The sequence below is a fragment of the Luteimonas galliterrae genome (genome assembly GCF_023374055.1).
Taxonomy (GTDB): domain Bacteria; phylum Pseudomonadota; class Gammaproteobacteria; order Xanthomonadales; family Xanthomonadaceae; genus Luteimonas_C; species Luteimonas_C galliterrae.
Genome location: NZ_JAMBEP010000001.1, coordinates 1648345 through 1706015, shown reverse-complemented (window position 1 = coordinate 1706015; position 57671 = coordinate 1648345). Strand labels below are relative to the sequence as shown.

The following is a 57671-nucleotide window of genomic DNA, read 5'->3' as shown; positions in this document are numbered from 1 at the left end:
GGCGTTGTGCATGATCTGGCCGATCACCGGAATCTTGAGGATCAATTTATCCACAAAATGCTGGAATCGCGGCGAGCGCTTGAACATGAAGATGACGCCGAGGATGCTGCCGACCAGAAAGATAAGGACCAGCCACCACCAAGAGACCAAGAATCGCGACGCGTTGACGATGATTTGCGTAAACGCGGGCAATTCCGCGCCGAAGTTCTTGAATACGGCTTCGAACTGCGGAACCACGAAGATCAAAAGGATCGCGCTGACGATTATCGCTACCGCGATCACCATTGTGGGATAGAACAACGCCTTCTTGATCTTCCCCTTGAGGGTTTCCGTGTTTTCCTTGTAGGTGGCGATGGTGTCCAGCACCGTTTCGAGCACGCCCGCGCTTTCGCCTGCACGGACCAAGTTACGGAACAGTTCGTCGAACTGCACCGGGTACTTGCTCATTGCTTCGTAGATCGTGGAGCCGCCTGCGATATCCGCGCGCAATCCATCGACCATGGCCTGCATTTTCGGATTCTTCTGGCCGCCGGCGATGATTTCGAGCGCCTGCACGATGGGCACGCCGGATTTCATCATGGTCGCCAACTGGCGGGCGAAAATCGCGATCTCTTTCGCCGAAATCTTGCGTCCCGCGCTGCCGAAGAGTGGCTTGGGCTTCGGTTTGACTATCCTGGGCGTGATGCCTTGCCGGCGTAGCTCCGCGCGAAGCAGGTTGGCGTTCTTGGCCTGCTGTTCACCCTTCATCGTGGTGCCGCGCTTATCGACGCCCTGCCACACGAATGTTTGGAGCGCATCCAACGTACGGGTGCGCGTCTGCGGCTTGGCTGCGGTCTTTTTGATGGCGCTCTTGCTGACGGCCATAGCGGTTAATCCTTGGTCACGCGGTTGATTTCGGCAAGGCTGGTAAGCCCGTTCTTAACTTTGAGCAGGGCCGACCTGCGCAGGTCCCGGATACCGGCCCTCTGCGCCACTTCGGCGATCGCCATGGCATTTCCCCCTTCCAGCACGATCCCCTGGATCTCTTCCGACATCGGCATCACCTGGTAGATGCCCATCCGCCCTTTATAACCCTCGGTGCACTCGCTGCAACCGACGGCTTCGTAAATTGTGATGCCTTCGTGGACTTCGTCCGGGGTGAAGCCCTCGGCCAGCAGGGCATGGTCCGGGAGGTGGACCTGGCGTTTGCAGTCGTGGAGGCGCCGGGCCAGGCGCTGGGCGATAACCAGGCTGACCGAACTGGTGATGTTGTACGGCGCGACGCCCATGTTCATCAGGCGGGCGATAGTCTGCGGAGCATCGTTGGTGTGGAGGGTGGACAGCACCATGTGGCCGGTCTGGGCCGCCTTGATGGCGATCTCGGCCGTTTCCAGATCGCGGATTTCGCCGACCATGATCACGTCCGGATCCTGGCGCAGGAAGCTGCGCAGTGCAGCGGCAAACGTCATGCCGCGCTTCACATTCATCTGCACCTGGTTGATGCCGGGCACGCGGATTTCGACGGGGTCTTCGACCGTGGAGATGTTGCGCATCTCGTCGTTGAGGATATTCAACGCCGTATAGAGCGAGACCGTCTTGCCCGAACCCGTCGGGCCTGTCACCAGCACCATGCCGTAAGGCTTCTGCACCGCATCGAGGAAGAGCTTCTTCTGGTCCTCTTCGTAGCCCAGCTTCTCGATGCCGAGCTTGGCGGCCGAACTATCGAGTACGCGCAGCACGACTTTTTCGCCGAACAGGGTCGGCAACGTGCTGGTGCGGAAATCGATCTGCTTCGTCTTGGAAAGGTTGAGCTTGATGCGGCCGTCCTGGGGCACGCGCTTTTCCGCGATATCAAGCTGCGCCATCACCTTCAGGCGCGCGGCCACGCGGGCATTGAGCTTGACCGGCAGCTTCGCCACGGTCTTGAGGATGCCGTCGATGCGTTGGCGCACCCGGTATTCGGTCTCGTAAGGCTCGAAATGTATGTCCGACGCGCCGCGTTTGATGGCGTCCACCAATACCTTGTTGATGAACTTCACTACCGGCGTGTCGTCTCCACCAGCATCGACGCCGCTGTCGCCTACCGCAGCGAGGTCGTCGTCGCTGCCGCCGACATCCAGCGTTTCCAGGCCGTCGGTGTCGCTGGTCATATCGGCCAGCGTGTCGTTCATGTCCAGCCACTGTTCAAGCGTGCGGCGGATCGTGTCCGCGTCGACCAGGATCGGTTCGACGGTGAGGTTGGAGTTGAATTTGATCTCGTCGAGCGCGCGGCTATTGGTGGGATCGGCCGTGCCGACGAACAGCCGATTGCCGCGCTTGAACAAGGGCAGCACGTGGTGCTTGGTGATCAAGTCTTCCTTGACCAGTTTCAATGCGTTCTGGCTCGCATCCATGACCGACGGGTCGAACAGAGGCATGCCGAACTCGATCGAGTTGGCGGCGGCCATCTGCGGCGCCGTGACGAGTTTGTTCTCGGTCAGGTAGGCCGCGATCTGCTTCCTTTCGCGGGTTGCGGCATCCAACGCCGACCGCGCCTCCGCTTCCCCTAGGGCGCCGTCCATGACCAGGCGCCGAGCGATGCCGGTAATGCCCAGAAGATTGGCAGTGGAGACTGCGTTCATTGTGTTCCGGCCCTCCCCAGGCCGGCATGCAGACTTTACTGTAAAAAGGCGATGCCTACACAGTATTCAGTCGCAAGTCTAGGGCCAGGCTCCTTGCTTAGGGCTGCTGGGCAAGCCGCAAGCTGACCAGGCAAAAAAAGACCCCGGCAATGCCGGGGTCCTTTGCGCTGCGAACTTAACTGAATCAGCGGCAGTTAGCCGGCAGGAACTTGTCGTCGATGTCCGGAGACGAGCAAACCCAGGTCAACTGACCAGTGCCGGCAGCCACTTCGGCCGGGGCAAGGGTGACGGAGCCTGCCGCGTTAGGAACGGTCGAGGTTACCGTGACAACGCCGGTAGCGTCCGTGATGACAATGTCCGAAACGTAGTCGGTATCGCCCGGGAAGGTGTATCCGGAATTGGCAGCGGTCACATTGGCCAGGCCGCCCAGCGAAGAAGCGGTTTCGGCCACAGCGAGCTTGGCAGGCGCGGCCATCACGATGGCTTCGCTGACCTTGGCGCGAGTGGTGTAGTCCTGGTAAGCCGGCAGAGCGATGGCGGCCAGGATGGCGATGATCGCGATGACGATCATCAGTTCGATCAAGGTAAAGCCCTGTTGGTTCTTCATCTGTGTGTATCCCCTAGGAGTGATGAAAACTTCACGTGCCGCGTAGGGCCGACTGTGCCGGACCGGTCCGTTGGGCAGCCGTGCGACGCCGCACGTGCACTGGATAATACGCAGAAGGCGTGCCAAATGGCGTACCTGCGTGGTGCATGTCGGGAAGTGTGACTGCGGCCACGAGCGGAATGTTGGCCCGGTAACGAAGGCGTTGGGCAGAAACTGACGCGTAACGTCACTTTGTGTTGCGACCCCTGCGGCTTTGTCAGATTTGGCCTTTTTCACGGAGGTAAATGCGCGGCGCAGGCGCATGCGTTCGACATCGCTGATCGCACTCTTTGCAGGCGCAGCAATCAAAGAAACAGAATATAAAAATGCAGGCGTTCTCCATCGATGCCCGCGCGAAGAAACTCGTCGCGATGCTAGTCGATGCCGAGTTTCTTCAACTTGTACCGCAACGCCCGGAACGTGATGCCCAGCGCCGCCGCGGTCTTGGTCTTGTTGTAGCGATGGTCCTGCAGCGCCTTCTCGATCGCGGCGCGTTCCATCTGTTCGATGTACATCGGCAATGCGCTGCCGGCGGTGTCGCCGGGATCCATCCTGCGGGGATCGAAGCGCGGGTCGGATAGCGAGGGGGTTTCGGGCGTCGCCGCCGTTGCGGGCATGGCCGGCGAAGGCGGCGTTGCGGCGATTTCGCCGCGAGCGGGCAAGCGCAGGTCGTCGGCTTCGATGGTGTCGCCGTCGGCCATCGCCATCGCGCGTTCCAGGATGTTTTCCAGTTCGCGCACGTTGCCCGGGAAGGGATAGCCGGCCAGCGCATCCACTGCCGCGCGGCTGAGCGATGGCGCGGTGCGGCCGTGCGGAATCGCCAGCCGCTGCAGGATCGATTCGGCCAGGCCGGGCAGATCGTCGCGGCGCTCGCGCAGCGGCGGCACCTTCAGCTCGATCACGTTGATGCGGTAGTAGAGGTCGTGGCGGAAGCGGCCTTCGTCGACCAGCTTTTCCAGGTTCTTGTGCGTGGCCGACAGGATGCGCACGTCCACCGGCACTTCGCCCGCGGCACCGACCGGGCGCACCGACTTCTCCTGGATCGCGCGCAGCAGCTTGACCTGCATCGACAGCGGCAGCTCGGCCACTTCGTCCAGGAACAGCGTGCCGCCTTCGGCCGCCTGGAACAGGCCCGGCTTGTCGGCATGGGCGCCGGTGAAGCTGCCTTTGCGGTGGCCGAAGAACTCGCTTTCCATCAATTCGGTCGGGATCGCGCCGCAGTTCACTGGCACGAACGGCGCGGCTGCGCGCGCGCTCTGCTCGTGGATGCTGCGCGCGGTGAGTTCCTTGCCCACGCCCGATTCGCCGACGATGTAGACCGGCGCTTGGCTGCGCGAGACCTTGGCGATGGTCTGGCGCAGGTTGATCATGGCCGGCGAATCGCCCTGCAGGCGCGGGCCGGCGGAGGTGGCGATCTGCTGGCGATGCGTGCCCAGCATCAGCGCGTGCCGCACCAAATCGCGCAGCACGGTCAGGTCCACCGGCTTGGCGACGAAATCGAAGGCGCCGGCCTTGAGCGCTTCCACCGCGGCTTCGACATTGCCGAAGGCGGTGATCATCGCCACGGGCGTATTGGGATGGCGGCTGGAGATTTCCTGCACCAGCTCGATGCCCGAGCCGTCGGGCAGGCGCATGTCGGTGAGGCAGAGCGCGTATTTTTCGCGCGACAGCATTTCGCGCGCGCTGGCCACGGTCGCAGCGGTATCCACGCGCAGGCCCATGCGGCCCAGCGTCAATACCAGCAACTCGCGGATGTCGCGCTCGTCGTCGATTACCAAAGCGCTGCGCGGCTCGGTCATTCCACCCCTCCCACCAGCGACTACCTTACTCTGGGCGCGGCCCTCGACTCAATCCGTCACGGCCAAGGCCCGGGTGTGGGCAGGCATAATTGCCGCAGCGAGGCGCTTTTCAGAGGGTTTTGCGAGGCCCGGTACTCCGAGCGTAGGTCGGGGCAACGCCCCCGACGCACGACGCCACCGAAACGCCGCATGTAGGCGCGTGGCCCGACCTACGGAAAACCCCTACGCCGGGACCCGTGGTCCGACGATGGCCGCGGGCGTCGCACGCCTCGATGCTCCCCCCGGTATGCCTCGTTATCGCCGTTATTTTGCGCCCGGACAAACGGTATTCCTCACCCTTGTCTGCCATGAGCGGCAGCCGCTGTTGCGCAGCGAGGCGGCCAAGCGTCTGATTCTGGATGCGTTGCGCGATCAACGGCTGCGGCACCCGTTCAAGCATCACGCGCACGTACTGCTGGACGATCATCTGCACTTGTTACTGAGCCCGGCCGAACAGGTGACCGTGCCGCGCTTAGTCGGCGGTTTCAAGCTGGCCGTCCTGGCGCGCTGGCCGGGTGCTTGCCGGCTCTGGCAGCGCCGGTACTATGACCACATCATCCGCGATGCGGACGATTTCGCGCGTCACTTGGATTACATCCATTTCAATCCTGTCAAGCATGGATTGGTGGCGCATGCCGGCGCATGGCAATGGTCGAGTCTCGCGGCCTGGCGGGCGCGTGGAGCCTATGGAAGCGATTGGTAGGTCGGGGCAACGCCCCCGACGCACGACGCCACGGAAATGCCGCGCGCGTCGGGCACGTGGGCCCGACCTACGAGGCGGGTGCGTAGGTCGGGGCAACGCCCCCGACGCACGACGCCACGGAAATGTCGCGCAGTCGGGCACGTGGGCCCGACCTACGAGGTTTTTTCGGGCAGCAGCGTATGCGGCCCGGGCAGGGTGATGCGGAAGCAGCTGCCGCCCGGCGTGCGGATGTAATCCAGGCCGCCTTCGTTGGCCTTGGCCAGATCGCGGGCGATGTACAGCCCCAGGCCGGTGCCGTGCTCGGAGGTGGTGTAGAACGGCCTGAACAGGCGTTCGGCCGTGCCGTCGGGGATGCCGGGACCGCGGTCGAGCACATCGATGCCGGGGGCGCCTTCGTCCTCATGCACGCGCAACGTGATTCGCGCCGGTTGCCCGGGCAGCCGGCCGTAAGTGCGTGCATTGCTGACCAGCACGGTCAGGATCTGCTGCAGGTGGCGCGGGTCGACCAGGGCCATCAGGCTGGGCGAGGCGTGGCTGATCTGCAGTGTGTCCTCGTCCAGCGGGTGGGCCGAGGCATAGTCGTCGATGAAGCGCCGCACCAGGCCGACCAGTTCGATGTGTTCGGGATTGGCGCGTTCGCGCCGGGCCAGGCCCAGCACGCTTTCGACGATGCCGTTCATGCGCACGCACTGCTGGCGCACGATCTGCAGCATGCGCCGGTCGGCCAGCGAGATGTCGGTGGATTCTTCCAGCAATTGCGCCGCGTAGCTGATCGCGGCCAGCGGGTTGCGGATCTCGTGCGCCAGGCTCGCGGAAAAGCGGCCGAGCGCGGCCAGCGTGATCGATTCGGCGCGGCGCGACAGCAGCGACGTGTCGTCCAGGAACACCAGCGATTGCTCGCTGTTGGCCAGCAGTCGCGCGAAACGCGGCAATACTTCTTCCTGGTCGCTGCCCAGCCGCAGCGGGGTGTTGTCGGCAGTGCCGTCGTCGCGCCATTGCTGCAGGCGCCGGGCCAGCTCCGGCGCGGTCACGCCCAGCACGCGACGGCCGTCGCCGGCGTCGCCCAGCAACGACTGCGCGGCTTCGTTGGCCAGGCGGATGTGGCCGTCGGCATCCACCAGCAGTACGCCGGTGCGCATGCGGCGGATGATCAGTTCGTTGACTTCGGCCAGGTTGGCGGCTTCGGCGCCGCGCCGGCTGGCCAGCGCCTCGCTGGCCTGCATGCGGATGCCGAGCTGATTGGTGAGCGTGGCCAGCGCCAGGTAGCTGGTGCCGAACATCAGCATCTCGGCCAGCGGCCGGTCGCTGCCGGTCTCGATCAGGCTCCACAACTGTTCGCCCAGGATCGCGGCGAAGGCCAGCACCGCGCAGCCCAGGCCCAGCCGCAGCGGCAGGAACAGCGCAGCCGCGCCTACGTTGAACAGCAGCATCAGCGCGATGCCAGAGGCCACCTGCGGCGCGCCGTGGGTGGCCAGCGCCGCGACCACGATGTCGATCAGGACGCCGACGAAGACGGGCGCGCGCAGCGAGGCGCTGTCGCGGCCCCAGATCATCAGCAGCGCGGCCGCGGCCAGATAAGCCATCGCGGTCGCCGCGACCAGGGTGGGGGAGCGGACCGGGCCGATCAGCACCACCGTGGGGCCGAAAGCCAGCAGCGCCAGCAGGCTGGCTTCCAGCACCCGGTACAGGCCGAAGAAATAGAGCTCGCGCCGCAGGCCGCCGTCTGCATCGATGGGCGCGGTTCGGCGGCGAAGCATCAGCAAGGCCGGGGTCCTTGGGTGGCGATGGGCGAGTATAGGGGCGCGGTAGGTCGGGGCAACGCCCCCGACGCGACGCCACGAAAATTCCGAGCGTCGGGCGCGTAGGCCCGACCTACGATAGCTGGCGCGAAAAGCCGGCCCCTCTCCCTGGCCCTTCGGGCCTGTCCCTCCCCCGCAAAGGGGAGGGAAGAGCGGTGCTCGCAACGTTGCGTCCCGTGCCTTCTTTGCCTCGCAGCCGCACGCTGGGCGACAATAAGGGTCCCGCGCCGCCCGCCGCCGGCCCTGTCCGGCGAAATACCGCGCGCGGTCTGTCTTTCTGCATGGACCCCACATGAACTTCCACGAATACCAGGCGAAGCAGTTGTTTGCCGATTACGGCATTGCGGTACCGGCCGGGCGCGTCGCGCGCACGCCGGAAGAGGCGGTCGATGCCGCCAAGGCCATCGGCGGCGACTTCTGGGTCGTCAAGGCGCAGATCCATGCCGGCGGCCGCGGCAAGGCCGGCGGCGTCAAGCTGGCCAAGACCTTCGACGAGGTCCGCGAATACGCCAAGGGCATGCTCGGCACCAAGATGGCGACCTACCAGTCCGCCGGCGTCGCGTTGCCGGTCGACAGCGTGCTGGTCACCCAGGCCACCGACATCGCCAAGGAGTTGTACCTGTCGGTGCTGGTCGATCGCGGCAGCCAGTCGGTCACCTTCATCGCTTCCAGCGACGGCGGCGTGGAAATCGAGAAGACCGCCGAAGAGAATCCGGACGCCATCCAGACGCTCAACGTGAATTTCGTGCAGGGTTTGCAGCCGTACCAGACCCGCGACCTGGGCTTCGCGCTGGGCTTGAACGCCAAGCAGGTCGGCCAGCTCACCAAGATCATGCTGGGCCTGTACAAGCTGTTCAACGAGAAGGATCTGGCGCTGGTGGAACTCAATCCGCTGGCCATCCTCACCAACGGCGACCTGGCCGTGCTCGACGGCAAGGTCAATTCCGACGACAACGCCAGCTTCCGCCATCCGGAACTGGTCGCGATGCGCGACATCCGCCAGGAAGACGAAACCGAAGTCCGCGCCAGCCAGTACGACCTGAACTACGTGACCATGGACGGCAACATCGGCTGCATGGTCAACGGCGCCGGCCTGGCGATGGCGACGATGGACGTGATCAAGCTCAACGGCGGCGAGCCGGCGAACTTCCTCGACGTCGGCGGCGGCGCCACCAAGGAGCGCGTGACCGAAGCGTTCAAGCTGATCCTGTCGTCGAAAGACGTGAAGGCGATCTTCGTCAACATCTTCGGCGGCATCGTCCGCTGCGACATGATCGCCGAAGGCATCATCGCCGCGGTCAAGGAAGTGGACGTGAAGGTGCCGGTGATCGTGCGCCTGGAAGGCACCAACGTCGAAGAAGGCAAGGCGCTGTTGAAGGGCAGCGGCTTGGCGATCACGCCGGCGGACGATATCAACGACGGCGCGAAGAAAGCGGTCGAGGCCGCCAAGAAAGCGGCGTGACTTTCTCTCTCTCCCCTTTGCGGGAGAGAGACAGCTTCGCGCAGCGAAGCAGAGAGAGGGGCCGGCTTTTGATGGATGTCGCTAAAAGCCGAACCCTCTCCCTGCGCGCTACGCGCGCTTTCCCTCTCCCGTAAAAGGGAGAGGGCGACAAACCCAAGGATTCGAAACTCATGAGCGTATTGGTCAACAAGAACACGAAAGTCATCGTCCAGGGCTTCACCGGCACCCAGGGCACCTTCCACGCCGAGCAAATGCTCGACTACGGCACCAAGGTCGTCGGCGGCGTCACGCCGGGCAAAGGCGGTACCGAGCATCTCGGCCTGCCGGTCTTCAACACCGTCGCCGAAGCGGTCAGCGAGACCGGCGCCGACGCGTCGGTGATCTACGTGCCGCCGCCGTTCGCGGCCGATGCGATCCTGGAAGCGGCCGACGCCGGCATCAAGGTCATCGTCTGCATCACCGAAGGCATCCCGGTACTGGACATGCTGCGCGTCAAGAACACGTTGAAGGGCTATAGCGACGTGGTGCTGATCGGTCCGAATTGCCCGGGCGTCATCACCCCCGGCGAGTGCAAGATCGGCATCATGCCGGGCCACATCCACATGCCCGGCAAGGTCGGCATCGTCTCGCGTTCCGGCACGCTGACTTACGAAGCCGTGAAGCAGACCACCGACGCGGGCCTGGGCCAGTCGACTTGCATCGGCATCGGCGGCGATCCGATCAACGGCACCAACTTCATCGACGCGCTGCGGCTGTTCCAGGACGATCCGCAGACCGAAGGCATCATCATGGTCGGCGAGATCGGCGGTTCGGCCGAAGAAGAAGCGGCCGAATTCATCGCCGAACACGTCACCAAGCCGGTGGTGGGCTTCATCGCCGGCGCCTCGGCGCCCAAGGGCAAACGCATGGGCCACGCCGGCGCGATCGCTTCGGGCGGCAAAGGCACGGCCGAGGGCAAGTTCGCTGCGCTGGAGAAGGCGGGCGTGACTACGGTGAAGTCGCCGGGCGATTTGGGTGCGGCGATCGCGAAGCGCCTGAAGGGCTGAGTTCTTCGGCGCTGGTTCGAAAAAGCCGCCTTCGGGCGGCTTTTTTTCGTCAGCAATGAGGGGTTTGACGCGATCGGTCATCGCGCGCGCCCTCTCCCAACCCTCTCCCGCAGGCGGGAGAGGGCTAAAGCCGACGCGATCTGAAGCCCTCTCCCGCTTGCGGGAGAGGGTTGGGTGAGGGCGCGCGGCATTTTCCGATAGCAGCGAGCGCACGCTCTTGCGATGTTGATTTCTTTCAGTCCGGACTCAAAGCATGCGCGGTGCTCAAAAAACCACACTTGCCCGGCAGTTGCGCCAAGATATGACCGACGCCGAGCGCGCTCTGTGGCGCGTCCTACGCGACCGCAAAGCGACGGCAGGCCACAAGTTCAGGCGCCAGCATCCCATCGGGCCTTACGTGGCGGACTTCGCTTGCCTGGAAAAGCGGCTGATCGTCGAAGCGGACGGCGGTCAGCACCAGCAATCTCGCCATGATGCCGGTCGCGATACCTTCCTTCGCCGTGAAGGCTTCCGAATACTCCGCTTCTGGGATAATGACATCCTGCAAAACCTGGAAGGCGTCTGCGACATGATCCTCCGGCAACTATCGGAATCCACGCGATGATCCTGCGCATCGCCCTGGCTCAATTCGACTTTCCCGTTGGCGCGGTCGCGAAGAATGCAGAACGCATCGCCGCTATGATCGCCGAAGCGCGCGACGCGCACGGCGCCGATGTGGTGTTGTTTCCCGAACTGGCGCTCAGCGGCTACCCGCCCGAAGACCTGCTGCTGCGGCCCTCGTTCCTGGCCGATTGCCAGGCGGCTATCGAGACGATCGCTGCGCAGGCGACCGGCATCGTCGCCGTCGTTGGCTGGCCGCAGGCAGCCGGCGCGGTGGTCTATAACGCGGCCAGCGTGCTGCGCGACGGCGCCGTCGCGGCGACTTACCGCAAGCGCGAATTGCCCAACTACGCGGTATTCGACGAGCGGCGCTATTTCGATGTCGACCCGGATCGCGAGACTTGCACGTTCGAAGTGAACGGCGTCCCGCTCGGCCTGATCATCTGCGAAGACCTGTGGTTCCCCGAGCCGCTGGCGCAGACCGTGCAGGCCGGCGCGCAGCTGGTGCTGGTGCCCAACGCTTCCCCGTTCGAGCGCGACAAGCATGCCCAGCGCGACGCGCTGTTGGCGCAACGCGTGTCCGAAACGGGCGCCGCGCTGGCCTATATCAACGTCGTCGGCGGCCAGGATGCGCTGGTGTTCGACGGCGCTTCGGTATTGGCCGACGGCGACGGCTTCATCCATCCTGCCGCGCGCGCCTTCGAAGAGCATTGGTTGCTGGCCGATTACGACCCGGCGTCGCGCAAATTCGCGCCGGTGGCGTGGCCGTACGAGAACGACGAAGGGCGCGACGCGCTGGCCTGGCGCGCGGTGGTGCGCGGCACCCGCGACTACTGCCGCAAGAACGGCTTCGACAAGGTCTGGCTGGGCCTGTCCGGCGGCATCGATTCGGCGCTGGTGCTGGCGATTGCGGTCGACGCGCTGGGCGCCGGCAACGTCAATGCGGTGCGGATGCCTTCGCGCTACACGGCGGGCCTGAGCAACGACCTGGCCGCCGAGCAATGCGCTGCGCTGGGCGTGCGGCTGCTGGAATTGCCGATCGAAAAGCCGTTCCAGGGCTATCTCGACGCGCTGGCCGAGACCTTCGCCGGCAAGCCCGTCGATACTACCGAGGAGAACCTTCAGTCGCGCACCCGCGGCGCGCTGCTGATGGCCTTGAGCAACAAATTCGGCGGCCTGTTGCTGACCACCGGCAACAAGAGCGAGTACGCGGTCGGCTACGCGACGATCTACGGCGACATGTGCGGCGGTTATGCGCCGATCAAGGACCTGTACAAGACCGAGGTGTTCGCGCTCGCGCGCTGGCGCAATACCGTGGCCGGCGCGCCGGTGATCCCCGAAGCGGTGATCGCGCGGTCGCCGTCGGCCGAACTGCGCGAGAACCAGAAGGATCAGGATTCGCTGCCGCCTTACGATGTGCTCGACGCCATCCTGCTGCGCCATGTGGACCAGGAGCAGTCGCGAGACGAGATCGTCGCGGCGGGCTTCGACGCGGCCACGGTGGACAAGGTATTGCGTTTGGTGCGGATCAGCGAATGGAAGCGCCACCAGGCCGCGCCCGGGCCCAAGGTGTCGCGGCGCGCCTTCGGCCGCGAAAGGCGCTATCCGATCACCAACGGATATTCCGGCTGACGCTCTCGCTGTTGCCCCCTTTGAAAAAGGGGGCGGATCGCCCGAAGGGCGATGGGGGATTTGCTTTTGATTTTGCTGCTTGAAGCAACAGCGAAGCAAATCCCCCTCGATCCCCCTTTTTCAAAGGGGGAAGGACAGCAAGGTCAGTTCGCTGGCTGCGACACGCTGCGGCGTTCGCGCGCGAACGGGTTCAGGCGGTTGAAGATCGACGGATCCTTGGGCCAGCCGCCGGACAGCCAAGGGTGGTCGGGATCGTTCTGCTGCAGCACGCGCTTGGCGTCGTCGGCCAGGGTCTGGTTGCCCAGGCGGGTATAGGCCTCGGCCATGATCGCGACGGCGTCGTTCTGGTATTCGCTCTGCGGATAGGTTTCCAGCAGGTATTTGCTGCGGTCGGCGGCCGCCACCCAGGCGCCGCGGCGCAGGTAGTACAGGCCGGTATTGATCTCGTAGCGCGCGAACTGGTTGCGCAGGAACACCATGCGCTGGCGCGCATCGGCGGCGTAGCGGCTGTTCGGGTAGCGCTCGGCGACGATGCTGAAATCGTTGTAGGCCTGCATCGGCGCGGTCAGGTCGCGGTTGCTGGTGTCCAGCGAGAACACCTGCTGCAGGAACACGGTATTGCGCGCCGAGTTGGACAGGCCGCGCAGGTAGTACATATAGACCGTGTTGCGGTGGGTGGGGTAGGTGCGGATGAAGCGGTCGATGGTGGAGATCGAATCGTCGTGCTTGCCGGCCTTGAACTGCGCGTAGGCCAGTTCGACCTGCGCCTGCTCGGCGTAGGGACCGTACGGGTATTGCGCGATCAGGCGCTGGAAGGTCTCCGAAGCGGTGCCGTAGTTCTCTTCCATCACCGACTTATGGCCCCGGTCGTACAACTGTTCGGCCGGCACGCCTTCGTTCTTGTCCCCCTTCTTGAACATCTTGCCGATCCGCGCGCAGCCCGTTCCGGCGGCGATGGCGACGATGAGCACGAGCAACAGCAGGCGCGGCAGGGCAAGGCGTGAGGTCATGGGCGACAGTTAGGGCGCTTGGGGCACGAACCGCGGATAATAACAGCCCGTGCCGGCCGCCGTGCCCGCCGCCTGAACCGAAGCCTTCCGCATGCCTGCCGCCGATGCCGTCCCCAGTCAAGAAGCGATCTCGCCCCGCACCGCGCGCGTGCCCGAGGCCGCCGCCGGCCGCCGTTTCGATGCGGTGCTGGCCGAGCTCTTCCCCGAATTCTCGCGCTCTCGGCTGGCGGAGTGGATCAAGTCCGGCGATGCCCTGCTCGACGGCCGCACCCAGAAGCCGCGCGACCCGGTGCGCGGCGGCGAAACCGTCAGCCTGGCCGTGGTGCTCGACGCGCAGACCGACGCCGCGCCCGAAGACATCCCGCTGCAGGTGCTGTACGAAGACGCCGACGTGATCGTGATCGACAAGCCGGCCGGCCTGGTGGTGCACCCCGGCGCCGGCAATCCGACCGGCACCCTGGTCAACGCCCTGCTGCACCGAGACCCCGGCCTGGCCGCGCTGCCGCGCGCCGGCATCGTGCACCGGCTCGACAAGGACACTTCGGGCGCGATGGTGGTGGCGCGATCGCTGCCCGCGCACGCCGCCCTGGTCGCGCAGCTGTCGGCGCGCGACGTGCACCGGCAATACCTGGCCATCGTGGTCGGCGCGCTGGTGTCCGGCGGCACCGCCAACTTGCCGATCGACCGCCATCCGCGCGACCGGCTGAAGATGGGCGTGCGCGACGACGGCCGCGAAGCCGTCACCCACTACCGCCTGCGCGAACGCTTCCGTGCCCATACCGCGCTCGAATGCCGCCTGGAAACCGGGCGCACCCACCAGATCCGCGTACACATGGCGCACCTGAAGCATCCGATCGTCGGCGATCCGCTGTACGGCGGTCCATTGAAGCTGCCCAAGGGCGCGACGCCGGAACTGATCGACGCCTTGCGCGGCTTCAAGCGCCAGGCGCTGCACGCCGAGACGCTGGAATTCGCGCATCCTGTCAGCGGCCAGCCGGTGCGCGCCACCGCGCCGGTGCCGCAGGACATGCGCGATCTGTTGCGCGCGCTGCAGGACGACGCCAAGCAGGCGCAGGCGAAGAAATGAACGCCGCGCTGCCCGCCGACTGGCCGGCGCCGCCGGGCGTGGTCGCCTTCACCACGCTGCGCCATGGCGCGGGCGTGTCGCAGGCGCCGTTCGACGCGTTCAATCTGGGCGCGCGCTGCGGCGACGATGCCGGTGCGGTCGCGACGAATCGCGACCGCCTGATCGCCGAATTTTCGCTGCCGTCCGCGCCGCATTGGTTGGCCCAAGTGCACGGCACCCGCGCCGTCCGTTTCGCCGGGCGGAAGGACGACATGCAAGAACCCGAAGCCGATGCCGCCGTGACTTCCGCGCCGGCGACCGTGCTCGCCATCCTCACCGCCGATTGCCTGCCGGTGGTGTTCGCCGCCGCCGACGGCAGCGAGATCGCCGCTGCGCATGCCGGTTGGCGCGGATTGGCTGCCGGGGTGCTCGAAAATACGGTCGCCGCGTTGCAGGCGCCGGCGGACGGCATCGTCGCGTGGCTCGGTCCGGCCGCCGGTCCCGGAGCCTATGAAATCGGCGAGGAAGTCTTCGGCGCTTTCGTCTCCCGCGACCCGCAGGCGCGATCGGCCTTCGCCGCCACGCGCCCGGGCCATTGGCGCGTGGACCTGTATGCGCTGGCCCGGCAGCGTCTGCAGGCCGTCGGCGTGCGGCGCATCCATGGCGGCGGCCTGTGTACGATCTCCGACCCGCAACGCTTCTTTTCGCACCGCCGCGACCGGCGCACCGGCCGCATGGCGACGCTGGTGTACAGGAAACCATGAGCTCGACACTCTTCCAGAAACTGCTCGGAGCGCCGTTCTTCCGTCTGCCGACCGCGGTGCGCATGCTGCATTCGATTCGCGGACACGGTAAATACGCCGGGCGCGCCACCATCACGCGCGGCCGTAATCCGATCGCCCGGCTTTGCGCGACCATCGCCGGGCTCCCGCGTACCGCCGTCGACGTGCCGACGACGGTCGAATTCCACACCGACGCATCCGGCGAAATCTGGCAGCGCGATTTCGGCGGCTTCCGGATGCGTTCGCGATTGCGCGATTGCGGCGGGCAGTTGGGCGAACGCATGGGGCCGATGCAGTTCCGCTTCGCCTTGAACGTGCACGACGGCGCGATCTGGTGGCAGACCGTGGGCGTGCGCCTGTTCGGCCTGGTTCCGCTGCCCGCGTCGTGGTTCGCCGATGTGCGCTGCCGCGAGCGCGAGCACGAAGGCCGCTACGAATTCCTGGTGGAAGCGTCGATGCCGCTGATCGGCAGCCTGATCCGTTACGAAGGCTGGCTGGAGCCCGCCTGATCTCCGCTCTTGTAGGAGCGGCTTCAGCCGCGAGCTCTTTCCATCAGGTCGCGCGAACTGGCGGCAAAGAGCTCGCGGCTGAAGCCGCTCCCACAAAAAGGCGGTTTCCATCACCGCCTTCGCAAATCGGTTTCGATGGCGTAACCATCCAGCGCCTGCAGGAATTCGTCCAGGCCGAACATGTCCAGGCACGGTTTGGCGCCGCTGCCCGGCAATTCGCCGCGCGCCAGCTTGCGCGCCAATAGGATCGCGGCCGTGCAGGGCACCTGCGGGCCGTCGCCGTCGCGTGCGAGCAATGTCCAGCGCAAACGCAACGGCGTGCCGTCGAAGTCCACGCCACTCAGGCCGACATGCATCGCGCCGACATCGGAACCGTTCTCGATCCAGCGTTCGCTGATCGCCAGCAATCGCTCGGCCCATCCCTGCATGCCGGACACCAGCCGGGCACGCACCAGCCAGCTTCCCAGCCACAAGCCGAAATGCATCCTGCGCAGATCCAGGCCGGCGCGGAAGTCGCAGGTTTTCAGCGACGGATAGCGGCGCGGCAGCACCTCCAGATCGGGCACTTCGCAACGCGCCAACCAGCGCGCCCCCAATCCCGGGTAGACGACGCGCCGCAGCGATTGCCAGCCGTGCACGTCGCGCCATTCCCCCTTCACTAGCGCGGCATACGGTTGGCCGACATAACTCAGAATCGCGCGCGTCGTCGCCAAGCCGCGCGGCGTGCGGTTGCCCGGGCTGATGCCGGTCTGGACCGCATCGAGCCGCGAAAAGCGTTCGCGCAGGGATTCGACGACGGCCGCCGTCAGCCCCGGCACGCTGCTCGCGCCGCCGATCGCCCAGCGTTGCGTCGCGCGCGCCTTGGCGTCGAGCGCGTCGATGCCGGCGACGAAACCGCGGCCATCGGCGAGATCGACGTAATGCGAGCCGCAAGCCAACGCAGCTTCGGCGACCCGGTAGTCGCGTTCCTGGAACGGCCCGGCGGTATGGATCACCAATGCCGGCGCGAGCGCCCGCAGTTCCTGTTCGAAGGCGTCGCTCTCCACGTCCAGCCGCGCGGCGCGCATACGTTCGCGGCCGAGCGCGGTCTCGACGATGAAACGCTCCGCGCGCGCGGCATCGCGGCCGGCGACGATGATGTCCATGCCGGCGTCGGCCGCCAGGCTGCGGGCGATGCGGCCGCCGAAATGGCCGTAGCCGCCGAGTACGAGGATGCGCATGGCGCGATGTTAAACGCGCCGTCGCCTCAAGCGCGCGTGGCGGCGAGCGCGGACAGGAAATCCTTGCGCCAGGCGTGGATGTCGTAGCGGCCGACGCGTTCCATCATCTTGCGCCAGCGTTTCCTGCGTTCGGCCAGCGGCATCTCCAGCCCGGTCGCGATCGCATCGGCCACGCCGTCCAGATCGTAGGGATTGACCTGCAGCGCGCTGTCGAGCTCGCGCGCCGCGCCGGCGAAGCTGGACAGGATCAGCACGCCGGGATCGTCCGGATCCTGCGCGGCGACGAATTCCTTGGCCACCAGGTTCATGCCGTCGCGCAGCGGCGTGACCAGCGCGATCCGCGCCATCCGGTAGAAGCCGGTCAGCGTGGCGTGCGGGTAGTTGCGGTTGACGTAGCGCACCGGCGTCCAATCGGGTTCCGCATAGCCGCCGTTGATGTGGCCGGCCAGTTGTTCCAGCTCGCGTTTCAAGGCCCGGTATTCGCCGACGCCGCCGCGCGATACCGGTGCGATCTGCAGGAAGGTCAGCTTGCCGCGTTTCTCCGGATGGCGGTCGAGGAAGCGCGCGAACGCGCGGAAGCGTTCCGGTATGCCCTTGGAATAGTCGAGCCGGTCGACGCCGATCGCCAGAGAACGGCCGGCGAGGCTGGCCTGAAGGCGTTTGACGCCGGGCTTGCGCACCGCATCGGCGGCCAGTTCGGCGATGCGCGGCGTGTCGATGCCGATAGGAAACGCACCGGCGCGGAATTCGCGGCCGGCGCGGTCCAGCAACACGCCTTTGCGCACGACCTTGCCGCCCGCGTACAGCCGCAAATAATCCTGGAAGCGTTCGAGATCGCGCTCGGTCTGGAACCCGACCAGATCGTAGGCGGTCAGCGCGCCGAACGGGCGGTTGTGGCTGGGCAGCGCGGCGATCAGGTCCGCGGAAGGCAGCGGCACGTGCAGAAAGAAGCCGATCCGCGACTCGACGCCGCGCATGCGCAGTTCCTCGGCCAGCGGCAGCAGATGGTAGTCGTGCACCCAGACGATGTCGTCCGGTTTCAGCCGCTTGGCCAGCTTTTCGGCGAACAGCGCGTTGACGCGGCGGTAGGCGTCGTGCGTTTCGCGGTTGTAGTCGACCAGGTCCGGCCGGAAATGCAGCAGCGGCCACAGCGTGCGGTTGGCGAAGCCGTTGTAGTAGCCCTCGAAATCGTCGCGCGACAGGTCGACGGTGAGATAGCGGATGTCGCCTTCGCGTTGCTCGTGCAGCTCGCCCGAATTGCCGCGCACCGTGCGGCCGCTCCAGCCGAACCACAGCCCGCCGGTTTCCTGCAGCGCCGCTTTCAACGCGACCGCCAGGCCGCCGGCCTGTTCAGCGCCGGGCAGGGCGACGCGGTTGGAGACGACGACCAGCCGGCTCATGGGCGGCGCCTCGCTCTTCGTGGGAGCGGCTTCAGCCGCGAGCTTTTGCTTTGAATCACCTCGTTCTGCGAACAGCTCGCGGCTGAAGCCGCTCCCACAAGAGAAAAAGCCGTCGGATGCGATGTCAAGCCCATCATGCGGCGTCCTGCCAAGGCCGCGACAACCGCATCGCCGCGATGATCAAACCCACGTGCGAATACGTCTGCGGAAAATTCCCCCAGGCCTCGCCGTCGTCGAAGGCCAAGTCCTCGGACAGCAGGCCCAGCGGGTTGCGCCGCGCCAACAGCCGCTCGAACAGCGCGCGCGCCTCGTCCTTGCGGCCGATCGCGGCCAGCGCGTCGATGTACCAGAACGTGCAGATGGTGAAGCTGGTTTCCGGATCGCCGAAATCGTCCGGCGCGATATAGCGGAACAGCGCGTCGCCGCGCTTGAGGTCGCGGCCGATCGCCTCGACCGTGGCGATGAAGCGCGGATCGTCCGGTTTGACGAAGCCGATGTCGGCCAGCAACAGCAGGCTCGCGTCCAGGCGATGCCCGTCCAGCGATTCGACGAAGTGGCCGCGCTCGGCATCGTAAGCGTGCTCGATCACGCGCGCATGGATCGTGTCGGCGCGGCCGCGCCAGTAGCCGGCGCGTTCGCCCAGGCCCAACTGCACTGCGATCTTGGCCAGGCGGTCGCACGCGGCCCAGCACATCACGCTGGAGTACGTATGCACATGGGCGCGGCCGCGGAATTCCCACAAGCCCGCATCCGGCTGGTCGTGCAGCGCGAACGCACGCTCGCCCAGCGGTTCCAGGCGCTGGAAGGTGGCCAGGTCGCCGGGATTCTCCAGTCGCTGGTCGAAGAACAACTGCGCGGACGCCAGCACCACGCTGCCGTAAACGTCGTGCTGCTTCTGCACCCAGGCCAGATTGCCGCGCCGCACCGGCCCCATGCCGCGATAGCCGGCCAGGCTGTCGATTTCCTCTTCGGCGAGCGCGGTCTCGAAGCCGATGCCGTACAGCGGCTGCAGGCCGTCGTCGGAGGTGGCGATGTTGAACACGTAGCGCAGGTAGTCTTCCATGCTGCGCGTGGCGCCTAGCCGGTTGAGGGCGCGCACCACGAAGGCCGCGTCGCGCAGCCAGCAGTAGCGGTAGTCCCAATTGCGCGGCGTGTGCGGCGCCTCCGGTATCGAGGTGGTCATCGCGGCGACGATCGCGCCGGTTTCCTCGTACTGGCACAGCTTCAGCGTGATCGCGCTGCGGATCACCGCTTCCTGCCATTCCAGCGGGATCGACAGGTAACGCACCCAGTCGCGCCAGTAGCCGATGGTGCGTTCTTCGGCCTCGCGCGCGAAGCCGGATACCGATTGGGTGAGCGTCTCGTCCGGGCCGAGCACCAGATGCAGCTCGCGGTCGAGCGCGAACGGCAACTCGTCGCGCAGCATCCGCACCGGCACGTCGCTGGTCAGGCGCAAAGTGAAGCCGGGGACGAGGAAACGGATGTGGTTGCTGCCCCAGGTGGTCTCCGGCTGCGTCGCGCCGTAATCGGCCAGCGGGCGCAGGCGGATGCGGACGCGCGGATGGCCGACCAGCGCGCGCACCCGGCGGATCAGCATCACCGGCCGGTACAGGCGGCCGTTGCGGTGCCAGCGCGGCGCGAAATCGGTGATCTCCACGGCATTGCCATGGCTGTCGCGCAGGATCGTGCGCAAGATCGCGGTATTGGGCAGGTAGCGTTGTTCGGCATCGCTGAAATCTTCCAGCGCGACTTCGTAATAGCCGCCGTCGCGCTTGGGCGACAGCAGGTCGCAGAACGTCGGATCGCCGTCGAAGGCCGGCAGGCAGCCCCAGACCACGCGGCCCTTGCCGTCGAGCAGCGCGCCGAAGCTGCCGTTGCCGATCAGGCCCAGGTTGAGGCTGGCTTCGCTCATGTCGCGGCGTCTCCGGTTGCTGCGGCGAGCCATGCGCGCACGGCCGACGGGTTATCGAGATGGAAGCGCGCGGCGCTGGCCTCGCGCGCGCCGACCAGCACGCTGACGCCGCCGCGGGCGTTGACGATGTCGAAACCATGTTCGTCGGTGAGATCGTCGCCGGCGAACACCGGCAGGCGGCCGCGGAACGGCGCTTCGTCGAGGAAGGCCGCGATCGCGTCGCCCTTGTCGGCCCGCGCCGGGCGCAGTTCGACCACATGGTCGCCGTGCTGCAGACGATAGCCGGGCAGCGCCAGCAGCGCGGCCATCGCGAAGGCTTCGAAATCGGCGGCGGCCAGCGGTTCGGCGCGCCAGTGCAGGGCGATCGCCGGCGCCTTGTCTTCGACCAGCGTGCCGGGGTATTTATCGGCGAGCCGGCGCGCTTCATCGAGAATGCCGTCCAGCGCGGCGGGCGCGGCCGGCGGCGAAACGAGCAGATCGCCGTGGCGGCGTTCGAGTCCGTGCAATCCTGCGGCAGGCAGATGCAGCGGCGCGAACAACGTATCGAGGCTGGCGAGCGCCCGCCCGCTGACCAGCGCCAGCGCGCCGTCCAGGCGGCGCGACAGCGCGCCCAGCGCGACGGGCAGTGCGGGCGGCACGATCACGCCTTCGGGCGTGTCGGAGAAATCGAGCAGGCAGCCGTCCACATCCAGGAACAAGGCCCAGTCGTCTGCGGGCGCGGGTGGACGCTGCCGTAAGTTGGCGCTTTGGACAGGCATCGCCGCGTATTGTGGCTAACGCGGCGTTAGCATTAAGTTCACATCGCGATGCCGCTTTTGTGGGAGCGGCTTTGTGGGAGCGGCTTTAGCCGCGAGCTCTTGATCTTTTTATCGTCTCCACAAGAAAGAGGTTGCGGCTAAAGCGGCTCCCACAAAACGCTGGTTGGGCTAGTTGTTCGTAGCCGGCGTCGTCGACCACGGCAACTGCACGCCCGGCGGCAGTCCGTACCGCTGCACGTAATACCAGCCGCCCGCAGCCAACGCCGCTAGGATGATCAGCGACCATAGCAGCCAGCCGAAACCGCCGCGTTCGCGCCGCGGCGGCGGCCGGCGGAATTCGACATCGCGCAGCAAAGGCTCGTCGGAAAACACGGCTTCGGTGATGGCGGCGACATGCGGATCGATCGGCGCGGCGGATCCTTGCGGCTCGGTGCGTACGCCGTCGCGACGCAGGTTCGCGCTGGCGATGCGGTCGCCGGAATAGGGAGCGGACGCCGCATGGCCTAAAACCACTCCGGCATCGGTAACGGCTTCGCGGTCGTCGTCGGCGTCGACAGGCGCATCGGTGTGCGCCGTACGCGCATCGGTTGCTTTGACCGGGCCGGCACCGAACGCTTCCGGCAAGCGTCCGCCCGGCGTGAGTTCGCCGATCAACCGAGGCAGCACGCCGGCGATCGCCGCGGCCACCGTCGCGCGGCTGGCGCCGATGCGGTTGCCCCAATCACTGAGCAGGCCTTGTCCGAACACCATGCCCACGTCGCTGGCGGTGAGCGTGCGTTGGCGGCGCGCATCGCCGCCGAGCCAGGAAGCGAACAGGTCGCCATGGCCCTGTTGGCGGAAACTTTCGGCGAAACCGCCGAAGCCGCCGCGCCGGTCGTTGTAGATATAGCCCATCAGCAAGCCGAACAGATCGCGGCCGCGGTCTCCCAGGCCGTAGCGCTCGGACAGCTCGCTTACCAGGACATCGAACATGCGTTTTCCTCCAAGCGATCGCGCCGCGGATCGTCTGGATGCTAACGGCGTAGGCCGTCCGAAACCTTAACTCCGCATTATCGCGGCTTCACGCGCCACGTATGCCCGCCCTTGAAGAATGCCCTCCTGACTCCCAAATGAACGGCTTCGGCGCGCATGCGCCCTCTTCACATGTTGGAGCTGTCCGATGCGGATGGACAAACTCACCTCGCGTTTCCAGCAGGCGCTGGCCGATGCGCAGTCGCTGGCCGTCGGCCGCGACCACAACCTGATCGAACCGGCGCATTTGCTGGCGGCTTTGCTCGATCAGCAGGGCGGCAGCACGCGTCCTCTGCTGGCGCAGGCCGGCGTCAACGTGCCGCTGCTGCGCGAACGCTTGGGCGAAGCGCTCGAAAAATTGCCGAAAGTGTCGGGCCAGGCCGGCAGCGTTTCGCTGGGCAACGATCTGGGGCGCTTGCTCAACGTCGCCGACAAGCTGGCGCAGCAGCGCGGCGACGCCTACATCGCCAGCGAGTGGTTCGTGCTGGCCGCGCTGGACGACGGCGGCGATGCCGGCCGCGCATTGAAAGCCGCCGGCGCCGACAAGCAGAAGATCGAAGCCGCGATCGAAAAAATGCGGGGAGGCGAGAGCGTGCAGAGCGAGAACGCGGAAGATCAGCGCCAGGCGCTGGAGAAATACACCATCGACCTGACCGCGCGCGCCGAATCGGGCAAGCTCGATCCGGTGGTCGGCCGCGACGAGGAGATCCGCCGCACGATCCAGGTGCTGCAGCGGCGCACCAAGAACAACCCAGTGCTGATCGGCGAACCCGGCGTCGGCAAGACCGCGATCGTCGAAGGCCTGGCGCAGCGCATCGTCAACGGCGAAGTGCCCGAAGGCCTGCGCAGCAAGCGCGTGCTGTCGCTGGACATGGGCGCGCTGATCGCCGGCGCCAAATACCGCGGCGAATTCGAAGAACGATTGAAGGCGGTGCTCAACGATCTGGCCAAGAACGAGGGCCAGATCATCCTGTTCATCGACGAACTGCATACCATGGTGGGCGCAGGCAAGGCGGAAGGTTCGATGGACGCCGGCAACATGCTCAAGCCCGCGCTCGCCCGCGGCGAGCTGCACTGCATCGGCGCGACCACGCTGGACGAGTACCGCAAATACGTCGAAAAAGACGCCGCGCTCGAGCGTCGCTTCCAGAAGGTGTTCGTCGGCGAGCCGAGCGTGGAAGACACCATCGCCATACTGCGCGGCCTGAAAGAGCGCTACGCGGTGCATCACGGCGTGGAGATCACCGATCCGGCCATCGTCGCCGCGGCGACCCTGTCGCACCGCTACATCGCCGACCGCCAGCTGCCGGACAAGGCCATCGACCTGATGGACGAGGCGGCTTCGCGCATCCGCATGGAGATCGATTCCAAGCCCGAAGAGCTCGACCGCAAGGAACGCCGCCTGATCCAGCTCAAGATCCAGCGCGAAGCGCTCAAGAAAGAGAAGGACGCCGAAAGCAAAAAGCGCCTCGCCGATTTGGAAGACGAAATCGAAAAACTGCAGCGCGAATACAACGACCTGGAAGAAGTTTGGAAGGCGGAAAAGGCCACGCTGCAGGGCGCGACCAAGATCAAAGAGCAGATCGAAGCCGCGCGCCTGGAACTGGAGGCCGCGCAACGCCGCCAGGATTACGCGCGCATGAGCGAGATCCAGTACGGCCTGCTGCCGGAACTCGAAAAACAATTGAACGCCGCACAGGAGGCGGAAAACAAAGGCTTCAAGCTGCTGCAGGACCGCGTCACCGCCGAGGAAATCGCCGAGGTCGTGTCGCGCTGGACCGGCATCCCTGTGTCGAAGATGCTCGAGGGCGAGCGCGAAAAACTATTGAAGATGGAGGATGCGCTGCATGCGCGCGTGGTCGGCCAGGAGGAGGCGATCAAGGTCGTGTCCGACGCGGTGCGGCGTTCGCGCGCCGGCCTGAGCGATCCCAACCGTCCCAGCGGCTCGTTCCTGTTCCTGGGCCCGACCGGCGTCGGCAAGACCGAGCTGTGCAAGGCGCTGGCCGAGTTCCTGTTCGACAGCAGCGATGCGATGGTGCGCATCGACATGAGCGAATTCATGGAGAAGCACGCGGTGAGCCGCCTGGTCGGCGCGCCTCCTGGCTATGTCGGCTACGAGGAAGGCGGCTACCTGACCGAGGCGGTGCGGCGGCGTCCGTACAGCGTGATCCTGCTCGACGAAGTCGAGAAAGCGCACCCGGACGTGTTCAACATCCTGCTGCAGGTGCTCGACGACGGCCGCCTCACCGACGGCCAGGGCCGCACGGTGGATTTCCGCAATACCGTGATCGTGATGACGTCCAACCTCGGCTCGCAGATGATCCAGGAGCTGGCCGTCGACGATTCTCCGGAAAGCTACACCCAGATGAAAGCCGCGGTGATGGGCGTGGTGCAAGCGCATTTCCGCCCGGAGTTCATCAACCGGCTGGACGATATCGTCGTGTTCCACCCGCTGGACAAGGCGCAGATCAAGCAGATCGCCAAGATCCAGATGCGCGGACTGGAGAAGCGGCTGGCCGAGCGCGGCATCCGCCTGGAGATCGCCGACAAGGCGCTGGAGCTGCTGGGCAACGTCGGTTTCGATCCGGTGTATGGCGCGCGGCCGCTCAAGCGTGCGATCCAACAACAGCTGGAAAATCCGCTGGCGCAAAAAATATTGGCGGGCGAGTTCGGCAATGGCGACACGGTGCGGGTCGATGCCGAAAGCGGCCACCTGATCTTCGCGAAATGAGCTGTTCCCCCCTTTGAAAAAGGGGGGCAGGGGGGATTTGCTTTTAGCTTTTAGCGCGACACCTCATGACTGAGGTCAAAAGCAAATCCCCCCGTGTCCCCCTTTTTCAAAGGGGGAGACGGCAAAAGCAGCCTCTGCCTACGAAGCGTCGGTAGCCTGGGTGGCGCGCGTCGGCCGGTACGGCGGCGTCGCCATCACCATCTCCGCCAGCGAATACGCCAGCTCGCGTTCGGCCAGCACCGCGCCGTCGGCGCCGTGCTCCAGCAGATGCTTCACTTCGGCCTCGCTGTGCGCACGGGCCAGCAAGGTCAGCGCGGGGTTGATCGCGCGAAGCCGGGCCATCGTCTCGCCGGCTTCCAGCGCATGCGGTATCGCGAACACCACGATTTGCGCCCGCTCGGGCCGCGCTTCGAGCATCACCCGTTCCGAAGCGGCATTGCCGCGCACGCTGGGGAAGCCGGCGGCGCGCGCCTGCGCGACCAGATCGGCATCGTCTTCGACCACCACCACCGGCACGCGGCGCTCGCGCAACAATTTGGCCAGCTGGCTGCCGACGCGGCCGTAGCCGACCACGATGGCGTGATCGCCGATGCCGTCCGGGATCGCATGCATCCTGTCGTCGGCGGCCAACGCGTCCTGCGTGTCGCGCGCTTCGCGCTCGTCGTCCCTGGCCAGGCGGCGGTCGAGCAGGCCGAACAGGAAGGGATTCACCACGATCGACAGCAAGGCGCCGGCCAGGATCAGGTCATGGCCTTCCTGCGGCAGTATCTTCAACGAGAGGCCGAGGCCGGCGAGGATGAAGGAGAATTCTCCGATCTGCGCCAGGCTCGCGGAAATGGTCAATGCCGTCGAGTTGGACTTGCCGAAGGCGCGGACGATGGCCCATGCGGCGACGGACTTGCCGAAGACGATGATCAGGAACGTCGCCACGATCGCCAGCGGCTGCTCGACCACGATATGCGGATCGAACAGCATGCCGACCGAGACGAAGAACAGCACCGCGAACGCGTCGCGCATCGGCAGCGAATCCTGCGCCGCCTTATGGCTGAACTCGGATTCGTTGAGCAGCATGCCGGCGAAGAACGCGCCCAGCGCGAACGACACGCCGAACAGTTCGGCGGCGCCGAAGGCCACGCCCATCGCCACCGCCAGCACGCACAGCGTGAACAGTTCGCGCGAACCGGTGCCGGCGACGCGCTCCAATACCCACGGGATCACGCGACGGCCGACGATCAGCATCACCGCGACGAAAGCGCCGACCTTGGCCAGCGTCCACAGCAACGCCTTCCACACATTGCCCTCGCCGCCGCCTTCGCCGCCGAGCGAGCCGGCCAGGGCAGGCAGCAGCACCAGCGCCAGCACCATCGCCAGGTCTTCGACGATCAGCCAGCCGATCGCGATCCGTCCCTTGCCCGTTTCAAGCAGGCGCCGCTCCTCCAGCGCGCGCAGCAGCACCACCGTGCTCGCTACCGACAGCGCGAGGCCGAACATCAGGCCGGCGCCGTGCGACCAGCCGAGCCAAAGCGCTAGCGCCCAGCCCAATACGGTAGCGACCGCGATCTGGATGACGGCGCCGGGCAACGCGATCGCCTTCACCGCCATCAGGTCGCGCAGCGAGAAATGCAGGCCCACGCCGAACATCAGCAGGATCACGCCGATCTCGGCCAACTGCGGCGCCAGCGTCTGGTCGCCGACGAAGCCGGGCGTGAACGGCCCGGCCAGGATGCCGGCGACCAGATAGCCGACCAGCGGCGACAGCCGCAGGCGCTGCGCCAGCAGGCCCAGCACGAACGCCAGCACGAAGCCGACGCAGAGGATCGCGATCAGCGAGGTGTGATGCGGCATTGAGGCTCCGTCGATGTCCGAATGGCGATAGTGAACGCCATGCGCGATCGGCGCAAACCGATCAGGAGGCTGCGCTCAGCTTCGCTTCAAGCGCGGCGATGCGCGTTTCGAGCGCGTCGATGCGCTCCAGCAACGCCTGTTCGTCCGCAGCCGCGGCCGAAGGGCGCGCCGCGGCCGCGAGCTGCGCTTCGGACAAGGGACCGCAGAGCAGGTGCCCGTAGCGGTCTTCGCGCTGGCCGCTGCCGCGCGGCAGTTTCACCGCCATGGCCGGTTCGCGCGCGGCCAGCCGTTCCAGTGCGTGCTGCACGTCCTCGGCGCCTTCGAACTTCACCCAGCGTTCGCTGCGGCTCAACAGTTCGTGCAGCGTCTGCGGTCCGCGCAGCATCAGCAGCGCGAGCAATGCGGTCTGCTGGCGGGTCAGGCTGAGCACCGCTTCCATGCGGTGCGCGTAACGACCGGCGCGCGCCGAATGCTGGGATTTGACCAGGCCGCGCACTTCCATCTGCCGCAGGGCGTGCTCGATCTCGCCCGCATTCAAATGAGTGACCGGATCGCGCGAAGTCTTCTGGTTGCACGCCAGCACCAGGCTGTTGAGCGTCAAAGGATAAGCGTCGGGTGTGGTGGCTTCCTTCTCGACCAGGCTGCCCAGGATGCGCGCCTCGATGGGGCTGAGCAGGGCAGGGGGCGTAGCGGAAGCAAGGTCTGGCGAAGTATCCATAAGTGCGCAGATTATGCGCGCTGCGGCGGTTTCGCTATCGCCCGGCAGTAAAGGCCGCTAAACTGCGCCCGCCTGAGGTGACCGCGCGCGTCCTACGCCAGCGGTTGAAACGGGAATCCGGTGCGCCATGACGGCAATCCCGGAGCTGCCCCCGCAACGGTAGGCGAGCATCGGCCGCAAGGCCCTGGACCGGCAAACAGCCACTGTGCATCCGCATGGGAAGGCGCCGTTCCGAAGACGTCCGCGTCTTCGCTCGCGAGCCCGGAGACCGGCCTTCGGCAGACCAAACACGCGGTGGGCGATGTCGTGGAATCGTGCCTCCGCGGCACGACCCATGCGCTCCGCCGCCTGTCCTTCCCAACCATTCCGCGCGGGCAGGCGCGGCTCAGGAGCTCATCATGTCATTGCGTCACACCCATGCCGCGCGTGTTGCGTTGGCCATCGCCGTTTCGTTCGCCTGCGCTCAGGCGAGTGCGGAATCGGGACCCGAAGCGACCGTCACCGATCTCGACCAGATCGTCGTCACCGCCACGCGCACGCCGCAGTCGCTGGCCGATACGCTGGCTTCCACCACCGTGATCGACCGCGAACGCATCGATCGCCTGCAGCCGGCTTCGTTGCCGGAACTGCTGCGCGGCACGCCCGGCCTGACCTTCGCCAACAACGGCGGCAACGGCAAGATCACCACGATGTCGCTGCGCGGCGCCGGCGGTTCGCAGGTGCTGGTGCTGGTCGATGGCGTGCGCATCGGTTCGGCCAGCGCGGGTTTGGCCGCGTTCCAGGACATCCCGGTCGATCAGATCGAGCGCATCGAGATCGTGCGCGGACCGTTCTCCAGCCTTTACGGTTCCGAGGCGCTGGGCGGCGTCATCCAGATCTTCACCCGCCGCCCGGAAGGCGCGTTCGCGCCGCATGCCAGCGTCGCATTGGGCAGCTTCGACACCCGTCGCGCCAGCGCCGGCGTCGCCGGCAAGCAGGGCGACGGCTGGTATTCGATCAACGCCGCGCACGAGCGTACCGAGGGCATCGACGCTTGCCGCGGCAGCGGCACGCTGTTCGCGGGCTGCTTCACCGACGAGCCGGACAAGGACGGCTACGAGAACAATTCGCTATCGCTGCAAGGCGGCTACCGCTTCGGCGACGCTTGGGACGCCGAAGCACGCGTGTTCCGCGCCGAAGGCCAGAACGACTACGACGGCAGTTTCGCCAACCAGGCCGACGTGGTGCAGCAGGTCGCCGGCGCACGGCTGCGTTACGCGCCCAGCGAAAAGATCGCGGTGACCTTCAATGCAGGCCGCAGCGTCGACGAGAGCGACGACTTCAAGGACGGCGAGTTCAGCAGCCGCTTCGACACGCATCGCGATCTGGCTTCGTTGCAGGCCGACATCGGCGCGGGCACCGGCTTGGTCAGCTTCGGTTTCGACTGGCAACGAGATGCGGTCGACAGCGACGCGGAATTCGACGAAACCCAACGCATCAACCGCGGCGTGTTCGGCCAGTGGCAAGGCGACTTCGGCCGGCAAAGCTTCCAGGCCAGCCTGCGCCGCGACGACAACAGCCAGTTCGGCGGCGAGACCACCGGCAGCGCGCGTTACGGCTTCTCGTTCACCGAGGATCTGAAGCTGGTCGCGAGCTACGGCACCGCTTATCGCGCGCCTACTTTCAACGATCTGTACTTCCACGGATTCAGCAATCCGGATTTGTCGCCGGAAACCTCGCGCACTTTCGAACTGGGGCTGCGCGGAACGCACGCTACCGGCAACTGGTCGATAAGCGCCTACCAGACCCGCGCCGAAGACCTGATCACGTTCGACGCGGTGACCTTCCTGCCGGCCAACGTCGACCGCGCCTTCATCCGCGGCGCCGAGGCGACGCTGGATTTCGACATCGCCGGCTGGACCGTGCTCGGCACCGCCACTTGGCTGGACCCGCGCAACGACAGCGGGGGCTTCAACCGCGACAATTTCCTGCCGCGGCGCGCGCGCCAGAGCGGCCGCGTCGATGCGGACCGCAGCTTCGGCGCTTTCAGTTTCGGCGCCAGCGTCTATGCCGAAGGCGAACGCTACGACGATCTGGCCAACCGCACCCGCCTGCCCGGCTATTCGCTGGTCGACCTGCGCGTGGGCTATGCGCTGAGCAGCGACTGGTCGATCCAGTTGAACGCGGCCAACGTATTCGATCGCGAATACGAAACCGCCGCCTGGTTCAACCAGCCGGGTCGCAGCTATACGCTGAGCCTACGGTTCCAACCGCGTCAGTAAGACCGCGCCTCTAGAGCGACCCCTTCGGTCCCATTTTCAAAGGGGGTTCCGTCTGGATCGAACACGCGATGCTTTTGCTTGTCTCCCTCCTTTGAAAAAAGAGGGCCGGGGAGGATTTGCTTTTGCTTTTCGTAGGAGCGGCTTCAGCCGCGAGCTCTTGATCCCGGCAGAAGGAAAAGCTCGCGGTTGAAGCCGCTCCTACGAAGGACCAGATCAAAGCAAAACCCCCTTAGCCCTCATTTTTCAAAAGGGAAACGGCAGCGCCTTCTGGCGTGACTCTGGCCATTGGCCCGTTGCGGCGCGGTGTGCTTGACTGGAGCTCCCGCCCCACGAGCTCGTCGCATGGCCGCTCCCCGTCCGCAGTGGTTCCTCGTCGCCGGCCTGTCTCTGCTGGCATCGCTCACGGCTTGCCGCCGCGAAGACGTCGCGCAAGGCCAGACCCTGCGCGTGCAACTCGCCGATAGCGCTGCCCAGCCCGCATCCGGCCGCCTGCTGCTGTTCGCGATGCCCGCCGCCGAAGCGCGCGCCGCGGCCAAAGACGGCAAGGTCGTCTCGGTCGACACCAGCCCGTTCAAGCCCACCCAGGTCAGCGTGGCCGCAATGGAGGTGACGCAGCTGGCGCCGGGCGCGAGCGTAACGGTCGATACCGAATCGCTCGCGTTCCCCGCCGCTTTCTCCAAGCTCAAGCCTGGCGAATACGCGATGCAGGCCGTGCTCGACGTGAACCACGATTACAACTACGGCGGTCGCGGCCCGGGCGACTGGGTCAGCGACGTGACGATGGTGAAGCTCGGTGCCGGCGCGGCGGCGCCTATTTCCCTGGCGCGCGCCTTGCCCGGGACGAGCGGCCCCACCTGGGAATTGCCGGCCGATGCACCGAAGGAAGTGCAGGACGATGCGGCCGCGGCGCGCCCGCACGCCGAGCCGCTCGACTTTCCCAGCCCGGCGTTGACCGCGTTCTGGGGCCGGCCGGTGCACATCCGCGGCTGGGTATTGCCGCCGCCGGATTACGCGGCGCATCCCGGACAGCGTTATCCGACGGTCTATTACACCCATGGCTTCAGCGGCAAGCTCTCGCGCTTGATCGCCGATGTCGCGTCGATGGACGAGCGCATGCGCGACGGCCGCATGCCGCCGATGATCTGGGTGTTCCTGGACGAGTCCAGCGCCACCGGCACCCACGAATTCGCCGACTCGGTCAACAACGGACCGTGGGGCACGGCATTGACCACCGAACTGATTCCCGAACTCGAAAAGCGCTACCGCATGGATGCGCGACCGTCCGGGCGCTTCCTCACCGGCCACTCTTCCGGCGGTTGGGCGACGCTGTGGCTGCAGGTGGCTTATCCGAAAGTGTTTGGCGGCACCTGGTCGACATCGCCCGATCCCAGCGATTTCACCGATTTCACCGGTGCGGACCTTTACGCCAAGGATGCCAACGTCTACCGCAAACCCGACGGCAAGCCGCTGCCGCTGGTGCGCGACAAGGGCGAAGTGAAAGCGACGTTCGAAGAGTTTGCCAAGCTCGAGCGCGTGCTCGGTCCGTACGGCGGCCAGATGTCGTCGTTCGAATGGGTGTTTTCGCCGCGCGGCGAGGACGGGCGTCCGGTACCGCTGTTCGATCGCGATACCGGCCGCGTGGATCCGCAGGTGGCCGCCTATTGGCGCGAGCACTACGACATCGCGCATCGCCTGCGCACGCAATGGCCCGCGCTGAAGGCGGATCTGGACGGCAAGGTCCACGTGATCGTCGGCGACGCCGACACGTTCTATCTCGACGGCTCCGCGCGCAAGCTCAAGGCCACGCTGGAAACGCTGGGCGCGAAGACGGATGTGCGCTTTCTGCCGGGGCGCACCCATTTCGATCTTTATGCGGAAGGGGACGATCGCCGCGCCTTATCGAGCAAGATCGCTTGGGAGATGTATGCGATCGCGCGCCCGGATGCGCCTAAGCCGGCCAAGGAACAGGCGCCGACGGATGCGGTGCCGGTTAAGCGATAGGCCCCGCTTTTGTGGGAGCGGCTTCAGCCGCGAGCTCTTGATCGTGCTGCGCCCGCAGGGAAAAGCTCGCGGCTGAAGCCGCTCCCACGAAAAGGCGCGACCAGGTCGCTGGAGCGGCGGTAAAACAGGTAAAATCTGTATCCTTATGATTTCCTTCCGCAATTTCGCCCTGCGGCGCGGCGAACGCCTGCTCCTGTCCGATGTCGACCTGGCCCTGCACGCCGGTTGGCGCGTCGGCGTGGTCGGCCGCAACGGCACCGGCAAGTCCTCGCTGTTCGCGGCCATCCGCAACGAACTGGAGCCCGACCGCGGCGATCTGGACGTGCCCAACCGCGTGCGCATCGCCAGCATCGCGCAGGAAATGCCGTCGCTGCCCGACCCGGCGATCGACTTCGTGCTGTCCGGCGATGCCGAAGTGCACGCCGCATTGCAGGCCGAAGCCAATGCGTTCGCCGCGGAGGATTGGGAAGCCGTCGCCGAAGCGCACCATCGCCTGGAAGAAGTCGGCGGTTACGACGCTACCGCGCGCGCGGGCAAGCTGCTGCATGGCCTGGGCTTTTCCGCCGAGACGCATTCGCGCGCCGTGAGCACTTTCTCCGGCGGTTGGCGCGTGCGCCTGAACCTGGCGCGTGCGCTGATGACGCCCAGCGACCTGCTGCTGCTCGACGAGCCCACCAACCACCTCGATCTCGACGCGGTGCTGTGGCTCGAGCAGTGGCTGCTGAAGTACCCCGGCACGCTGCTGCTGATCAGCCACGACCGCGAATTCCTCGACAACGTCAGCACGCATACGCTGCACCTGCACGAACAGCGCGCCAAGCTCTACGTCGGCGACTACACGGCATTCGAACGCCAGCGCGCCGAGCAGTTGCGCCAGCAGCAGATCGCGTTCGAGAAGGAACAGGCCGAGCGCGCGCACCTGCAGAGCTTCATCGACCGCTTCAAGGCCAAGGCCAGCAAGGCCAAGCAGGCGCAGTCGCGGATGAAGCGCCTGGCCAAACTGGCCGGCACCGAGGCGGTGCGCGCCGAGCGCGAATTGCGGATCGAATTCCCCGAGCCTCTGAAGCTGCCGCATGCGCTTTTGCGCTTGAACCATGCCGATTGCGGTTATAAGCCCCTCTCCTTGCGGGAGAGGGGTTGGGGTGAGGGTTCGGAGGATCGGGGAACCTCGCCACACGCCGAACCCTCATCCGGCGCTACGCGCCACCCCGGATCAAGTCCGGGGCAGGCTCTTCTCCCGGAGGGAGAAGGGGAAGCGCGCGTCATCCTCCACAACGTCGGCTTCGGCCTGGAGGCCGGCGACCGCATCGGCCTGCTCGGCGCGAACGGCGCCGGCAAATCGACGCTAGTGAAAACACTGGTCGGCGAATTGCCGCCGCTGTCGGGCGAGCGTTATGCGCATCCGGATTTGCGGATCGGCTACTTCGCCCAGCACACGGTCGAATCGTTGAAGAAGGGCGCGTCGCCGATCGACCACCTGCGCGAGCTGTCGCCGAACGCATCCACGCAATCGTTCCGCGATTTCCTGGGCAAGTGGAATTTCCCCGGCGACCGCGCCTTCGAAAGCATCGACGGTTTTTCCGGCGGCGAACGCGCGCGCCTGGCGCTGGCGTTGATCGCCTGGCGCCAGCCGAACGTGCTGCTGCTCGACGAGCCCACGAACCACCTCGACCTGGACATGCGCGAGGCGCTGGCCGAAGCGCTCAGCGACTTCGACGGCGCGATCGTGCTGGTCTCGCACGACCGCCACCTGATCGGCCTGGTCAGCGATACGTTCTGGCGTGTGGCCAATGGCCGCGTCGAACCCTTCGACGGCGATCTGGACGAATACGCGGCATGGTTGCGCGCGCGGCCCGCAAGCGACATGGCCGCGGCGCCTGTGGCGCCCATCGCTGCGCCTGCGCCGATGCCGGCCGCCAAGCCCAAAGCCGGCAAGGTCAATCCGCACAAGCTGGCCAAGGCCGAAGCGCGCGTGGCCGAACTGGAAACCGAAATGGCGGGCATCGAAAGCGCGTTGGCCGATCCGATGCTGTACGCCGACGGCGGTGCCCGCGCAGCGCAACTGGGCAAGCGCCAGGGCGAACTGCACGACGCGCTGCAGGCCGCCGAAGCCGAGCTATTGCAACTGTACGAGGCCAGCGCGGCCTGAATCCCGCTTGGAATCGGCTCCGGCCGACCCCAAAATCATCCTGCGTCTCCAATTACTGGTTCCCGCTATGCCGATTTATGCCTTCCGTTGCGCCGAGTGCGGCCACGAATTCGACCGCTTGCAGAAGCTATCGGATCCCGATCCGGACACCTGCCCGAATTGCGGCGCGCATGCGGTCGGCCGCCAGGTGACGGCGCCTTCGTTCCGCTTGTCCGGCAGCGGCTGGTACGAGACCGACTTCAAGAAGGGCAGCGACAAGAAGCGCAACCTGGCCGAAGGCGGCGAAGGCGCCAGCAAGGCCGCCGCGCCGGCCGCTGCGGGCAAAGCCGAAGCGGCGCCGAAAGCCGACAGCAAACCGGCGGCCAAGCCCGCCGCCGACTCGGCCTGAGGCTTCAGTAGCGCGGCTGGATCTGCGGCTGCGCAAAGCGACCGCTGCAACCGCTGCTGACCCAGATGCTGCCGCGCGCGCTGTCGTAACCCCAGGTTTGGTTTTCGACGCAGGCGCTGCTGGAGAGCTGCCGCTGCAGGGCCGGGCGGCCGTAATCGCGATTCCAACCGCAGTTGGCCGGCCGCATGTTGCGGCTGGTGCAGGTGACGCTGTAGTTGGGATTGAGCGCTGCGCCGGGGGCGAATTCGCCGCGGCAGCCGCCGCTGACGAACACCTGCCCGCGCTGCGATTGCCAAGTGCGGCCTTCTTCGCAACCCGTCCCCGACAACTGCCGGACCAATCGTGAAGGGCCGGCCCATGGGGTGGCGCAGGTGCGCGGACGGTTGTTGACGCTCTCGCAGCGCACGGTGCCCTGCGGCGGGCCGATCGGTGCGGCCTCGAATTCGCCGCGGCAGCCGCCGCCGACATAGACCTGCCCGCGCTGCGACTGCCAGGTGCGGCCTTCCTCGCAACCGGTGCCCGACAGTTGCCGGACCAGGCGCGAAGGCCCGCTCCACGGCGTCGGGCAGGTCTGCGACCGGTTGTTGATGCTCTCGCAGCGGATCCGGTTGCCGTTGCCGTTGCCGGGGTAGGGCGGCTGCGGTCCGCCGCCGCCATAGCCCAGCGACTGCGAGATGTCCTGCTTGATCCGGCTGAAACCCCAGTTGGAGCGGTTGACCTGGTCCAGGTAGAAGCGCAACTGGTCGTCCGGGATGCGGCGCCCGCGCGATTGTTCTTCGTATTCCAGGCTGATCACGCGGACCTGGTCGTTGTAGTTGAGGGTGCGCAGGTTTTCCGGCGCGTAGGCGCGGGTCTGGGCTTGCGCGAAAACCGCAGCGGGCATCAGCAGCGACAGGCCCAGGGCCAGCGCGACGCACTTCAGAAGGCGCTTCATATCGTTTTCCCCAGCTGTGTGGACGGGCGTTCCGGGTACCAGGCGCGACAGCGAGCGCAGTAAGGCGCCGCAGCCGTTAAAATGACGTGTTTCCGGCCCAGGCCGGCCCCTTGTCCTCCGGCCGCGGCCGGGCGGATCGCAACTCCCGGAGCATCCATGCGTACCCACTTCTGCGGCCTCGTCGATGAGGCGCTGATCGGCCAGACCGTCACCCTGTGCGGCTGGGCCGATGTCGCCCGCAACCTGGGCGGATTGTGCTTCATCGATCTGCGCGACCACGAAGGCATCGTGCAGGTCGTGGCCGAGCCGACGACCGACGCGAATTTCGGCGCGGGCGAAGCCAATGCTGCGGTCGTCGCTGCGGCCGCACACGTCGGTTACGAGGATTGCCTGCGCGTCACCGGCGTCGTACGCAAGCGCCAGTCGGTCAACGACAAGATCAAGACCGGCCAGGTGGAAGTCGTCGCGACCAAGATCGAAGTGCTGAACAAGGCCGAGCCGCTGCCGTTCCACGCGCACGAAAACCCGGGCGAGGACATCCGCCTCAAATACCGTTACCTCGACCTGCGCACGCCGCAGATGCAGCGCATGATGCGCACCCGCATCAAGCTGGTGCAGGCGTTGCGCCGCTGGCTGGACGCGCGCGGTTTCCAGGACATCGAAACGCCGATCCTGACCAAGGCCACGCCCGAAGGCGCGCGCGACTTCCTGGTGCCCGCGCGCATGCATCCGGGCGAGTTCTACGCGTTGCCGCAGTCGCCGCAGCTGTTCAAGCAGATCCTGATGATGGCCGGCTTCGACCGCTACTACCAGATCGCGCGCTGCTTCCGCGACGAAGCGCTGCGCGCCGACCGCCAGCTCGAGTTCACCCAGCTCGACATGGAATTCGCCTGGGTCGACGAAGCCATCGTGCAGGACACCGTCGAAGTCCTCATCCGCGACGTGTTCCGCGAAGTGATGCAAGTCGAACTCGCCGAACCGTTCCCGCGCCTGACTTATGCCGAAGCGATGCGCCATTACGGCTCGGACAAGCCGGATTTGCGCATCGATCTGGTGCTGGTCGACGTGGCCGAGCTGGTCAAGGACAGCGAATTCAAGGTGTTCGCCGACTGGGCCAACCACGAGGACGGCCGCGTGGTCGCCCTGCGCGCGCCCGGCGGCGCCGCGCTGTCGCGCAAGCAGATCGACGATTACGCCGCGCACGCGGCGAAATTCGGCGCCAAGGGCCTGGCCTGGATGAAGATCGAGGACGCCGGCAAGGGCCGCGACGGCATCAATTCGCCGATCGCCAAGTTCCTGGACGACGCCGCGTTGGCCGCATTGGTCGAAAAGACCGGCGCGCGGACCGGCGATCTGCTGTTCTTCGGCGCGGCCACCTACAAGACCGCATCCGATTTCATGGGCGCGTTGCGCCTGAAACTCGGCAAGGACCTGGGCCTGGTCGCCGAAGGCTGGGCGCCGCTGTGGGTCACCGATTTCCCGATGTTCGAATGGGACGAGGAAGAGGGCCGCTACGTCGCGCTGCACCACCCGTTCACCGCGCCGGCGGTCGACGACGTGGCCGACCTGCGCGCCAACGCGAAGACGGCGGTGTCGCGCGGCTACGACATGGTGCTCAACGGCAACGAGATCGGCGGCGGTTCGATCCGCATCCACAATTCGGCGATGCAGTCGGCGGTGTTCGAACTGCTCGGCATCGGCGCGGAAGAGGCGGAAGCCAAGTTCGGCTTCCTGCTCGATGCGCTCAAGTACGGCGCGCCGCCGCACGGCGGCATCGCGTTCGGCATCGACCGCATCGCCGCGCTGATGGCCGGCACCGAGTCGATCCGCGACGTGATCGCCTTCCCCAAGACCACCACCGCGCAGTGCCTGATGACCGGCGCGCCGTCGCCGGTGCCGGACAAGCAGCTGGCCGAGGTGCACGTCGCGATCCGTCCCAAGCCGCAAGCCTGAAAAGCGCGGCGGCTTCCGCTGCCGCGCTCTTTCCGCGGCATGGGCTAGACTCGGGCGACCGATCCGGAGAGGAGCGCCGCCATGATGCGTTTTGCCGCCATCTCATCGTTGCTTGCCGTGGCTTTGACCTCCTGCTCGTCGGTGATGCCCGCCGACGGCGGGCCGCAGGTCGCCGGCGACGGCAGTTGTCATGCCGATCGCGTCGCTTGGGCCGTCGGCAAGCCCGGCGACGAGGACACGATAAAACGCGTCTGGAAGGAAAGCGGCGCCGGCTTGCTGCGCCCGATCGGGCCCGGCGAGGCGGTGACGCGCGATTTCCGCGCCGATCGCATCAATGTCTATTTGGATGCGAACAACATCGTCACCCAATTGAACTGCGGTTGAGCGGCCCTGCTCTTCGTCGGAGCGGCTTTAGTGGGAGCGGCTTTAGGCGCGAGCTCTTGCTTCAAGACATCGCGGCTCGAAAAGCTCGCGGCTAAAGCCGCTCCCACAAAAGCAGCATCGCCACATGCCCAACCCCGAACGCGTCATTCTGCTGCACGGCATCTGGATGGTCGGCGCCACCATGCAGTGGTTCGGCGCCCAGTTGAGAACGGCCGGTTTCCAGCCTGAAACCTTCGGCTACCACAGCGTGATCGGCGGGCCCGATGCGGCCGTGCCGCGGCTGGCCGAACAGATCCGCAGCGGCGGCCCGACCCATCTGGTCGCGCACAGCCTGGGCGGCCTGATCGCCTTGCAGGCCTTGGCCGCCGAGCCGGACCTGCCGGTTTCCCGCGTGGTCTGCCTGGGCGTGCCGGTGTGCGGCAGCGCGGCCGCCGACGGACTGTCGCACGTGCCGGTCGCCGGGCTGATGCTGGGTCGCAGCGCGCCGTTGCTGCAGCAGGGCTGCGCGGTATGGCCGGACCGGTTCCAGGTCGGCATGATCGCCGGCCGCCTGCCGCACGGGCTGGGGGCGCTGTTCGCGCATTTCGATGGGGAGCACGACGGCACCGTATCGGTCGAAGAAACGCGCAGCCCGGCCCTGGCCGACCACGTGCTGGTCGAAGCCGGCCACAGTGGCCTGCTGTTTTCGGCCGATGCGGCGCGGCATGCCGCCGAATTCCTCCGGAACGGGCGTTTCCAGCGTTGATCCCGGCCGCGGTCGCGTGCCGGCCGGCGCGGCCGATCGAGTAAAATCGCGGCTTAGCCAACGCAATCCGGTCGAAATTCATGGGTAGAGGTCCTTCCATCGAGGCCCGCAAGAACGCAGAGGACGCCCGCCGCGGCAAGATCTTCACCAAGATCATCCGCGAGATCTCCGTCGCCGCGCGCGCCGGCGGCGGCGATCCGGCCGGCAATCCGCGCCTGCGCAGCGCCATCGACAAGGGCTTGGGCGCCAACATGTCCAAGGACGTGATCGAGCGCGCCATCAAGAAGGCCACCGGCGAGCTGGAAGGCGTCGAATACGAGGAAATCCGCTACGAAGGCTATGCGCCCGGCGGCGTGGCGGTGATCGTCGACTGCCTCACCGACAACAAGGTGCGCACCGTGGCCGACGTGCGCCACGCGTTCGGCAAGTTCGGCGGCAATCTGGGCACCGACGGCTCGGTGGCCTTCATGTTCAAGAAGCTCGGCGTGCTGTCCTTCGCGGCTGGCGCAGACGAAGACACGATCACCGAGGCCGCGATCGAGGCCGGCGCCGACGATGTGGTCGTCTATCCGGAAGATGGCGCGATCGACGTGATCACCGCGCCCGACGCCTTCGAAACCGTCAAGGCGGCCATGGATGCCGCCGGCCTGAAGCCCGATATCGCCGAGGTGACGCTGCGTGCGGACAACGACATCGCCGTTTCCGGCGACACCGCGCAGCAGGTCGCCAAGCTGCTGGCCTGGCTGGAGGACATGGACGACGTGCAGAACGTCTACAGCAATGCCGAGCTCGGCGCCGACGCATACGCGTAGACTGGCGCGGTGACCAGAATCCTCGGCATCGACCCCGGTTCGCAGCGGACCGGCGTGGGCATCATCGACGTCGACGCCAGCGGCAAGGCCACGCATGTGTTCCACGCGCCGCTGAACCTGATGCTGGGCGAGGCCGCGGAGAAGGGCCACTTCCCGCAGCGGTTGAAGTTATTGCTCGACGGCCTGTCCGGGATAATCGACGCCCACCGGCCGGACGAGGTCGCGATCGAGCAGGTCTTCATGGCGCGCAACCCCGATTCGGCGCTCAAGCTGGGCCAGGCCCGCGGCGCCGCGCTGTGCGCGGTGGTGATGCGCGACCTGCCCGTGCACGAATACGCGGCCAAGGAGATCAAGCTGGCCCTGGTCGGCAAGGGCGGCGCGGACAAGGTGCAGGTGCAGCACATGGTCGGCATCATGCTCAACCTGAAAGGCAAGCTGCAGGCCGACGCGGCCGACGCGCTGGCGGTGGCGATCACCCATGCGCACGTGCGCGCGAGCGCGCGGCGATTGGGCGTGAACGTACGCGAGGCGTGGAGCAGGAAATGAATCTCGTCGCCTTGAAAAATGTGCTGTTCCCCCCTTTGAAAAAGGGGGGCAGGGGGGATTTGCTTTCGGCTTTTCGTAGGAGCGGCTTTAGCCGCGAGCTCTTGCCTTTCGTGAAGATCAAGAGCTCGCGGCTAAAGCCGCTCCTACGAAAAGCAAGATCAAGAGCAAATCCCCCTGTGTCGCCCTTTTCCAAAGGGGGAAAAATCAAGAGCGAGGGTGCGCGGTGATCGGACGCTTGAAGGGAATCCTGCTCCACAAACAGCCGCCGTGGCTGGTGGTGGACGTGCACGGCGTCGGCTACGAGCTCGAAGCCCCGATGAGCACGTTCTACGACTTGCCGCAGGTCGGCGGCGAAGTCTCGCTGTTCACGCATTACGCGCAGAAGGAAGACAGCGTCTCGCTGTACGGCTTCCTGAGCGAATCCGAGCGCCGGCTGTTCCGCGACGTGCAGCGGGTCAGCGGCATCGGCGCCAAGATCGCGCTGGCCGTGCTGTCGGGCGCTTCGGTCGACGAATTCGCAAGACTGGTGCAGACCGGCGACGTAACCGCGTTGACCCGGATTCCGGGCATCGGCAAGAAGACCGCCGAACGCATGGTGGTGGAACTGCGCGACCGCGCCGCCGACCTGATCGGCAGCGGTTCGCCGGTGTCGATGGGCAAGGGCCCAGCCGACCCGCTGTCCGAAGCGATCATCGCCCTGCAACAACTGGGCTACAAGCCGGCCGAAGCGCAGCGGATGGCGAAAAACGCGGCCGCCGATGGCGATGCCCCCGAAATCATCATCCGTAAAGCGCTACAGTCCGCGCTTCGTTGAATCCGGAAGGCGCCATCCGCCCGCCGGATGCGACCAGGAAGCCCATGGCCACCCCGCAGAACCATTCCGCTACAGGCAATTCCCACGCTCACGGCAAAACCGGCTTGCCGGCGCTGGTGGTCGGCGCGATCGGCGTGGTGTTCGGCGACATCGGCACCAGCCCGCTGTACACGCTGAAAGAGGCGTTTTCGCCCCATTTCGGCCTGGTCGGCAACCACGACACCGTGCTGGGCATCCTGTCGCTGGTGTTCTGGGCGCTGATGATCGTGGTCACGGTGAAGTACGTGACCATCATCATGCGCGCCGACAACAACGGCGAAGGCGGCATCATGGCGCTGATGACGCTGGCGCAACGCACGCTGGCCAAGGGCGGGCGTTCGGCCTACGTGGTCGGCATCCTCGGCATCTTCGGCGCCTCGCTGTTCTTCGGCGACAGCGTGATCACGCCGGCGATCACCGTGTTGGGCGCGGTCGAAGGCCTGGAAGTCGCGGCGCCGGGCCTGCACCGCTTCATCGTGCCGATCGCGGTGCTGATCCTGATCGCGGTGTTCTTCGCGCAGCGTTTCGGCACCGAGAAGGTAGGCAAGGTCTTCGGCCCGGTCACGATGATCTGGTTCCTGGCGCTGGGCGCCATCGGCGTCCACAACGTCATCGATGCGCCGGAGGTGCTGAAGGCGCTGAATCCATGGTGGGGCGCGAAATTCTTCATGGAACACGGCTCGCATTCGGTGCTGATCCTGGGCGTGGTGGTGCTCGCCGTGACCGGCGGCGAAGCGCTGTACGCCGACATGGGCCATTTCGGCGCCAAGCCGATCCGTTACGCCTGGTACACGATGGTGCTGCCCTGCCTGATGCTGAACTACCTGGGGCAGGGCGCGTTCGTGCTCGGGCACCCGGCCGCGGTGGTGAACCCGTTCTACGAATCGGTGCCTTCCTGGGCGCTGTACCCGATGATCGTGCTGGCGACGATGGCCGCGGTGATCGCCTCGCAGGCCGTAATCACCGGCGCGTACTCGGTCGCGCGCCAGGCGATGCAGCTGGGCTATATCCCGCGGATGCTGGTCAAGCACACCTCGCGCGAAACCATCGGCCAGATCTATGTGCCGTACATCAACTGGGTGTTGATGGTGACGGTGCTGGTGGTGGTGCTGATGTTCCGCAGCTCCACCGCGTTGGCCTCGGCTTACGGCATCTCGGTGTCGGCGACGATGCTGATCGACACCCTGCTGCTGGCGCTGGTGGCGCGCGCGCTGTGGCCGCGCTGGCGCATGTTCGTGCTGCCGCTGTGCGTGCTGTTTTTCATCGTCGACGTCGGTTTCGTGATCGCCAACGGCGCCAAGTTCTTCGACGGCGCCTGGTTCCCGGTGGTGCTGGGCCTGGCGGTGTTCACCCTGCTGCGCACCTGGCGCCGCGGCCGCGAGCTGCTGCACGAGGAAGTGCGCAAGGAAGGCATCCAGATCGACAGCTTCCTGCCCGGGCTGATGCTGGCGCCGCCGGCTCGCGTACCGGGCACCGCGGTGTTCATGACCGCGGACCAGGGCGTGGTGCCGCACGCGCTGCTGCATAACCTTAAGCACAACAAGGTGCTGCACGAGCGCAACGTGTTCCTGACCGTCGAAACGCTGACCGTGCCGCACGCGCCGCAGGCCAAGCGCCTTAAGATCGACCCGATCGGCGACGATTTCTACCGCGTGCTGATCCGCTTCGGCTTCATGGAAACGCCGGACGTGCCGCTGGCGCTGATGCGCAGCTGCGATGCCGGCGGCATCTATTTCGATCCGATGGACACCACCTATTTCGCCAGCCGGGAGACGATCGTCGCCAGCCGCCACCGCGGCATGCCGATCTGGCGCGATCGCCTGTTCGCCTTCATGCATCGCAATGCGGCGCCGGCGACGGGGTTTTTTCGCATTCCCGGCAACCGGCTGGTGGAGTTGGGCGCGCAGGTAGAAATCTGACGCTTGAGCCCTCTCCCATCGGGGTGAGGCTGCACGGCTTGCGCGCCATTGGCGCGCGTGCAGTCGAACGCCCGCGCCGTGAGCGCGGGCCGGGGCGCGGAGCGGGGGTTGGGTACGGCGAAGCGACGTTGTTTCAGCTTGCGTCGCTCCGCCGTACCCTCATCCGCCCTTCGGGCACCTTCTCCCGCAGGGAGAAGGAGAAGCCAGTCCCATCCCGCATAATGGGCGCATGACCGAAGACCGCATCATCGCCGCCGCCGCTACCCGCGAAGACGACGCCATCGAGGCCAGCATCCGCCCGAAACGGTTGGACGAATACCTCGGCCAGCAGCCGGTGCGCGAGCAGTTGTCGATCTACATCGAAGCCGCCAAGCGCCGCGGCGAGGCGCTGGACCATATCCTTATCTTCGGCCCGCCGGGCCTGGGCAAGACCACGCTCAGCCACGTGATCGCCAACGAGCTGGGCGTCAACCTGCGCGTGACCTCGGGCCCGGTGATCGAAAAGGCCGGCGACCTGGCCGCGCTGCTCACCAACCTGCAGCCGCACGACGTGCTGTTCATCGACGAGATCCACCGCCTGTCGCCGGTAGTGGAGGAAGTGCTGTACCCGGCGATGGAAGATTTCCAGATCGACATCATGATCGGCGAGGGCCCGGCCGCGCGCTCGATCAAGCTCGACCTGCCGCCGTTCACCCTGATCGGCGCCACCACCCGCGCCGGCCTGTTGACCGCGCCGCTGCGCGACCGCTTCGGCATCGTGCAGCGGCTGGAGTTCTACAGCGCCGAGGAGTTGACCCGCATCGTGCGCCGCTCGGCGAAAATTCTGGGCATCGATTGCGCAGCGGATGGCGCCGACGAGATCGCGCGCCGTTCGCGCGGCACGCCGCGCATCGCCAACCGCCTGTTGCGGCGGGTGCGCGATTTCGCCCAGGTGCGCGCCGCGGGCCATATCGACCACGATGTGGCCAAGGCCGCGATGCTGATGCTGAAAGTCGATCCTGAAGGCTTCGACGAGCTCGACCGTCGCCTGCTCAACCTGATCATCGAGAATTTCGACGGCGGCCCGGTCGGCGTCGAATCGCTGGCAGCCGCGCTCAGCGAGGAGCGCGGCACGCTCGAGGACGTGATCGAGCCTTATCTGATCCAGCAGGGTTTCCTGGTGCGCACCGCGCGCGGGCGCATGGCCTCGCACAAGGCGTATCGGCATCTTGGACTGCGGCCGAGAAAGGATTCGGGATTGGGGATTGGGGATTCGCAATCGCTGTTCGATTCCGAAGCGGATCCCGGCGATCAAGTCCGCTAAATCCCGGAGAGTGCGCTTTTGATCCCCGAATCCCTAATCCCTAATCCCCAACCCCGGCCCCCGTTCAGTTGGCCGACACGCGTTTATTGGGAAGATACCGATGCCGGTGGCGTGGTCTACCACGCGCAATACCTGGCGTTCCTGGAGCGCGCGCGCACCGAATGGCTGCGCGTCCACGGGTATGGCCAGGAACTTTTGCGCACGGAGCACGATCTGGTGTTCGCGGTGCGGGCGATGCGGATCGATTTCCGCCAGCCGGCGCGGTTGGACGACGCGCTGTCGGTAACGGCGGCGCTGGCCGAATGCCGGCGCGCCAGCCTGGTGATCGCGCAGTCGATCGATCGCGACGGATCGCGGCTGCTGGATGCGCAGGTGCGCGTGGCGGCGCTGGGCGCGGGCGATTTCCGGCCGCGCGCGATCCCCGACGCGCTGTACGCGCGGCTCAAATCGTTGCAAACCCGGCCCGTGCCGGACAATTCCCCCGAAACCAAGATTGCGGAGTGAACGGATGATTGCGATGTTGCTTGCCACGCAGGCCGCCACGGCGGAGCCCTTGCCCGAGGAAGCCGCGAACGTCGTGCAGGCCGCCGCCGCGGTGCCGCCGGAAAGCCATTTCAACATCCTGCAGCTGATATTGCATGCGAGCATCCCGGTGCAACTGGTGATGCTGCTGCTGCTGGGCGCTTCGATCGCCTCGTGGGTGATCATCTTCCGCAAGAAACGCGTGCTCGACAGGGCCGAGAACGAGGCGATCCGCTTCGAAGAACGCTTCTGGTCCGGCGCCGAACTGAGCAAGCTCTACGCCGGCGCCGCCGAACGCAACCGCGACATCGGCGGCATGGAAGCGATCTTCGAGGGCGGTTTCCGCGAGTTCAACCGCATCCGCCAGCGCCGCGGCGTGGACAGCCGCATCCAGCTCGAAGGCGCGCAGCGCGCGATGCGCGCGACCGCCTCGCGCGAGCTCGACGGGCTGGAGCACAACCTGGAATTCCTGGCCAACGTCGGCTCGATCAGCCCTTACGTGGGCCTGTTCGGCACCGTCTGGGGCATCATGATTTCGTTCCAGGGCCTGGCCAACGTCAAAGAAGCCACCATCGCCACCGTGGCGCCGGGCATTTCCGAGGCGCTGATCGCCACCGCCATGGGCCTGTTCGCAGCGATTCCCGCGGTGTGGGCCTACAACCGTTTCGCGACCAAGGTCGACCGGATCGGCGTGCGTTACGACGCGTTCGCCGAAGAGTTCTCGTCGATCCTGCAACGGCAGGCGCACCTGGACGATTGACCCTCCTCGCGCTCCCCAAGCGTTGTCGTCCCCACTGGCGTCATCCCGAGCGAAGCGAGGGACCTGCTTTCGGGGATGGAGAAAAGCAGATTCCTCACTGCGTTCGGAATGACGGAATGACAGGGCAGAAATACGCATGACCACCACACGCCGCAAACGTAAGCGCAGACTCAAGGCCGACATCAACGTCGTGCCCTACATCGACGTGATGCTGGTGCTGCTGATCATCTTCATGGTCACCGCGCCGCTGCTGAACCTGGGCGTCGACATCCAGTTGCCGCAGTCCAACGCCAAGACGGTGACCGAGCAGAAGGATCCGATCGTGGTCAGCGTGGACCGCGAAGGCCATCTGTTCCTGACCATCGAAGGCGCCAAGAACGAGGCGGTGACCACCGAGCAGATGGTGGCCAAGGTCGGCGCTTACGTGCGCAACAATCCCAAAGTGGCGGTATTCGTGGCCGGCGACGGCAATGCGCCGTACCAGACCATCTATTCGGTGCTGACCGACCTGCAGACCAAGGCCAACGTGCCGCGCGCCGGCCTGATGAGCAATCCCGCCGAGGTTCCCGCGAAGTGAGGGAAACCCGCGCCGACACGACGCAGGCGTTCGTCTACGCCATCGCGTTGCATGTGCTGCTGTTCCTGCTGGCCTTCGTCGGCCTGTGGTGGACGCGCAGCACGGCGCCCGTGTCCGCGGCCGGGCCGATGGTGGAAGCCGAACTGATCGATCCCAATGCGCTGTCCGCGCAAATGAAGCGCGTGTTGCGCGAGCGGCCCAAGGCGGTGCCGCCAGAGCCGGTGCAGCAGCCGCAGGCGGCCGAAGAGGAAGCCACGCCGCCGCCGCAGCCCTTGCCCGAACCGCGGCCGCAGGATTCGCAGGTGCCGCAACAGAACCAGGCGCAGGAACAGATCCCGATTCCCGACACGCGCGAGCAGGAGCGTGTCGACCGCGAAGCGATCTCGGCCGAGCAGCGCGAACGCGAGCAGGAAGAAAAACGCCGCCAGGAGCAGATCGATCTGACCGAACGCGAGCGCCAGCAGGAAGCCGAAGAGAAACAACGCCTCGCCCAGCAGCAGAAAGACGAAGAGCTGAAGAAGATCCGCGCCGAAATCGCCAAGGCCAAGCGCGAAGAGGATCTGGCGCAGCAGCGGCTCAAGCAATTGGCCGACCGGCGCGCGCAGCAGGCCTCGTCCGATGCGGCTTCCAGCGCCAGTCCGCCGCCGGGCAACGAGGGCGTCGATACCGATCTGGCCGCGAAATACGCTGCGGCGCTGCAGGAGGCGATCCTGCGCAATTGGACGCGGCCCGAAACCGTGCCGCTGGGACAACGTTGCCGCCTCAATATCCGCCAGTTGCCGGGCGGGGAGGTGGTCGATGTGCAGGTTTCCCCGTCCTGCCCTTACGACGAACTGGGCCGGCGTTCGGTCGAAGCCGCGGTGCTGAAGGCTCAGCCTCTGCCTTACGCCGGCTTCGAAACCGTGTTCCAGCGCAATCTCACCCTCAATTTCGAGGCCCAGGATCGCTGATGCGGAAGTCCGTCCGAGCAGGGCCCCGTTCATCTTTGAGATGAATTTCACATACAAGCTGTTTAATAGCCGGGCCCGTGGGCTCGACCCGGATTTCCCCGACCCGATGGAACCGCCGATGAAACGACCGCTGTATCTGCTCGCCGCCCTGTTCGCCCTGTTGATGCTGCCGCTGCTGGCCGCGGCGCAGGAGAAAGGGCTGGAGATCGACATCGTCGGCGGCAATGCCTCGGCTTTGCCGATCGTGGTGGTGCCGTTCCAGGGTTCGGCCGGCGAGACCGATGTCGCTGCGGTGATCCGCGCCGACCTGGCGCGGTCGGGCCAGTTCCGCGGCCTGCCCGAGCAGGACATCATCGAGCGTCCCAGCCGCGGCAGCGAGATCAATTATCCGACCTGGCGCCTGCTCAAGCAGGACTACATCGTGGTCGGTCGCGTGCTGCCCGCCGGCGACGGCAGCTTCCGCGTCGAATACGAATTGTTCGACGTGGCCAAGCAGGAACGCCTGCTCGGCTTCGCGCTGACCGCGCGCGCCAACGCGATGCGCGACGTGGCGCATCAGATCGCGGACGCGGTCTACGAAAAGATCCTGGGCGTGCGCGGCGCGTTCTGGACTCGGATCGCCTACGTCACCGCGGTCGGCACCGGCCAGGGCAGCCGATATGCGTTGATGATCGCCGATTCGGATGGTTACAACCCGCAGGTCGTGGTGCGCTCGTCCGAACCGCTGCTGTCGCCGTCGTGGAGTCCGGATGGCGGACGCCTGGCTTACGTCAGCTTCGAGCGCGGCAATTCTTCGATCTACATCCAGAACATCGCCAGCGGCAGCCGCGAATTAGTGGCTTCGTTCCGCGGCATCAACGGCGCGCCCAGCTTCTCGCCGGACGGCAGCCGCCTGGCGCTGACCCTGTCGCGTAGCGGCAATCCCGAAATCTATGTCATGAACCTGGGCAGCAAGGCACTGACCCAGATCACCAACCAGTTCGGCATCGATACCGAACCGACCTGGAGCGCCGACGGCGGCACGATCTACTTCACCTCCGATCGCGGCGGCCGTCCGCAGATCTACCAGGTGTCGGCCAGCGGCGGCGGCGCCACGCGCGTCACCTTCCAGGGCAGCTACAACGCCAGCGCCAGCGTTTCCTACGATGGCAAGAAGATTGCCGTGGCGCAGGGCGCTGGAAACGTTTACCGTATCGCCCTGATGGATCGCAGCCTGGGTTCGCCGCGCTGGAATACGCTGTCGCCGGGATCGCTGGACGAATCACCCAGTTTTGCCCCCAATGCCAGCATGCTTCTGTATGCGGCCCGCGAAGGGCGGCGCGGCGTGTTGTATGCCGTGTCGGCCGACGGCCGGGTGCGGCAGCGGCTGGTGCTGGCGGACGGCGATGTGCGCGAGCCGGCCTGGTCGCCGTACCGCCAGAAGCGCTGAAGTCGCAACGCAGGTTTTTTTCGGCAAACGTTTTAAAATTGGATTTTCCCCACGTGTGTCACGAGGATCGACGATGAACACCACCACCCGCATGATGCTGACGGCCGCCCTGGTTTGCGTTGCCGCTGTCGGCTGTTCCAAGAAGGTCAAGGAAGTCCCGCCCGCCGATACCGGCAGCACCGGCGCAGTCACCGACACCGCTCCGGTCGCCGGCGCTTACGGGCCCAACGATTTGGATACCGACGCTTGCCTGCGCCAGCGCATCGTGTACTTCGACCTGGACCAGGATTCGTTGAAGCCGGAATTCCAGGCCGCGATGTCCTGTCACGCCAAGTACCTGCGCGACCGTCCGTCCTCGCGCATCACGCTGGAAGGCAATGCCGACGAGCGCGGCAGCCGCGAGTACAACATGGGCCTGGGCGAGCGCCGCGGCAATGCCGTGTCGTCCGCGCTGCAGGCCAACGGCGGTTCCGGCAGCCAGCTGACCGTGGTCAGCTACGGCGAAGAGCGTCCGACCTGCACCGAGTCCAACGAAGACTGCTGGGCCAAGAATCGCCGCGTCGAGATCGTGTACACCGCCAAGTAATTGAGCGATGACCGATACGATGCGTCGTTCAATGGCAATCATCGCGTTCGCGGCGGCCCTGGCGGCCGCCGCGCCCGCGTTCGCGCAACGCGCCAGCCTGGCCGACCGCGTCGCCGCGCTCGAGCAGCAGGCCGGCAATAATCAGGGCAACGTCGACTTGCTCAATCAGGTCACGCAACTCAAGAGCGAAGTGCAGGCTTTGCGTGCGCAGCTGGAAGAAATCCAGCAGCAGAACGAGCAGCTGAAATCCAGCAACCGCAGCCAGTACCTCGATCTGGACGGCCGCTTGAACCGCCTCGAAGGCGGCAACAATCCGCCGATCGTGCCGGTGTCGCCTTCGACCGGCAAGGCGCCGCCCGCCAAGGCCGCGCCCGCGGACAGGCCTCCGGTCGTGCGCGGCGATGCCGGTGCGCTGGCCAAGGGCGCCGACGAGCGCAGCGCGTACAACGCCGCTTTCGACCAATTGAAGGCCGGCCAGTACGTGGAATCGGCGCGGCTGTTCTCCGATTTCCTGCAGGCTTATCCCAGCGGCGCTTATGCGCCCAACGCGTTGTACTGGCTGGGCGAAAGCTATTACGTGACCCAGAACTACGCGCTGGCGCAGGAGCAGTTCCAGGCGCTGCTGGATCGCTATCCGACCCACGACAAGGCTCCCGGCGCATTGCTCAAGGTCGGCCTGGCGCAATACGGCCTGAAGAACATGGACGCCGCCGAGCGGACCCTGGCCGAAGTGAGCCAGCGCTTTCCGGGCACCGACGCCGCCCGTACGGCGGACGACCGCTTGCGGGCGATCCAGCTGTCCCAGGTCCGCTGACCCGTTTTTCGGCTTTTCGTAGGAGCGGCTTTAGCCGCGAGCTCCTCGGCTGTCGGCGCTGACACCCGAAAAGCTCGCGGCTAAAGCCGCTCCTACGAAAAGCCTTAAAATAGACGCATGAACGCCGTTTCCGCCCCCGATGCGGCCGCCGCATCCGCGGACCGGCTGCGCATCACCGAGATATTCCTGTCGCTGCAAGGCGAGGCGCGCGACGCCGGCTGGCCCAGCGTGTTCGTGCGCCTGACCGGCTGCCCGCTGCGCTGCCAGTATTGCGATACCGCTTACGCCTTCCACGGCGGCGAGTGGTGGACGATCGACGCGATCCTCGACGAAGTCGCCCGCCATGGCGTGCGCCACGTCTGCGTGACCGGCGGCGAGCCGCTGTCGCAGAAGCGCTGCCTCAACCTGCTGTCGCGGTTGTGCGATGCAGGCTACGTCGTCTCGCTGGAGACTTCCGGCGCGATCGACATCGCCGCGGTCGATCCGCGCGTCAGCCGCGTGCTGGACATCAAGACGCCGGGTTCGGCCGAGGTCGGACGCAACCGCTGGCAGAACCTGCCGCTGCTGACCGCGCGCGACCAGGTCAAGTTCGTGCTGTGCGGGCGCGGCGATTACGAATGGGCGCGCGACGTGGTGGCCGAGCATCGCCTCGCCGAACGCTGCGACGTGCTGTTCTCGCCGAGCAAGGCGGAACTGCCGGCGACCGTGCTGGCCGACTGGATCGTCGCCGACCGTTTGCCCGTACGTTTCCAGATGCAGTTGCACAAACTGCTGTGGAACGACGAGCCGGGCCGGTGATTGCTGTTCTTCCCCCTTTGAAAAAGGGGGATTGAGGGGGATTTGCTCTTGCTGTTGTTCCTTTTTTTTGTTTTTGTAGGACGGCTTCAGCTGCGAGCTTTTCTGGCCGAAGATCAGGAGCTCGCGGCTGAAGCCGCTCCTACAAAGGCAAGAGCAAATCCCCCCAACCCCCCTTTTTCAAAGGGGGGAAAGCTTGAAGCTCCGATTCCCGATTCCCGATTCCTGATTCCCCAACATGAAACCTGCAGTAGTCCTAGTTTCCGGCGGCATGGATTCCGCCGTCGTCCTGGCCATCGCCCGCGAACGCGGCCACGCCGTATACGCGCTGAGCGTGCGCTACGGACAGCGGCACACGTCCGAACTCGACGCCGCGGCGCGGGTGGCTTCGACGCTGGGCGCCGTGCAGCACAAGACGGTGAACGTCGACCTGCGCTCGATCGGCGGCTCGGCGCTCACCGACGACATCGACGTGCCGCTGGACACGGACCAGCATCCGGTCGGCGCCGCCGCGGCCAAGGACGACATCCCGGTCACCTACGTGCCGGCGCGCAACACCATCATGCTGTCGGTGGCGCTGGGCTGGGCCGAGGTGGTCGGCGCCAGCGACATCTATTGCGGCGTGAATGCGGTCGATTATTCCGGCTACCCGGATTGCCGCCCGGAGTTCGTAGAAGCCTTCGAGCGGTTGGCCAATCTGGCCACCAAGGCCGGCGTCGAGGGCGCAGGCCTGCGCGTGCGGGCGCCGCTGCAGCACATGAGCAAGGCCGACATCGTCCGCGAGGGTCTGCGCCTGGGCGTGGATTTCGCGCAGACCGTGTCGTGCTACCAGGCCGATGCGCAGGGCCGGGGCTGCGGCCATTGCGACGCCTGCCGCCTGCGCGCGGAAGGCTTCGCGGCGGCCGGCGTAGCCGATCCCACGCATTACGTCGCTTAGGCGCAGTGCGTTAGAATATCGGGCCGCCGCAGTCCGCGGCGCGTCCTCATCCCCTGCGATTTCGGGCAGGCGAGGGGGTCGGCCGTCGCGCGATGCGCCGAGTCGATCTGTTCACAAGTGGGTCGTTAGCTCAGTCGGTAGAGCATCGGACTTTTAATCCGCTGGTCGATGGTTCGAATCCATCACGACCCACCATCTAATCGCCGCATTGCGCTTCTCTCCGCCGAAGCCGCAGGGGGTCTCCATACCTGTCTCGGCCTTCTGTCGCCACGATCTGCCGCCGTCGGCCAGTCGATCGCTGGTGCGCCTTGATCCCCCGGTCGGCCCTGACCGACGTGCGATCGCGTGCGGCCGACACCTTCAAGGCCGATTGCGTCTCCGTCTGCGACTTCGCATCGCCGCGCTCCTGGTACGACGAGCCGCCTTGGTCCCGGGCCACGGCGAAACGGCCGGCGATGGCCGCCGCGCATTCGGCACGAATGCAATATTCGGTTATCGAGCGAAAGCTATCGGGATTGTGACCGGTCTCACAATTCCATACATTGCGTCCCGCTGAAGCAGGGCCGTCCGGCACCTGCGATATGCGATCAGTGCGGCACCGTGGGCGTGACTGGCCATGGACTTAAGAGGTCAGATCCAGCCCATGCCGCCAACCGAATGCGACAAAAATTGTCGGTTAAATCATTCAGTTTTAGTTAAATCAGCTTTAACTGTTGGCATGCTTTGTGCGTGTAAGGTTTTGTGCATCTAGTCACATTTTCATTGTGACGTGTAACATTTTTGCAACGTTAAATGGCTCCATGAATTCAGGGGATGTCTTCGGACGTTAATTATCTGAAGACTGCTTAAACGTCAAAGCGCGGCCATTGGCTTCGCTTGTTGGGGGGTGGCGTGGTCTTACATCTGGGTAGCCTGCCGGCGGCCGTGCGTCGCTATGTCGTCGCGTGTGCGCTGATTCTGTTCGCGCTTGGCGCAAGCCATGTAGCCATGGCGCAGAACGCGGTCAACACCGCTACCGTCGCGCCTCCGGCCGGCGTCGTCGATCCCGAGGGCGGCAACGACTCGGCGACGGACGACGATCCGATCGTAGCGGCGGCGCCGCAGCTCACGCTGGCCAAGACCCACACCGGCAATTTCAATGTCGGCATCAACGGCGTCTATACGCTGACCTTGAGCAATACCAGCGCAGCGCCGCCGATCGGCGCGCCGACCGCCGGCACCCTCACGGTCGAGGACACGCTGCCTGCCGGCTTGAGCTTCGTTTCTGCGACAGGTGCGGGCTGGACCTGCGCCGCAGCCGGACAGGTCGTCACCTGCACCACCAATGGCGTCATCAACCCGGGCGCGTCGGCGCCGGCGATCACGCTCACGGTCGCGGTGGATGCCGCAGCCGCGCCGAGCGTCACCAATACGGCGCGCGCCAGCGGCGGCGGCGACACCACCTGTCCGCCCAGCGGCGCCACGCAGGCGCGCTGCAATCCGAGCGATCCGACCACGGTGAGTTCGGTGCCGGTGATCAATTTCTGCGCGGCCAATACGGTCTACAACGTCACCCAGTCCACCTCGGGCGCGACGACCACAGGCGGTTTCTATAGTTTCGGCCTCAGCGGTTCCGATAGCCATGTAACGGGGTTGAATTTGCCCGTCACTCCGGCGGCCAACTTCAACGCATTGATGGTCGATCCGGTCAGGAACCGTTTGTTGGTCATCAGCTACACGGGCCTCAGTCCGAACGGCAACGCCCAGTTGTGGGCTTACGATCCGGCCAACGGCGGTTGGTACCAAGCCGCGCCGTTGCTGACTGGCGTGGCCGATCTGCCGCGGGCGGCCATGAGCCCTTCCGGTATCGGCTACCTCATGGCCGGCAACAACAATACGCCGCAAGTCTGGAGCGTCACCGCTAACGGCGCGTTCGATTACACGATCGCCTCGGAAGGCCTGTTGTCTTTCGACGTCAACCCGACCGCTACCGGCTCCGGCGATATGGCCTTCGACGCGGGCGGCAACGCCTGGATGAGCGCCGGTCAGGATATCTACAAGATCGATATCTCGACGCTGGACGCGGTGCGCCAGCAGCGTCCGTTGCTGAATGGTTCGCCGAGCTCGATCGCATGGGCCGGCGTAGCTTTCGGCAGCGACGGCCGGCTGTATCTGGCCACCAACAACTCGGCCGACACCTACTATGCGCTGGACTTCGCGACCGGCGCGCTGACGCTCGCCGGTTCCAACGGCGACAACCAGGCGCGCGATCTGGCGTCCTGCGCGTTCCCGGCCGAACCGCAACCGGGGCAACTGCAGGTCGAAAAGAGGCTCGGCCTGATCAACGGCGCGCCTGCCGCGGCCGGTGCGACCGTCAAGCCAGGCGACGTGCTGACCTATCACATCGACATCGAACATATCGCCGGCGATATGGCGGCGACGCTGTTCCCGGGCGATATCGTCGACAGCCCGCTGCCGGTGAACACGACCTATGTCGCTGCAGGCAACGACTTCACCTGTGCGGGCAGCAGTTGCAGCAACACGAACACGATCAACATCGCGGCCGGCACGACCCAGACGCTGGACTTCGTGTCCCGGGTCGACGACCCGCTGCCGGCCAACCTCGCCAGCATCACCAATGCGGTGACGGTGAGAGGCGTGAACTGCGCCGCAGCCGGCAACAAATGCACCGAGACCACGACGGTCGCGCCAGCGGTGACGGTGACTAAAACGTCGAACCCGGCGAGCAACACGACCGTAAGCCCGGGCGACACGATCACGTACACGTTGACGGTGAACGTCGCCAACTCGGCGACCACCGGCGTCGTCACGCTGACCGATACGCTGACCGCAGGCCAGACGCTCGGCACGCTTCCGGCTGGTTGCACGCCTGCCGGCCAGGTCGTGACCTGCACGCTCGCCGCAGGTTCCGTGCCGGGCAGCTACACTTTCGTTTATCCAGCCACGGTCGATGCGAGTGCGACCGGTTCGATCGGCAACAACGTCGTGCCCAGCGGTCCCGACAATCCGACTTGCGCGGCCGGCGCCTGCGCCACCACGCATACGATCGTCGCGCCCGTCGTGACGGTGGCGAAGGCGTCCAATCCCGCCAGCGGCACGACCGTCGCTCCCGGCAGCACGATCCAGTACACGCTCAGCGTCACGGTCGCCAATTCGGTCACGACCGGCGCGGTCACGTTGACCGATACGTTGACCGCGGGCCAGACGCTCGGCGCGCTTCCCGCGGGCTGCACGCCTGCGGGCCAAGTCGTGACCTGCGTACTCGCCGCCGGTGCATTGCCCAGCGGCAGCCCGCATACGTTCGTCTACAGCGCCACGGTCGATGCGAACGCGACCGGCTCCATCGGCAACAACGTGGTGCCCAGCGGTCCGGACAATCCGACTTGCGCGGCCGGCGGCTGCACGACGACGCATACGATCGTGCCGACCGCGGTGACGGTGTCGAAATCGTCCAATCCGGCCAGCGGCAGCACGGTCGATCCGGGCGACACGATCCAGTACACGCTGACGGTGAACGTCGCCAATTCGGTGACCACCGGCGTGGTCACGCTGACCGATACGTTGAGCGCGGGCCAGACGCTCGGTGCGATGCCGGCCGGCTGCACGCCCGCCGGTCAGGTCGTGACCTGCACGCTCGCGGCGGGTTCGTTGCCGGGCAACTACACCTTCACCTATCCGGCGACGGTCAATGCCGACGCGACCGGTTCGATCGGCAATGCCGTCGTGCCGAGCGGTCCCGACAATCCGACCTGCACCGTGGGCGGTTGCACGACGACGCATACGCTCGTCGCGCCGGGCGTCACCGTTTCGAAGGCGTCGAATCCGGCCAGCGGCACGGTCGTGAATCCGGGCGACACGATCCAGTACACGCTGACGGTGGATGTCGTCAATTCGGCGACCACCGGCGCAGTCACACTGACCGACACGCTGTCCGCGGGCCAGACGCTCGGCGCGCTTCCCGCAGGCTGCACGCCTGCGGGCCAGGTCGTGACCTGCACGCTCGCCGCCGGCGCCTTGCCTAGCGGCAGTCCGTACACGTTCGTTTACAGCGCCACGGTCGATGCGAACGCGACCGGCGCGATCGGCAACAACGTCGTACCCAGCGGTCCGGACAATCCGACTTGCGCGGTGGGCGGTTGCGCGACTACGCACACGATCGTCGCGCCGGCCGTCACCGTTTCGAAGGCATCCAATCCGGGCAGCGGCAGCACGGTCGATCCGGGCGACATCATCCAGTACACGCTGACGGTGAACGTCGCCAATTCGGCGACCACCGGTGCGGTCACGCTGACCGACACGCTGACGGCGGGCCAGACGCTCGGCACGCTTCCCGCGGGCTGCTCGCCCGTTGGCCAGGTCGTGACCTGCACCCTTGCCGCCGGTTCGCTGCCGGGCACTTACACCTTCGTCTATCCGGCGACGGTGAATGCCGACGCGACCGGTTCGGTCGGCAATACCGTCGTGCCCAGCGGCCCCGACAATCCGACTTGCGTCGCAAGCGGTTGCACGACCACGCATACGATCGTCGCCACGGCGGTGACGGTGTCCAAGGCGTCGAATCCGGCCTCCGGAACGACGGTGAGCCCGGGCGACACGATCCAGTACACGCTGACGGTGAACGTCGCCAATTCGGCCACCACCGGCGCCGTCACGCTGATCGATACGCTCAGCGCCGGACAGACGCTCGGCGCGATGCCGGCCGGTTGCGGTGTTTCCGGCCAGGTCGTGACCTGCACGCTGGCGCCTGGCGCATTGCCGAGCGGCAATCCGCACACGTTCGTCTACAGCGCGACCGTCGACGCGAACGCGACCGGCTCGATCGGCAACAACGTCGTGCCGAGCGGTCCGGACAATCCGACCTGCGCTGCTGCCGGATGCGCGACGACGCATACGATCGTGCCGACCGCGGTGACGGTATCGAAATCGTCGAATCCGGCCAGCGACACGACCGTCGATCCCGGCGACACGATCGGCTACACGCTGACGGTGACCGTCGCCAACTCGGCGACTACCGCCCCGGTCACGCTGACCGATACGCTCAGCGCGGGCCAGACGCTCGGCACGATGCCGGCTGGCTGCTCGGCGGCGGGGCAGGTCGTCACCTGCGTGCTTGGTGCGGGCGCTTTGCCGGGCAGCTACAACTTCGCCTATCCGGCTACCGTCGACGCGAACGCGACCGGCTCGATCGGCAACAACGTGGTGCCGAGCGGCCCGGACAATCCGACTTGCGCGGCAGGCGGCTGCACGACCACGCATACGATCGTGGCCACGGCGGTGACGGTGTCCAAGTCGTCGAATCCCGCGAGCGGCAGCACGGTCAGCCCGGGCGACACGATCCAGTACACGCTGACGGCGACGGTCGCCAATTCGGCGACCACCGCAGCGGTCACGCTGACCGATACGCTTAGCGCGGGCCAAACGCTCGGCGCGATGCCGGCCGGCTGCACCGCGGCGGGCCAGGTCGTGACTTGCACGCTCGCCGCCGGTTCGTTGCCGGGCAACTACACCTTCGTGTATCCGGCGACTGTCGATGCGAATGCGACCGGCGCCATCGGCAACAGCGTGGTGCCGAGCGGGCCGGACAATCCGACTTGCGCGGCCGCCGGCTGCACGACCGGGCATTCGATCATCGCGCCGCAGGTGACGGTGACCAAATCGTCGAATCCCGCCAGCGGCAGCGCGGTCAATGCGGGCGACACGGTCACTTACACCGTCACGGTGGCGGTCGCCAATTCCGCGACCCTCTCGCCGGTGGTGCTGACCGATACGATCAGCGGCGCCCACAGCCTCACCGGTACGCCTACCGTACCGGCCGGCGGCGCCTGCTCGACGACTGCCAACGGTTTGCAGTGCACGCTCGCCGCAGGCTCGCTGCCGGGCAACTACGCCTTCGTCTACCAGACCGTCGTCGCGGCCACGGCCAGCGGTGCGATCGGCAACAACGTCGCAGCGACCGGCGGCAGCACGACCGATCCGGACTGCACGAGCTGCGCTACGCAGCACCCGATCGCCGCGCCTGTCGTGCAGGTGTCCAAAACCTCGACGCCCGGCAACGGCGTCGCGGTGAACATCGGCGACACGATCCAGTACACGCTGACGGTGACGGTGGCCAATGCCGCGACCACGCAGCCGGTGACGCTGACCGATACGCCCGGAACGGGCCTGACCATCGGCACCCTGCCGGCCGGTTGCGCGAGCAGCGGCGGCACGATCGTTTGCACGTTGCCGTCCGGATCGGTGCCGGGCACGTACAGTTTCGCGTATCCGGCCACGGTCAACGCCGACGCCAACGGCAACGTCTCCAATGCGGTCGCCGCCGACGGCGGCAGCAGCGGGGGCCAGCCGGAGTGCGCGTCCTGCACCACGCAGCATGCGGTCGTCGACGCGGCGCAATTGCGCATCGTCAAGCAGGCCAGCCCGCGCGACGTCAAGATCGGCGACCTGGTCCGCTACACCCTGACCATCGAGAACGTCGGCGCGGCCAACATCAGCGACGCCACGTTGATCGATACGCCGCCGGCCGGCTTCAGCTACGTCGCGAACTCGCTGGCGGTGGCCGATGCCGATGGTAACGGCCGCCTGGTCGGCACCTATCCGATCCGCGTTGACCAGCTCGACGTGCGCGCCGGCGAGCACGCCACTGTGGTGTACCTGCTGCGCGTCGGCGCCGGCGTGCGTCCGGGTACGCACGTCAACCGCGCGCGCGCCGAAGATGGCGGCCGCATCGTCTCGAACGAAGCGACCGCGGAAGTGCAGCTGGTCGCC

General features: G+C 66.2%; 45 protein-coding genes, 1 tRNA gene and 1 riboswitch (2 of these 47 only partly in view). Of the genes, 32 read left to right on the top strand and 14 right to left on the bottom strand.

Annotated elements, in window-relative coordinates; genetic code table 11:
- The 4 genes from M2650_RS07870 to M2650_RS07855 form a co-directional block, all read right to left on the bottom strand.
- A protein-coding gene (locus M2650_RS07870) for a type II secretion system F family protein (protein WP_283254632.1) crosses the window boundary here: on the bottom strand, window positions 1–864 show its 5' portion. It extends 411 nt beyond the left edge of the window; the window shows 864 of its 1275 coding nt (coding positions 1–864); its start codon is at window positions 862–864; its stop codon lies beyond the left edge, outside the window.
- A 5-nt stretch (window positions 865–869) separates the two neighbouring features.
- Complete coding sequence (pilB, locus tag M2650_RS07865) at window positions 870–2600, bottom strand: type IV-A pilus assembly ATPase PilB (protein WP_249473117.1); 1731 nt, start codon at window positions 2598–2600, stop codon at window positions 870–872.
- Window positions 2601–2784: 184 nt separating this feature from the next.
- Window positions 2785–3207 (bottom strand): pilin, encoded by a 423-nt coding sequence (locus tag M2650_RS07860; protein ID WP_249473115.1) that lies wholly within the window; start codon window positions 3205–3207, stop codon window positions 2785–2787.
- A gap of 413 nt (window positions 3208–3620) precedes the next feature.
- Window positions 3621–5045, bottom strand: coding sequence for a sigma-54-dependent transcriptional regulator (locus tag M2650_RS07855; RefSeq protein ID WP_249473113.1), 1425 nt, complete (start codon window positions 5043–5045; stop codon window positions 3621–3623).
- Window positions 5046–5292: 247 nt separating this feature from the next.
- On the opposite strand from M2650_RS07855, the gene M2650_RS07850 reads away from it, so the two are divergent.
- Window positions 5293–5787, top strand: coding sequence for an REP-associated tyrosine transposase (locus M2650_RS07850; protein ID WP_249473111.1), 495 nt, complete (start codon window positions 5293–5295; stop codon window positions 5785–5787).
- 152 nt (window positions 5788–5939) lie between these two features.
- Here M2650_RS07850 and M2650_RS07845 read toward each other — a convergent pair whose 3' ends face one another.
- Window positions 5940–7544 (bottom strand): sensor histidine kinase, encoded by a 1605-nt coding sequence (locus M2650_RS07845; protein ID WP_249473110.1) that lies wholly within the window; start codon window positions 7542–7544, stop codon window positions 5940–5942.
- A gap of 334 nt (window positions 7545–7878) precedes the next feature.
- Here M2650_RS07845 and sucC point away from each other — a divergent pair, with 334 nt between their 5' ends.
- From sucC to M2650_RS07825, 4 genes are all read left to right on the top strand, one after another.
- Window positions 7879–9048 carry an ADP-forming succinate--CoA ligase subunit beta gene (gene sucC, locus M2650_RS07840; protein WP_249473108.1) on the top strand — a complete coding sequence of 390 codons (1170 nt, stop codon included), beginning with the start codon at window positions 7879–7881 and terminating at the stop codon, window positions 9046–9048.
- Window positions 9049–9218: 170 nt separating this feature from the next.
- The gene (gene sucD / locus M2650_RS07835; protein WP_249473106.1) at window positions 9219–10094 is read left to right on the top strand and encodes a succinate--CoA ligase subunit alpha; all 876 of its coding nucleotides are present in this window, start codon (window positions 9219–9221) and stop codon (window positions 10092–10094) included.
- A gap of 253 nt (window positions 10095–10347) precedes the next feature.
- Window positions 10348–10698, top strand: coding sequence for an endonuclease domain-containing protein (locus M2650_RS07830; RefSeq protein WP_249473105.1), 351 nt, complete (start codon window positions 10348–10350; stop codon window positions 10696–10698).
- Window positions 10695–12326 (top strand): NAD+ synthase, encoded by a 1632-nt coding sequence (locus tag M2650_RS07825; RefSeq protein ID WP_249473104.1) that lies wholly within the window; start codon window positions 10695–10697, stop codon window positions 12324–12326. Before M2650_RS07830 ends, M2650_RS07825 begins: the two co-directional genes overlap by 4 nt.
- 143 nt (window positions 12327–12469) lie before the next feature.
- On the opposite strand, the gene M2650_RS07820 is transcribed toward M2650_RS07825, so the two are convergent.
- Window positions 12470–13336, bottom strand: a complete 867-nt coding sequence (locus tag M2650_RS07820; RefSeq protein ID WP_249473102.1) for an outer membrane protein assembly factor BamD — start codon at window positions 13334–13336, stop codon at window positions 12470–12472.
- A 91-nt stretch (window positions 13337–13427) separates the two neighbouring features.
- On the opposite strand from M2650_RS07820, the gene rluD reads away from it, so the two are divergent.
- From rluD to M2650_RS07805, 3 genes are read left to right on the top strand one after another with little or no spacing between them, the layout of a single operon-like run.
- Entirely contained in the window at window positions 13428–14423 is a 996-nt protein-coding gene (rluD, locus tag M2650_RS07815; RefSeq protein WP_249473100.1) for a 23S rRNA pseudouridine(1911/1915/1917) synthase RluD, read from the top strand.
- Window positions 14420–15166 carry a peptidoglycan editing factor PgeF gene (gene pgeF / locus M2650_RS07810; protein WP_249473098.1) on the top strand — a complete coding sequence of 249 codons (747 nt, stop codon included), beginning with the start codon at window positions 14420–14422 and terminating at the stop codon, window positions 15164–15166. Before rluD ends, pgeF begins: the two co-directional genes overlap by 4 nt.
- Window positions 15163–15693, top strand: a complete 531-nt coding sequence (locus M2650_RS07805; RefSeq protein WP_249473096.1) for a DUF4166 domain-containing protein — start codon at window positions 15163–15165, stop codon at window positions 15691–15693. Before pgeF ends, M2650_RS07805 begins: the two co-directional genes overlap by 4 nt.
- 110 nt (window positions 15694–15803) lie before the next feature.
- Here the strand turns inward: M2650_RS07805 and M2650_RS07800 are convergent, their stop codons facing one another.
- The 5 genes from M2650_RS07800 to M2650_RS07780 all read right to left on the bottom strand — a co-directional run bounded on the left by M2650_RS07800 (window position 15804) and on the right by M2650_RS07780 (window position 21955).
- Window positions 15804–16913, bottom strand: coding sequence for a saccharopine dehydrogenase family protein (locus M2650_RS07800; protein ID WP_249473094.1), 1110 nt, complete (start codon window positions 16911–16913; stop codon window positions 15804–15806).
- Window positions 16914–16939: 26 nt separating this feature from the next.
- Window positions 16940–18313 carry an alpha,alpha-trehalose-phosphate synthase (UDP-forming) gene (gene otsA / locus M2650_RS07795; RefSeq protein WP_249473092.1) on the bottom strand — a complete coding sequence of 458 codons (1374 nt, stop codon included), beginning with the start codon at window positions 18311–18313 and terminating at the stop codon, window positions 16940–16942.
- A 133-nt stretch (window positions 18314–18446) separates the two neighbouring features.
- Entirely contained in the window at window positions 18447–20225 is a 1779-nt protein-coding gene (locus M2650_RS07790; RefSeq protein WP_249473090.1) for a glycoside hydrolase family 15 protein, read from the bottom strand.
- Complete coding sequence (gene otsB / locus M2650_RS07785; protein ID WP_249473088.1) at window positions 20222–20983, bottom strand: trehalose-phosphatase; 762 nt, start codon at window positions 20981–20983, stop codon at window positions 20222–20224. The genes M2650_RS07790 and otsB overlap by 4 nt, the downstream gene beginning before the upstream one ends.
- Before the next feature lie 168 nt (window positions 20984–21151).
- Complete coding sequence (locus M2650_RS07780) at window positions 21152–21955, bottom strand: YidB family protein (RefSeq protein WP_249473086.1); 804 nt, start codon at window positions 21953–21955, stop codon at window positions 21152–21154.
- 187 nt (window positions 21956–22142) lie between these two features.
- On the opposite strand from M2650_RS07780, the gene clpB reads away from it, so the two are divergent.
- Window positions 22143–24725: an ATP-dependent chaperone ClpB gene (clpB, locus tag M2650_RS07775; RefSeq protein ID WP_249473084.1), complete on the top strand. Its 2583-nt coding sequence runs from the start codon at window positions 22143–22145 to the stop codon at window positions 24723–24725.
- 138 nt (window positions 24726–24863) lie between these two features.
- Here the strand turns inward: clpB and ybaL are convergent, their stop codons facing one another.
- Entirely contained in the window at window positions 24864–26570 is a 1707-nt protein-coding gene (gene ybaL / locus M2650_RS07770) for a YbaL family putative K(+) efflux transporter (RefSeq protein ID WP_249473082.1), read from the bottom strand.
- Between the two features lie 61 nt (window positions 26571–26631).
- Window positions 26632–27288, bottom strand: coding sequence for a YceH family protein (locus M2650_RS07765; RefSeq protein WP_249473080.1), 657 nt, complete (start codon window positions 27286–27288; stop codon window positions 26632–26634).
- Between the two features lie 58 nt (window positions 27289–27346).
- Window positions 27347–27579: riboswitch (cobalamin riboswitch) on the top strand.
- A 107-nt stretch (window positions 27580–27686) separates the two neighbouring features.
- Between M2650_RS07765 and btuB the strand changes: the two genes are divergently transcribed.
- From btuB to M2650_RS07745, 4 genes are all read left to right on the top strand, one after another.
- Window positions 27687–29549, top strand: coding sequence for a TonB-dependent vitamin B12 receptor (btuB, locus tag M2650_RS07760; RefSeq protein ID WP_249473078.1), 1863 nt, complete (start codon window positions 27687–27689; stop codon window positions 29547–29549).
- Window positions 29550–29891: 342 nt separating this feature from the next.
- Window positions 29892–31550 (top strand): alpha/beta hydrolase, encoded by a 1659-nt coding sequence (locus tag M2650_RS07755; protein WP_249473076.1) that lies wholly within the window; start codon window positions 29892–29894, stop codon window positions 31548–31550.
- 145 nt (window positions 31551–31695) lie between these two features.
- The gene (locus M2650_RS07750) at window positions 31696–33699 is read left to right on the top strand and encodes an ABC-F family ATP-binding cassette domain-containing protein (RefSeq protein WP_249473074.1); all 2004 of its coding nucleotides are present in this window, start codon (window positions 31696–31698) and stop codon (window positions 33697–33699) included.
- A gap of 67 nt (window positions 33700–33766) precedes the next feature.
- Window positions 33767–34087 (top strand): FmdB family zinc ribbon protein, encoded by a 321-nt coding sequence (locus M2650_RS07745; RefSeq protein WP_249473072.1) that lies wholly within the window; start codon window positions 33767–33769, stop codon window positions 34085–34087.
- A 4-nt stretch (window positions 34088–34091) separates the two neighbouring features.
- On the opposite strand, the gene M2650_RS07740 is transcribed toward M2650_RS07745, so the two are convergent.
- Window positions 34092–35021, bottom strand: a complete 930-nt coding sequence (locus M2650_RS07740) for a DUF3011 domain-containing protein (RefSeq protein ID WP_249473070.1) — start codon at window positions 35019–35021, stop codon at window positions 34092–34094.
- 156 nt (window positions 35022–35177) lie between these two features.
- Here M2650_RS07740 and aspS point away from each other — a divergent pair, with 156 nt between their 5' ends.
- The 19 genes from aspS to M2650_RS07645 form a co-directional block, all read left to right on the top strand.
- Window positions 35178–36974, top strand: a complete 1797-nt coding sequence (gene aspS / locus M2650_RS07735) for an aspartate--tRNA ligase (protein WP_249473068.1) — start codon at window positions 35178–35180, stop codon at window positions 36972–36974.
- Between the two features lie 81 nt (window positions 36975–37055).
- Window positions 37056–37358: an I78 family peptidase inhibitor gene (locus tag M2650_RS07730; protein WP_249473066.1), complete on the top strand. Its 303-nt coding sequence runs from the start codon at window positions 37056–37058 to the stop codon at window positions 37356–37358.
- A gap of 124 nt (window positions 37359–37482) precedes the next feature.
- Window positions 37483–38103 (top strand): alpha/beta fold hydrolase, encoded by a 621-nt coding sequence (locus M2650_RS07725; protein ID WP_249473064.1) that lies wholly within the window; start codon window positions 37483–37485, stop codon window positions 38101–38103.
- Window positions 38104–38183: 80 nt separating this feature from the next.
- Window positions 38184–38915, top strand: a complete 732-nt coding sequence (locus tag M2650_RS07720) for a YebC/PmpR family DNA-binding transcriptional regulator (protein ID WP_249473061.1) — start codon at window positions 38184–38186, stop codon at window positions 38913–38915.
- Between the two features lie 9 nt (window positions 38916–38924).
- Window positions 38925–39461, top strand: coding sequence for a crossover junction endodeoxyribonuclease RuvC (ruvC, locus tag M2650_RS07715; protein WP_249473058.1), 537 nt, complete (start codon window positions 38925–38927; stop codon window positions 39459–39461).
- Window positions 39462–39684: 223 nt separating this feature from the next.
- Entirely contained in the window at window positions 39685–40275 is a 591-nt protein-coding gene (gene ruvA, locus M2650_RS07710) for a Holliday junction branch migration protein RuvA (RefSeq protein ID WP_249473056.1), read from the top strand.
- A 44-nt stretch (window positions 40276–40319) separates the two neighbouring features.
- Window positions 40320–42233 (top strand): potassium transporter Kup, encoded by a 1914-nt coding sequence (locus tag M2650_RS07705; RefSeq protein ID WP_249473053.1) that lies wholly within the window; start codon window positions 40320–40322, stop codon window positions 42231–42233.
- A gap of 229 nt (window positions 42234–42462) precedes the next feature.
- Window positions 42463–43536, top strand: a complete 1074-nt coding sequence (gene ruvB, locus M2650_RS07700) for a Holliday junction branch migration DNA helicase RuvB (protein ID WP_249473051.1) — start codon at window positions 42463–42465, stop codon at window positions 43534–43536.
- Between the two features lie 18 nt (window positions 43537–43554).
- Window positions 43555–44040, top strand: a complete 486-nt coding sequence (gene ybgC / locus M2650_RS07695; RefSeq protein ID WP_249473049.1) for a tol-pal system-associated acyl-CoA thioesterase — start codon at window positions 43555–43557, stop codon at window positions 44038–44040.
- Window positions 44041–44044: 4 nt separating this feature from the next.
- Window positions 44045–44818, top strand: a complete 774-nt coding sequence (tolQ, locus tag M2650_RS07690; protein WP_249473046.1) for a protein TolQ — start codon at window positions 44045–44047, stop codon at window positions 44816–44818.
- 136 nt (window positions 44819–44954) lie between these two features.
- Entirely contained in the window at window positions 44955–45395 is a 441-nt protein-coding gene (locus M2650_RS07685) for an ExbD/TolR family protein (RefSeq protein ID WP_249473044.1), read from the top strand.
- Window positions 45392–46345, top strand: coding sequence for a cell envelope integrity protein TolA (gene tolA / locus M2650_RS07680; protein WP_249473041.1), 954 nt, complete (start codon window positions 45392–45394; stop codon window positions 46343–46345). The genes M2650_RS07685 and tolA overlap by 4 nt, the downstream gene beginning before the upstream one ends.
- Window positions 46346–46463: 118 nt before the next feature.
- Complete coding sequence (gene tolB, locus M2650_RS07675; RefSeq protein ID WP_249473040.1) at window positions 46464–47774, top strand: Tol-Pal system beta propeller repeat protein TolB; 1311 nt, start codon at window positions 46464–46466, stop codon at window positions 47772–47774.
- 73 nt (window positions 47775–47847) lie between these two features.
- Window positions 47848–48360: a peptidoglycan-associated lipoprotein Pal gene (gene pal, locus M2650_RS07670; RefSeq protein WP_249473038.1), complete on the top strand. Its 513-nt coding sequence runs from the start codon at window positions 47848–47850 to the stop codon at window positions 48358–48360.
- A 19-nt stretch (window positions 48361–48379) separates the two neighbouring features.
- Window positions 48380–49174 (top strand): tol-pal system protein YbgF, encoded by a 795-nt coding sequence (gene ybgF / locus M2650_RS07665; protein ID WP_249473035.1) that lies wholly within the window; start codon window positions 48380–48382, stop codon window positions 49172–49174.
- A gap of 117 nt (window positions 49175–49291) precedes the next feature.
- A complete protein-coding gene (queE, locus tag M2650_RS07660) occupies window positions 49292–49972 on the top strand; it encodes a 7-carboxy-7-deazaguanine synthase QueE (protein ID WP_249473033.1) in 681 nt (226 codons plus the stop codon).
- A 235-nt stretch (window positions 49973–50207) separates the two neighbouring features.
- A complete protein-coding gene (gene queC / locus M2650_RS07655; RefSeq protein ID WP_249473031.1) occupies window positions 50208–50906 on the top strand; it encodes a 7-cyano-7-deazaguanine synthase QueC in 699 nt (232 codons plus the stop codon).
- A 119-nt stretch (window positions 50907–51025) separates the two neighbouring features.
- Window positions 51026–51101: transfer RNA gene (locus M2650_RS07650), tRNA-Lys, on the top strand.
- A 792-nt stretch (window positions 51102–51893) separates the two neighbouring features.
- Window positions 51894–57671: the 5' portion of a DUF7927 domain-containing protein gene (locus M2650_RS07645; protein ID WP_249473029.1), read on the top strand. It continues 1347 nt past the right edge of the window; the window shows 5778 of its 7125 coding nt (coding positions 1–5778); it begins with the start codon at window positions 51894–51896; its stop codon lies beyond the right edge, outside the window.

Bases quoted from the DNA above. Each gene is read 5' to 3' on its own strand.
- pilB (WP_249473117.1), bottom strand. From the start codon at position 2,600: ATGAACGCAGTCTCCACTGCCAATCTTCTGGGCATTACCGGCATCGCT.
- M2650_RS07860 (WP_249473115.1), bottom strand. From the start codon at position 3,207: ATGAAGAACCAACAGGGCTTTACCTTGATCGAACTGATGATCGTCATC.
- M2650_RS07855 (WP_249473113.1), bottom strand. From the start codon at position 5,045: ATGACCGAGCCGCGCAGCGCTTTGGTAATCGACGACGAGCGCGACATC.
- M2650_RS07850 (WP_249473111.1), top strand. From the start codon at position 5,293: ATGGCCGCGGGCGTCGCACGCCTCGATGCTCCCCCCGGTATGCCTCGT.
- M2650_RS07845 (WP_249473110.1), bottom strand. From the start codon at position 7,544: ATGCTTCGCCGCCGAACCGCGCCCATCGATGCAGACGGCGGCCTGCGG.
- sucC (WP_249473108.1), top strand. From the start codon at position 7,879: ATGAACTTCCACGAATACCAGGCGAAGCAGTTGTTTGCCGATTACGGC.
- sucD (WP_249473106.1), top strand. From the start codon at position 9,219: ATGAGCGTATTGGTCAACAAGAACACGAAAGTCATCGTCCAGGGCTTC.
- M2650_RS07830 (WP_249473105.1), top strand. From the start codon at position 10,348: ATGCGCGGTGCTCAAAAAACCACACTTGCCCGGCAGTTGCGCCAAGAT.
- M2650_RS07825 (WP_249473104.1), top strand. From the start codon at position 10,695: ATGATCCTGCGCATCGCCCTGGCTCAATTCGACTTTCCCGTTGGCGCG.
- M2650_RS07820 (WP_249473102.1), bottom strand. From the start codon at position 13,336: ATGACCTCACGCCTTGCCCTGCCGCGCCTGCTGTTGCTCGTGCTCATC.
- rluD (WP_249473100.1), top strand. From the start codon at position 13,428: ATGCCTGCCGCCGATGCCGTCCCCAGTCAAGAAGCGATCTCGCCCCGC.
- pgeF (WP_249473098.1), top strand. From the start codon at position 14,420: ATGAACGCCGCGCTGCCCGCCGACTGGCCGGCGCCGCCGGGCGTGGTC.
- M2650_RS07805 (WP_249473096.1), top strand. From the start codon at position 15,163: ATGAGCTCGACACTCTTCCAGAAACTGCTCGGAGCGCCGTTCTTCCGT.
- M2650_RS07800 (WP_249473094.1), bottom strand. From the start codon at position 16,913: ATGCGCATCCTCGTACTCGGCGGCTACGGCCATTTCGGCGGCCGCATC.
- otsA (WP_249473092.1), bottom strand. From the start codon at position 18,313: ATGAGCCGGCTGGTCGTCGTCTCCAACCGCGTCGCCCTGCCCGGCGCT.
- M2650_RS07790 (WP_249473090.1), bottom strand. From the start codon at position 20,225: ATGAGCGAAGCCAGCCTCAACCTGGGCCTGATCGGCAACGGCAGCTTC.
- otsB (WP_249473088.1), bottom strand. From the start codon at position 20,983: ATGCCTGTCCAAAGCGCCAACTTACGGCAGCGTCCACCCGCGCCCGCA.
- M2650_RS07780 (WP_249473086.1), bottom strand. From the start codon at position 21,955: ATGTTCGATGTCCTGGTAAGCGAGCTGTCCGAGCGCTACGGCCTGGGA.
- clpB (WP_249473084.1), top strand. From the start codon at position 22,143: ATGCGGATGGACAAACTCACCTCGCGTTTCCAGCAGGCGCTGGCCGAT.
- ybaL (WP_249473082.1), bottom strand. From the start codon at position 26,570: ATGCCGCATCACACCTCGCTGATCGCGATCCTCTGCGTCGGCTTCGTG.
- M2650_RS07765 (WP_249473080.1), bottom strand. From the start codon at position 27,288: ATGGATACTTCGCCAGACCTTGCTTCCGCTACGCCCCCTGCCCTGCTC.
- btuB (WP_249473078.1), top strand. From the start codon at position 27,687: ATGTCATTGCGTCACACCCATGCCGCGCGTGTTGCGTTGGCCATCGCC.
- M2650_RS07755 (WP_249473076.1), top strand. From the start codon at position 29,892: ATGGCCGCTCCCCGTCCGCAGTGGTTCCTCGTCGCCGGCCTGTCTCTG.
- M2650_RS07750 (WP_249473074.1), top strand. From the start codon at position 31,696: ATGATTTCCTTCCGCAATTTCGCCCTGCGGCGCGGCGAACGCCTGCTC.
- M2650_RS07745 (WP_249473072.1), top strand. From the start codon at position 33,767: ATGCCGATTTATGCCTTCCGTTGCGCCGAGTGCGGCCACGAATTCGAC.
- M2650_RS07740 (WP_249473070.1), bottom strand. From the start codon at position 35,021: ATGAAGCGCCTTCTGAAGTGCGTCGCGCTGGCCCTGGGCCTGTCGCTG.
- aspS (WP_249473068.1), top strand. From the start codon at position 35,178: ATGCGTACCCACTTCTGCGGCCTCGTCGATGAGGCGCTGATCGGCCAG.
- M2650_RS07730 (WP_249473066.1), top strand. From the start codon at position 37,056: ATGATGCGTTTTGCCGCCATCTCATCGTTGCTTGCCGTGGCTTTGACC.
- M2650_RS07725 (WP_249473064.1), top strand. From the start codon at position 37,483: ATGCCCAACCCCGAACGCGTCATTCTGCTGCACGGCATCTGGATGGTC.
- M2650_RS07720 (WP_249473061.1), top strand. From the start codon at position 38,184: ATGGGTAGAGGTCCTTCCATCGAGGCCCGCAAGAACGCAGAGGACGCC.
- M2650_RS07705 (WP_249473053.1), top strand. From the start codon at position 40,320: ATGGCCACCCCGCAGAACCATTCCGCTACAGGCAATTCCCACGCTCAC.
- ruvB (WP_249473051.1), top strand. From the start codon at position 42,463: ATGACCGAAGACCGCATCATCGCCGCCGCCGCTACCCGCGAAGACGAC.
- tolQ (WP_249473046.1), top strand. From the start codon at position 44,045: ATGATTGCGATGTTGCTTGCCACGCAGGCCGCCACGGCGGAGCCCTTG.
- M2650_RS07685 (WP_249473044.1), top strand. From the start codon at position 44,955: ATGACCACCACACGCCGCAAACGTAAGCGCAGACTCAAGGCCGACATC.
- tolB (WP_249473040.1), top strand. From the start codon at position 46,464: ATGAAACGACCGCTGTATCTGCTCGCCGCCCTGTTCGCCCTGTTGATG.
- pal (WP_249473038.1), top strand. From the start codon at position 47,848: ATGAACACCACCACCCGCATGATGCTGACGGCCGCCCTGGTTTGCGTT.
- ybgF (WP_249473035.1), top strand. From the start codon at position 48,380: ATGCGTCGTTCAATGGCAATCATCGCGTTCGCGGCGGCCCTGGCGGCC.
- queE (WP_249473033.1), top strand. From the start codon at position 49,292: ATGAACGCCGTTTCCGCCCCCGATGCGGCCGCCGCATCCGCGGACCGG.
- queC (WP_249473031.1), top strand. From the start codon at position 50,208: ATGAAACCTGCAGTAGTCCTAGTTTCCGGCGGCATGGATTCCGCCGTC.